The following is a 57,671-nucleotide window of genomic DNA, read 5'->3' on the forward strand; positions in this document are numbered from 1 at the left end:
TCAATTATCAATTATCAATTATCAATTATCAATTATCAATTATCAATTATCAATTATCAATTGAGACCCACTTCCGATAACATCACAAATATACTGACCATTTTGACAATAGCCAACTAATTCGTCCTTAATAAATTGTAAAACGCTATCTCTAACGTTTTCGGGATATAAAACATGTACGTTTGCTCCTGCATCTAAAGTAAAACAAACTGGAATTTTAGTATCGTTTCTGAATTTCCAAATGGCATTAATGATTTCCAGCGTATTGGGTTTCATTAGAATAAAATAGTGCATTGACGTCATCATCATCGCGTGCAAAGTGAGTGCTTCGCTTTCCACTATTTTGATAAAATCCTCTAAATTTCCACTTTCTAAAATGGTTTTTATAGCAGATAGATTTTCATGAGCCTGAGCAAAACGTTGTTCGGCAAACGGATGATTGTGCATTAAATCGTGACCAATGGTACTCGAAACCTGCTTTTCGCCTTTGTCAACTAATAAAATTGTGTCTTGATAATTGTTAAAATTCTCGTGGATTTTTGATGGAAATTCTACACCAAATAAATTGGAACTGCCTTCAATTTCAGCATGAGTTCCCCAAACCACAACGCTTCCTTTTACACTTCTGCAAGCACTTCCCGAACCTAAGCGCGCGAGGAACGAAGCTTTTTGGTAAAAGTATTCATCAGTCATTTCTGGATTCAATGCTTTTTCGAGACTCAATATATTCATAGACAAGGCCGCCATTCCAGAAGCAGAAGAAGCAATTCCGGAACTGTGCGGAAATGTATTTTCGGTATCAATGGTGAAATGATACTCTTTCAAATACGGACAATAAACTTCAATTCGTTCGAAAAACTTTTGGATTTTCGGTTTGAAATCTTCTTTTGGTTTTCCTTCAAAAAGTAAATCGAATGAAAAGCCTTTTTCGGCCTGCACTGAGCTTGTCGAAGTGTCGAATTGTTTGGCAAAAGCCAATTTGGTAACCGTTTTACAATTATTCAACGTAAAACTGATGGATGGATTTGCTGGAATTTGATTTTTCTTTTTCCCCCAATATTTTACTAATGCGATATTACTTGGAGCGCTCCATTGGAAATTTCCGGTTTCAATAGAAGCAGTGGGATCAGCAATAAAATCTTTTTCGGAAAACATAGATTTGAAATTTGGGCAAAGATAAGCGAATAATTTTTCATTTAAATCGTGCGCTAGTAAAACTGAATTTCTAGTAGAGATGCTCCTCTTACTTTCAAATATAAAAAGCAACTCAAATTTTATAAAATCAAACTACTATTTGTTTACTATATTTGAAATGCTAAAAAAATTTATCATGCAAAGGATTTTAAAAATAGTATTGTTAGTTGTCGGTTGTGCAGGAGTTGGATATCTATCTGGAATGGTTACTCGTGAAAGTATTACGACCTGGTATCCCACATTAGTAAAACCAGTTTTCAATCCGCCGAATTGGATTTTTGCTCCCGTTTGGACGTCGCTGTATATTATGATGGGAATTGCTGCTGGATTAATTTGGACTAGTGGTTCAGACAAAAAAATCATTCAAAAAGCGCTTGGTTTTTTTGCTATTCAGTTGGGATTGAATGCGCTTTGGTCGTATCTTTTCTTTGGTTTGCACAATCCGCTATTAGCACTTATTGAAATTGTTCTTCTCTGGTTAATGATATATGAAACATACAGTCAATTTAAAAGAATCAATAAAATTGCAGGATATTTATTGATTCCTTATCTCGCTTGGGTAAGTTTTGCCACACTGCTCAATGCTAGTATTTGGTGGTTGAATAGATAAAAAAATCCCGTCTCTGTTTTGATCGAGACGGGATTTTTTTAATCTTCATTATTGAATAATCAATTTCTTAGTTAATTTCTGATGGTCTTCTGACGAGAGTTGAACTAAGTATAACCCTTTTTCTAAATCACTAACATCAACAGTCAAGCTTTCAGTTGCATTTGTGTTAACGGTTTTCACCGTTTTTCCTAAGATGTCATAAAAAATAACTTTTGTAAATTGTACGTTGGCATCAAGCAAATCTATCCTAACGCTGGTTCGTGCCGGATTTGGATATAAGACCAAACGGTTAGCATTAAATTCTGCAATACTTAACGGAACTGTGAATTTAGAATTAAAAATATTAGTTACAATTGCCGCATTGTTGTCAAAATAAATTAAGGCGCTATTTGGAATTATGCTACCTGCCTGAAATCCGGGCATTAATTTGACTTTAAATTGGACATAACCGGTACTTCCATTTAAGTTTACAGATGAAGGTGACAAGTAAATATTTTTAAAATCCCATACTAATTGATTTCCAATTCTCTTCATAGTGTAATTGTGGCTTGAGCTTACCATTAAAATAGTACTTTCATCTATTTGTGCGTTTAGGAAATCTTCAATTCTGACATCAATTGCATTAGCAGTTCCGTTGTTTTGGAATCGGATAGTGTAAAAGAAATAATCGCCTTGCGTGAATTGATTGAACGGAATTGTTTTTCCACGAGATTCCATTTTATCGTTCGGATCGAATGAATTAACTACAATCTGTGAATTTATTGATGAATTGTTCGTTAAATCGATATCACCAGTTGGAGCCGAAATAGTAGCGCTGTCTGTAAGTAAGTCATTTATATTCACCACTGGAATCGTTGGCACCGTCATGGTAACATTGAAAGTTCTCGTTTCATTCGGCAAAAGATTAGTGAATGCATAAGTAAAACCATTTGCATTATTCGCCGTTCCCGCTTGGCTCACGGAAAACGTGGTGATCTGTGCAGGTTTTAAGAAAGTTAGGGTTCCGCCTGTAGCAGCTACTCCTTGATTTTTATAGGTTATTTTGTTTACATAAGTGAATCCCGGTCTGGGTGCATTTACAGGAGAAATAGCAACCGATACATCGTTATAAGCTTGTGTCAATATGATTGGAAAATACAAAAATTGTGTTCCACTTCCTGCCGCAATACTTATGTTGCTGTAAGTGGTCGTTCCCGAATTATAATAAGGAACAAATCCCGACTGCAATTGATAACTGAAAGCATAGGTGTTTGTCAAATTACTATCATACAAAGCGAATTGACCTGTTGGAGAATAGCCTTCGATGTTGATCCCATCGTTGTTTTGTTGGTAAACAAACGAACCGTTTGAGAATAAAGGTTCTCCTGGGTCTTTTGCGCCATTGCTATTTTGATCTACATAAGCAACTAATACTATTCGGTCAGGTGCTGCAGCACAAATAACATTGGCAACCCAACCAGGATTATTAACACTGCCATCACTTCTGAATCTAAAAGTTAGACAACCATCAACACTTGTAGAAGTAAAAGGTCCCGGAATTGTAGTTCCCCAAAAACCTCCAGGTAGACCACCAGGGACATTAGCAATTGGATTTGAACTTGCAATTTGTGGTGCAGCTATTGAATTTCCATCAAAAACATATAACGCATCCCAAGTAGCTTCAGTATTAAATGAATCGAATACTACAGTAACGACTTCTCCTGGATTTGTTGGACAAATGGTGTAAGTATTATCAGAACTATTTGCATAATTAGCATTTGCTCCACCATTATCTAAGAACTGTCCACCACAAACTGGAGGTGCAGATAGTGTGCAAAAGTTAAATCCACCTGCCCAAGTACTTCTGTCATCTCCAGAACAGAGACTTCTAACATAAAAAGTATAACAAGTATTTGGTGATAGGGCAATTGCCGTGAAAGGGTTTGTATTAATTGCTACTCCTACCATATCAAGAGTCGGAGCAGGTGATCCGGCAGGCAAAATCAATACATCCCATGCGGTATTTCCACTGGGATTAGCCCATCCTAATGTAGCACCAGTTGAGGTAATTTCACTAACATTTAGAGTGGTTGGTGCAATGCAGGTTGGCGGTGGCGCACAAGTAACATTGGCAATCCATCCAGGATTATTTATACTACCATCACTTCTGAATCTGAAAGTAAGGCAACCATCAGGACTTGTTGAAGTAAAGGGGCCAGGCAACGTTGTTCCCCAATAACCGCCAGCTAATCCGCCAGGAACATTTGCAGCTGCATTTGTACTAGCAAGTTGAGGTGAGGTTATTGCGCTTCCATCAAAAACATATAAAGCATCCCAATTAATTTCAGTATTGAAAGCCGTAAAAGTTACAGTTACAACTTCACCTGGATTGGTTGGGCAAATTGTAACTGTATAATCAGAGTTGTTGGCGTAGTTTGCAGTCGGGCCCGCAGGATCGGTAAAGATTCCACTGCATACCTGTGAATTAACTGCAGTAAGTGTTCCTAAAAAAAGGATGAAGGTTAGGAGTAAAGTTTTTTTCATATTGGTTTAGTTGTTATTTGATTAAATATATCGAACTATTTTAAGTCAATTCAATAATGGTTTGGTTTTAGAAGAAACCAAATTTAGCTGATTTTAAGCAAACTACACAATTAAAGTATAAGTATTATTCTGATATAGCTTCCGCTAGGATGAGACCTGAAGTCCAAGCATTTTGAAAGTTAAAACCACCAGTAATAGCGTCAATGTTCACGATTTCCCCTGCGAAAAATAAGTTTTGTTGTAATTTGCTTTCCATAGTTTTGAAATTGACTTCTTTCAAATCAATTCCACCAGCAGTCACAAATTCTTCTTTAAAAGTACTTTTTCCATTGACCTGAAATTCCCCATTTGTAAGTTGGTTCGCCAAATCCGTCAATTGTTTTTTAGACAAATCGGACCATTTCTTCTCGCTGTCAATATCCGAAGCCAAAACCAAACTTTCCCATAATCGATTCGGAAAATCAAACGGAGATTTTTTGCTCACCGCTTTCTTTGCGTGTTCTTGTTTGAGTTCTTTTAAGGTGTCCATTGCTTCTTCAAAAGTGACTTCATTGAGCCAATTCACCTGAAGTGCAAATTGGTACTTTTTATCAAATAATTCCCTAGCACCCCAAGCCGATAATCTTAAAATTCCCGGGCCTGACATTCCCCAATGCGTGATTAATAATGGGCCGGAGGATTCTAGTTTGCTATTTTTGACTTTTACTTTTGCAAATGCCGAAAGCCCCATCAAATCTTTAATTCGGGCATCTTTGATTTTAAAAGTAAATAGGGAAGGAACGGGTGAAACGATGCTATGTCCGAGCTCGGTTAACATTTCCCAAATTTTCGGATTGCTTCCAGTAGTCATAATTAATTTTTGACAAGCAAATGTCTCGTGATTACTTTCTACTTTCCAATAGTCTTCTGCTTTGAAAATAGATTGAACGCTGTGTCCAGTTAAAATTTGGATTCCGAGTTTTTGTGTAGCCAATAAAAAGCAGTCGATGATCGTTTGTGATGAATCCGATATTGGAAACATACGTCCATCATCTTCAATTTTCAATGCTACACCGTGTTTTTCAAACCATTCAATCGTATCGCCCGAACAAAACTGATGAAACGGACCACGCAGTTCTTTTTCGCCACGCGGATAAAACTTCACTAAATCATTCGGGACAAAACACGCATGCGTAACATTACATCGGCCACCACCAGAAATTCGGACTTTCTCCAGAACGGTTTTGCCTCTTTCGAGGATAGCGACTTTAAGTTTTGGATTCTTTTCTACAATATTAATTGCTGTAAAAAATCCCGCTGCGCCACCGCCAACAATGATTATATCGAAGTTTGAGTTCATTTTTTAAACCATTAAGGAATTAAGAATCATTAAGTTTTATCAAGCAATTTACTAAATGGAACTTAATATCTTAATGATTCAAGAATCAAATCCTATCTGGAAAATCAGTAATAATGCCGTCAACTTGTAACGATTTGACAAAGATAATATCTTCCGGCTCATTGATGGTCCATGGATAGACTTTAAAATTTTTGGATTGCATTTTGACAACGTTTTCAGCCGTTAGCAAATGATAATAAGGATTAACAGAATAGGCTTTAATGAATTTGGCGAAAGCCAATGCCAAGTCTAAATCAGTGTGCGTCAAAACACCAATCTTGATTTTATCATTCATAAAATGAACTTGCTGAAGTGCATTCCAATCAAAACTGGAAACGATAAAATGATCATAGCTCCAGCCTTTTTCTGAAACATAGTGTTCGATAAGCTCGGCGACTTTATCTGCAGTTTCATAGGCTTTGAGTTCAATATTGATAAAGCATTTTTGGCTAACCAAATCAAAAACAGCTTCCAAAGTTGGAATTCTAGATGCTTCTAATTCTCCAGAAGTAAAGTTTTTAACCAAACCTTTTTGAGAAGTTGTTCGGTCAATAGTTTCATCGTGAATGACCATTACTTTTCCGTCCGAACTTAAATGCACATCGAGTTCAATTCCGTCAACGTCCAAATCAATCGCTTTTTGAAAGGAGATCAAAGTATTTTCGGCAACATAGCCTTTTGCTCCGCGGTGACCGATTTTGTGCATGTTAAATTTTTTCCAGTAAAACAATTTCGAAATCAGTATTCAATGTAACTTTTCCTTTTACAACAGTAGCCGTTTTTCCGGAATAGGCATCTTTTACTTTGCATCCGTTGGAGAAAATAGTTCCAACAGAAATCGTTTTTTCCCCTTTAGTCAAATCCAATCCTACTACAACTTTGTCACTATATTTCCCTTTTGTAAAGCTTCTACTGAAAACATAAGGTGAAGCCGAAATCTGAGTGTGAAGTCCACCACCAACTGCTGGATGATTTTTTCTAAAGAAACCTAACTTTTGCCAATGCACCATTATCTCTTTAGTGGAAGCATTAGTTGCGATGTCGTCCCAATTCATAAACGAACGTAAAGTCGCATCGCCAGTTGTGCCTTCGATATCTAAAGGCCGTGCACTTTCGTCACCATAATACACTTGTGAAATTCCGGGAGTCAATAATAATTTGGTTGCGCTTTCAAAGGTTTTTTCTCTTTTTTTATCAAATGGATAACTGTCATCGTGAGAAGAAACATAGTTCATCACCGTGTTGCCTTTCAAGTCATTTTGCAAGATGTTCGTGTATTTAGAAAACAATTCTTCATAGTTCTTGTTGGCTTCATTTCTGAAATCAAAATTGATTAAACCCGTAAATCCATTGGCGAAATAATTCACTTTTTTATCTCCGAAATCAAATTCTTTTTTGGCTCCAATATTATACCCATAAACTTCTCCAACGGTAAAGAATGGATTGTTATCGAGCACTTTTTTTGGATTGTTTTTTTTGAATTCAGCAAAAGCTTTATCACAAACTTTTTTGAAATCGGCCCAAACATCTTCAGTCGTATGCTTTGCCGTATCAACTCGGTAGCCATCAATTCCGTAGTCAGTGATATAATCCGAAAGCCATTTCATGATGTAATATTTGGGTGCTCTTGAATAGCCTGTTTGTTTAAAAAATGCGTCAAGCGAAGCCATTTCTTTATCATAACGACCTTCTTTTTTCCATTTATTGGCCAAAAATGCTGGCAATTCTACATTTTCATTACTTTCCGTTTTTACATCTGGAAGATTTTCTACTAAGGTGCAATTAATGTACGTATCATACGATTTGTAAGTGCATTTTGGTGCAGTGCGAACCCAATCACTTGGATAAACAGAATCTTCCGAAGTTACGGGACCGGTGTGATTAATTACAGCGTCAAGCATAATTCTGATGCCACGTGCGTGTGCTTTCTGAACTAATTCGGCTAGATCTTTTTTGGTTCCGAAATTTGGATCTAATGCAGTCCAATCTCTTGCCCAATAGCCGTGAAAACCATAGGTAAAGCCGGTTCCTTCATCAACGCCATCGTGAATTTGTTCCACAACGGGTGTCATCCAAATCACATTGATTCCCAAATCAGTAAAATAACCCTCGTCTAATTTTTGAATAATTCCACGAATATCACCGCCCTCAAAACCGCGTAATTTTCCAGTTGGTTTAGTTCTGTTGTAGGTATGATCATTAGTTTTATCGCCATTATTAAAACGATCCGTTAAAAGAAAATACACATTGGCACTTTCCCAAACAAAAGGCGTTTTTGGATTCTTTTTTTGAGCGAATGTAATTCCGAAGAGGAAGAAACAAATTAGGATGAGTAGGTTTGTTTTTTTCATAGTTTTAGTATTCAATTTTAATTTCTTGAGTTCCATTTGTCGCCGTAACGTTGACTTGCAGCGGTTCGCTAAACGTTTTATTCAGTTGTTCTTTACCGTTTACAAAGATGCGTTTCGCTTTAATGTTGTGAATCAAAACGGAAATATTTTTTTCAGTAGAAGTGTAATTTTTTCCAGTAACAGCAGCTATTTTTACAACTAATGATTTGCCATTGTTATTGCCATTGAAATTGAGTATTTCGTATTGTCCTTTTTCGAAAGCATTTGGCGTGGTTCCATCATCATTGTATAATTTTCCGGATGAATTTTTAACCGTTTCATCAAAATAAAAATGCAAATTGAAGTTGGCCAACGAATAGCTCGACGTGTTTTGAATCGTTGCGATCATCGGAATAAAACTGCCGCCACGAACAAATGTTGGTATAGTAGCTGCGTTTACTTTCACATTTTCAGTTGTTCCTGCCAAGTGTTTTTCACCGGTATAAAAATCAAACCAATTGCTGCTTTTCGGAAAATAGATATCGGTTGAAGTAACGCCAGGTTTTGTAATTGGAGTAATTAAAAAGTCATTTCCCCAAAAATAAGTTCCAGAAACTGTTGTTAAAGTTGGTTCTTCAAATAGCAAGGGACGCATCAATGGTGTTCCTTTTTGATTGTTATCGAAAGACAAAGTATAATTATACGGCATCAATTGGTACCGCAATTCGACTAGCTTATTTGCTTTCGACATGGTAGCCACATCTTTTCGGGCAACTTCAGAAGCTACATCTTCCTGCGCATGCGGACGAAATATCGGATTGAAAACGCCGTATTGCAACCAACGCAAGTACAATTCGTTGTCGAAATAATCACCTGCAAATCCACCAAGATCCGAGTGCATATAGCCTAAACCTTGCATTCCCATTTGAAGCGCAATTTCCATCTGACTTTGTAATCCGCCCCAACTTCTGCTTACGTCGCCACTCCAAGGCACCATTCCAAAACGTTGCGACCCCGAATATCCTGCACGCATTAGAATAAACGGACGTTGTGTTGGAAAGTCTTTTTTATAACCTTCAGCGATAAGTTTGGCCCAATTGTGACCGTAAATGTTGTGAACTTCGTCGGCTTTTCCGCCAGCAGTGATTACTTTTGAAGGAAAAACTTCGGGTTCACCCAAATCGCCCCACATGCCGCCAACGCCTTGATTGATTAATCTTTTGTACACGTTCCAAAACCACTCTTTTCCTTCTGGTTTGAAAATATCTACAACGCTCGTATTTCCGAAATAGAAATCCCAAGTTGCAGGTTTGCCTAATTTATCGGTTACCAAAACGTTTTTAGCTACTGCTTCTTGCCATTTTGATGAGGTTGTAAGTATAAAAGGTTCCGTAATTAATATCGTTTTTACGCCTTTTGTATTCAAATCGGCAATCATTTTATCCGGATTTGGAAAATTATCTTTGTCCCAATCCAAATTTCCCATAGTGTCTTTTACTGTTTTTCCAAACCAGTATAAATCCAAAATAATCGCATCTACTGGAATTTTATTCTCTTCAAATTTCTTTATGGTATTTTCAACTTCTTCTTGGGAATGATAACCAAAACGACTGGAGAAATTCCCTAAAGCCCAACGCGGTAACAACGGTTGTTTTCCAGTTAAGTCAGTATAATTCGAAACTAAATCGGTCCAAGAATCACCCACAATTACTTGATACGTTTTTCGTCCGGAACTAGTTTCATAGGTTAGTGTGTTGTCTTTTTTGCTATCCAAATCCAAATAACCAATGGCTGGATTATCAAAATGAACCGCATATAATTTGGACGACATGACTAATGGAATACAGAAGTTCATCAACTCGGCTTTGGTTTCATAACCATAATGCGCGCGGTTGTATAATTGCAAGCGATTGCCGCGACGGTTCATGCCTAAAGCTCTAGCACCTCCGCCATAAAGTGATTCCGATTTATCCAAATTGAACGATAAGGTTTCGGTTGAATCGTTTACTTTCGTGTAACCTGATTTTTCAGATAGCAATGTGAGATTTGAATTGTCTTTATAAGTGATTTGAAATGGATTTTTATTTATTAAAACAGTTATGTATTCTGTTCCAAATGATAAATAAGTTCCATTTTTCAATATTTGAAATGCATAGGGAATATTATTTAAGATAACAGCTTCCGACTTTAAATTATTGGTTTGTCCTTTTGGAACAAATGAATTTTCGACAATCTTATTACTGAGAAAATGAATTTGATATTCCCCGTCATTTGTTTTGATGGTTGCAATTCCGTTTTTTTGAGTTAATGCTATAAATTTTCTGTTTGCATTTTGGGCAAATGAAACGGTAGAAATTAGTAATAGTAAAAGTAGTTTTTTACTCATGCTTAAAATATTGATTTTTTGGTATTTGTGAATCTTCGATTTCATTTTTTTTTATTTGTAACCATTAAGATATTAAGAAAAATTAAGCTTTTTCTCTTAATGAGACTTAATATCTTAATGGTTTATTTTTTATTGCAATTCCAATACAAGAACAGATTTTGGTTCTAGAGTAATATCACTTTTCAAATCAACAGTTTTTCCAGAAAGAACATCATTTCCACTTTGATACTTTTGAATATTTTCGGCAAAGCGATTGGTTTTGAATGTTTGTGTTTCTGCGCTGTTATTGATTACAATCATAACCGTTTCGGATTCGTTGTAGCGGAAATAAACGTACACATTATTCTCTGGAATGTAATGCGTCATTTTTCCAGTGTGAATTACTTCTTTGTCTTTTCTCCAGTTGAATAGCTTGGAAGTAAAATCAAAGAATTTTTGCTGTTCTTCCGTTCGTCCGGCTTTAGTAAAAGCATTGTTTGTCTCGCCATCCCATCCGCCAGGAAAATCTCTTCTTATATCTCCATCGCCGCCTTTGTCTTTATTCCCACCCATACCAATTTCAGAGCCATAATACAATTGCGGAATTCCACGAACGGTTGCCAATAAAGTCAGTGCCATTTGGTATTTCCTAAAGTCATTTTTGTAGATATCATTGAAACGGTTGGTATCGTGATTTTCGGCAAAAGTTAAAATATTGTTTGGGTTGGCGTATAAAAAGTCGTTGGTAAAATTCAGATAAATGTTAATCATTCCTTTGTCCCATTCTTGTTTGTCCTGATTGAAAACGGTACTCAAGGCATCATACAAAGTAAAATCCATTACGGAAGGCAAGTACGAATTGAAACTTTGTAACGCTCCAATTTTACTGTCTTTTTGCCAATACGATATTTTTGCCTGACTGTTAAGCCATGCTTCGCCAACGATATTAAAATTTGGATATTCATCGGTGATGGCTTTGGTCCATTTTGAGATACCGTCTTTGTCGTTGTAGGGATAAGTGTCTACTCGGAAACCGTCTAAATCGGCATATTCAATCCACCAAATAGCATTTTGAATAAGATAATTTAATACTAACGGATTGCGCTGATTTAAGTCGGGCATCGATTTTACAAACCAGCCGTCCGAACAAATTTCAGCATCAATTTTTGAAGCATACATATCGTTCAAACTTTCTCGTCTGTGATTCGTTTGGGTAAATTCCGGAAATTGATTCAGCCAATCGTGCGTTGGCAAATCATTAATCATCCAATGTTTCCAGCCCCAATGATTGGTCACATAGTCCATGATATTTTTCATGTCGCGTTTGTGTAATTCAGAACTTAAACGAACGTAATCTTCATTGGTTCCAAAACGCGGATCAATTTTGTAAACATCCGATTGACCGTAAGTGTGATAGGAACCTTTATCGTCGTTGTCTTCGCAAAGCGGCGTTGGCCAAATTGCAGTTGCGCCTAAGTCTTTGATATAATCTAAGTTTTTGATGATGCCTTCAATATCGCCGCCATGTCTTCCATTCGGATTGGTTCTATCTGCTTTTTCAGTTACTGATTTTTCATTGTCATTATCTGGATTACCATTGGCAAAACGATCTGGCATTATAAGATAAATCATATCCGACGCATCGTAGCTTTTTCTGAATTTGGAATTTTCTCTTCTTTTTTTAAGTTCGTATTTTTTGGTAAACGCAATTTTATTTTTGCTTTTGAAACTAAAAGTCAGTTCGGAGGCAGGACTATTTTTAGTATCAATCGTTACAAAAATGTAGTTCGGATTTTCGGTTTTTTTTATGTTTTCGATTTGAATAGTATTCGAAACAGCAACTTCATATTGCGCGATATTTTTTCCGTAAAACATAATCTGGACACTAGATAAATTCATTCCAGCATACCAAAATGGCGGTTCAACACGTTCGATTTGAGCTAAAGTTGAAATAGATATCAGAAAAAAGAAGAGTATTTTTTTCATTTTATAACCATTAAGATATTAAGTTTCATTAAGATTATTCATCATCGAGCATTCTGAAATATTCATTTACAAAAGGCTTGACAGATTTTGTAATATTAGTAGTTTTGAAATTTATCAATAAACCCTGTGGTCTTCGTAATAATTTCATATAGGATAAAATTTGCGCTTCATGAATAGGTAATATGTTCTCAACAGTTTTTAATTCTACTACTATGCAATCATTTACCAATAAATCTAACTTCAAATCAGTTTCTGTTTCTAAATCATAATAATCTATTTTAACGGTTAACTGCTGTTTTACATCATAACCATTACTTTCTAATTCGTATTTCAAACATTCTTCATAAATACTCTCTAGTAATCCAGGACCGAGTTCTTTGTGAACCTTAATCGCGAAACCAATTATCTCATATGATAATTGTGTTACTTCTCTTTTAGTCAAGCTTATGTGCATAATTTTTTTTTAAAACATTAAAGGTATTAAGAAATTAAGAAAAAACTTAATGAAACTTAATACCTTAATGATTTATATAAATTATTCGTTTAAACTAAACCGTTACCAAATTATTCGGCTCGACGGAAATTGCTTTTCCATTTACAAAAACGGTGATGCTACTTTCGCCTTCAAGGACAAATTTCGTGTCATTTTGATTTACTGAAACTTTTAAAATTTGGTTTCTAAAATTGATTTTAAACGAATAACCATCCCATTCTTTTGGGATTCTAGGTTCGAAATGTAAGGTATCATTTTTGACTCTCATTCCGCCAAAACCTTCTACTATACTCATCCAAGTTCCTGCCATTGAGGTAATGTGTAAGCCTTCTTCCACCTCTTTATTGTAATCATCCAAATCCAAACGCGAAGTTCTCAAATAAAAGGTATACGCTTGCTCCATTCTACCCAAAGTTGCCGCTTGAATTGAGTGCACACAAGGCGAAAGCGAACTTTCATGAACCGTAAATGGTTCGTAGAAATCGAAATGTTTTTCTAATTGTTCTCTGCTGAAATCTTCTTCAAAGAAATAAAATCCTTGTAAAGTATCGGCTTGTTTGATATAAGGGGAACGCAGAATTCTGTCCCAAGACCATTTTTGGTTTATTGGTCGTTGTGATTTATCTAAATCGTGCACTTTTATCAACTCTTTATCCAAGAATCCGTCTTGTTGCAGATATACATCATGTTCTTCTGAGAATGGGAAATACATATGATCGGCTACTTTTTTCCAATGCAGGATTTCAGTTGGATCTAAATTGACTTTACTGCTGATTCGGGCAAAATCAGCGCTGTATTCTTTTTCTACCTTACTGATTTGTTCAATGGCATAATTGATACACCATTTGGCTAGATAATTCGTGTAGAAATTATTGTTTACGTTGTTTTCGTATTCATTTGGACCCGTAACACCCAATATTACATATTGATTTCTGTAGGTTGAAAAGGTGGCTCTTTGATGCCAAAAACGAGCAATTCCGATCAGCACTTCCAATCCTTTTTCAGGAATATACGAGTAATCTCCTGTGAATCGGTAATAGTTAAAAATAGCGAAAGCAATCGCACCATTTCTATGAATTTCTTCGAATGTAATTTCCCATTCATTATGACATTCTTCTCCATTCATGGTCACCATTGGATATAAAGCAGCGCCATTTTTGAAACCTAATTTTTCGGCATTTTCAATAGCTTTGTCCAAATGATTGTAACGATATGCCAAAAGATTGCGCGCAACTTGCTGGTCTTTCGTAGCCATGTAAAACGGTATGCAATACGCTTCGGTATCCCAATAAGTCGAGCCGCCGTATTTTTCACCAGTAAATCCTTTTGGACCAATGTTCAAACGTGAATCTTTACCAAGATAGGTTTGATTTAATTGAAAGATGTTGAACCGAATTCCTTGTTGCGCTTTTACGTCACCATCAATACTAATATCGCTCATTTCCCAGATTTTAGCCCAAGCCGCAATTTGGTCACTTTTTAATTGATCGTAACCAATGGATAACGCTTTTGTAATAACATTCTGAGCTGCAACTTCTGTATTTTCGTGGTTCATTGAAACGGTATAACCGCCTAATTTTTGGATAGAAGCTGTTTGGCCTTTTGCAATTTCAACTTCATAAGCAAACTGAACTTTCTCTTTAGAAGATTCAACATTTGAAGGAGAAAGATTCAGGTTTTTTGAATTCAGCAAAATAGTATTCTGCATGAAAGTCGTAGCCGTAAAATGTGTTTTGAAAGTTCGTGCTGTTACAAAAGCTTCGTTTGCTGAATTTTTAACGTCTAATGGTTCCCAGAATTTTTCTTCCCAATTGGCATCTTCGTTGTGAACTCCGGCATCAACATAAGGTTTGAAAACTATTTTCGCATCCTGATTCAAAGGCGTAATTTCGTAATTGATTACCCCAACTTCATCCAAATCTATAGAAAGAAAACGACAAACCTTTACAGCAATCTGCGTTCCGTTTTGTAATGTTGCTTCGAAAGATCGGTAGTAAATTCCTTCTTTCATATTCAGTTCGCGACGGAAGTTTTTTGCTTCTTTGCACGCTGCTAGATCTAGGTTTTCGCCGTTAATTTCAATGTTGATTCCGATCCAATTTGGCGCGTTTAGTACTTTAGCAAAATATTCGGGATAGCCATTTTTCCACCAGCCAACTTTGGTTTTGTCGGGAAAGTAAATTCCAGCAATGTAACTTCCTTGAAATGTGTTTCCTGAATAGTATTCTTCAAAATTGGCACGTTGTCCCATAGCACCGTTTCCTATGCTGAATAAACTTTCTGAAGATTTAACTTGATTAAAGTCAAATCCTTCTTCTATAATTGACCAGCTGTCTGGTTTGATATAATCTTGATTCATTTTCTTTTTCCTTTTTTCATTCGATTTTAACCTATGAAAGCTTCAATAAAAGAAGTATCCATAAAAGTAAAATCTTTAAAATTGTATTTTGCTTCGTGCAACGTTTTCTCATCACCAATTCCAACACTCGTCATATTCGCAATATTAGCAGCCTGGATTCCGGCAACTGCGTCTTCAAAAACCATTGAATCTTCGTTGGTTGCATTTAATAGACGCGCCGCTCTTTCAAAAACTTCAGGATCCGGTTTTGCATTGGTAACATCATTACCGTCAACAATAGCATCAAATAAATGCAGTATTTTAACTTTTTCTAAAATAGGTCTAGCATTTTTACTGGCTGAACCTAAAGCGATAAGTTGTTTTTTTTCTTTAATGTAATTTAATATATTGACAACTCCTGGAAGAATTTCGGTTTCATCCATGTGTTCAATATAGGAAAGGTAATCTTCATTTTTTTGCTGAAGCCATTTGTTTTTGTTTTCTTGTGAAGCTTCGATGTTTCCAAGTTTCAAAATAATATCCAGAGAGCGCACGCGGCTAACTCCTTTTAATTCTTCGTTGTGTTCGGGTGTAAATTCGATTCCCAGTTCTGCTGCAATTTTCTGCCAAGCGATAAAGTGGTATTTTGCGGTGTCAACAATAACACCGTCTAGGTCGAATATGAATGCTTTTTTAGTCATTAATTATAATTTTCGATTTGTCATTTATGGTAAGCGCAATAATTCCGGCAAGAATCATGGATACGCCACCAATCAAAAGTGCGTAAATAGGTTCGCTGTTAAAGAATTTAGAGACTAAAAAGCCTAAAATTGAAGCAGCAACCAATTGTGGGATTACGATAAAGAAGTTAAAAACTCCCATATAATAACCCATTTTACTTGAGGGTAATGCTCCTGAAAGCATTGCGTAAGGAATAGATAAAATACTCGCCCAAGCAATTCCAACTCCAATCATGGGTAACCATTCCATTGTAAATGTTCTAGGTTCTTTGATGAAATAAATAGAGATTAGTCCAAATCCGCCTAAAACTAGGGCTAAGAAATGGGTGAACTTTCGGCTCGTGTATTTTGCTAATAAAGGCAATAGGAAAGCAGCAATTGCGGCAATTAAATTGTAGTTGGCAAACATTTCACCAACTTGATTCGCGCCAGTGTTGTAGGCTTCTGATGTTGTATCAGTGGTTCCGTAAATGTGTTGTGTCACGGCTAAAGTAGTATAAATCCACATCGAAAATAAGGCAAACCAAGAGAAGAATTGAACCCACGCCAATTGTTTCATGATTTTGGGCATGAATTGGAAATCGTTCATTATGGTGATAAATCCATTTTCAGTCTTATTAGCTTTTTGCATTAAACCGGATATGGTCATCGCTAATCCGCCAAGCGTAATCATACCCAAAGAAAGAACATATAAATCTTTCTTCAAATCAAGTTCGTAAATCAAAAATGAGAATATAATTCCCACAGCTAAAAAAAGAAGTCCTTTTGCTAAATGCGATTGACCGTTTTTTGCAAACCATTCAGGTGGGTGCATTTCTTTTTTAAATGCTTTTTCATTATGTTTTTCAAAAGCTTCCATTTCCTCTGGAGAATATTCCTTTGAGGTGACTACAGTCCAAATCACTGTTACTAAAAAAGCGACACCTCCAATGTAAAATGAATATTTTACAGAATCCGGAATAATTCCGAGTGGCGCTGTGTTCTTAACGTCAAAATGAGTTAAAATTAACGGTAATTTTGATGCGACGTAAGCGCCAATTCCGATAAAAAAACTTTGAGTAGCAAAACCTAAAGTACGTTGTTTTTCTGGAAGATTATCTCCAACAAAAGCTCGGAAAGGTTCCATGGATACGTTAATAGACGCGTCCATTATCCAAAGCATTCCCGCAGCAAACCACAAAACGGGTGAGTTGGGCATGATGAATAATGCTGCTGAAGCTAGAATGGCTCCAACAAGAAAATAAGGTTTTCTTCGACCAAGTCTGGTCCAAGTTCGGTCTGAGAAATAACCAATAATTGGTTGAATGATAAGTCCGGTCAAAGGTGCAGCAACCCAAAGAATTGGGATGTCATCAATTTTAGCGCCTAAAGTTTGGAATATTCTACTAACATTTGAATTCTGCAAAGCAAAACCCATCTGTATTCCCAGAAATCCAAAACTCATGTTCCAGATTTGCCAGAAACCTAATTTACGCTTTTCCATTATCGTACTTTAATGATTTATAAAACGATAAGCGATGTCGCCTATCAAAACTTATTTATTTGTTTTCGAAGTAAAAAGTATAAGCTTTGATAATTGTCGTAAAGATAACAAAGAATTTAAATTGTGTTTATTTTATGTAAAAAATTTGAAGGTAGATAATTACGCAAACGTTATTTTGTTGATAAAAATCTAAAACAGTGTTGTTGATTTCTTTATAGTACGTTACTTTTTGGTTCAATTGTACTTTGATATAAAACTATAATGAATATAATATAACTCTATAGTGATTCGATAATAATATACGTTTTTTATAGAATGATTATAGAGTCACTATAGAGTCACTATAGTATCATTAATAATATAGTTTGGTATAATGCAGGATAATTTTAGGGGTGTTGCCTGAACTACAATTGCAAAAGTACCAAAATGTTTTTTGCATGGTAAAGTCATATCAGTAGGGCTTGCTGATAAGAGAAAGAGTTAGTTACAACTCGTGAATTTACAACCGATAGGCTTTGCGCTTTGGAGAGTGATATTGGGTAATTAAAAAAATCAGAGCGTAGATTCTCTTTCTACCAATTCGGTTTCGATGACTTCAGTGCTGTATTGTTCGTCTTCTTGTTCTTCTTCTTCCGATTCTACTCTGTCAATAAGCATTTTAGCTGCTTTTCCGCCCATTTTTCTTCCGTTTTGACTCACAGTTGAAATACTTGGGGTAGAATATTTAGAGATAATTCCGTCGGTAAAACCAATTACTGAGAGCTCTTCGGGAACTTTGATGTTTAATTTTCTAGCTAATTTTATCGCCGTTACTGCAAAAATTTCGTTTACGGCAAAAACAGCATCCAATTGATTAGTACGCAATAGATTTTCTATGGAATCCTCGAAGTTTTCAGTGTCTTCGATTTTGAGAATTAAGTTCTCGTCAACTTTTATATCATTGTTTTTTAGAGCTTTAATATATCCTTCAGTACGCAGTTTACCAACACTAACATAATCAACTGTAGTAATCAGTGCAATCTTTTTAAACCCTTTATTTATTAGAAATTGAGTAGCGTCAAATGCGGCTAGGTTATCGTCAATTATGACCTTATCGCATAAAATATCATTGGTAACGCGGTCAAACATTACAACCGGCATTCCTTGATTTATGACTTCGACGATATGATGAAAATCTTTTTTTTGTTGTGTTTCTTTAGAAAGAGATATAATAAATCCGTCGATACTTCCGTTGGCAAGCATTTCCATGTTAATTACTTCTTTATCAAAAGACTCATCTGAAAGACAAACCAAAACATTATAACCGTTTTCATTGGCAACATTTTCAACGCCACTAATAACGGTTGCAAAAAAATGATGAATAATTTCAGGAATAATAATACAAATGGTCTTCGTTTTTTTATTCTTTAAGCTCAGTGCAATATTGTTGGGCTTGTAGTTGTAAAGTTTAGCAAATGCCTGAACTTTTTGTCTTGTATCTTCGCTAATCTCTAAACTGTTTTTTAGTGATTTTGAAACGGTAGAGATTGAAACGTCAAGTTCTTTGGCGATTTGTTTTAAAGTAACTTTTTTTCTCATTATGAATTTGATAAAAACTAATTTCTGAATAAAGGTAGGTGATATTTTTTATTCCGTCAGTTTTAAGGTTAAAAAATTGTAATAAATAGAAAGTTTTCAACACGAAAACGTTTTCGCCAGACATTTAACGATTGTTTATTAGGTAACGACTAATTTTTACATAAATTTAACATTCGAAGTCAAAAGTATACGCACAAAATTATTTTTTTTAACCTAAACAAAATGTATGAAAACAATTTACAAAAAGTTGTTATTTTTATTTCTTTTACTCCCTTTTGGCGCTCTGGCGCAAAGTTCTTTAACGGGTGTTGTAAATGATCAAAAAACAAATCAGCCACTTCCGGGAGTCAACGTAACAGTGAAAGGCTCCAGTATTGGATCCACTACAGATTTTGATGGAAAATTCAAAATAGCTGGATTAAAAAATGGAGATACAGTGGTCTTTTCATTTATTGGCTATGATAGCGAAACTATAGCATTTTCGGGACAAACAACAGTTTCTGTAAGTTTGTCAGAAAGCTCGAATCAACTGCAAGAAGTTATGATTCAAGTCGGCTACGGAACTGTTAAGAAAAAGGATGCAACTGGTTCCACCACAGTGCTGGCTGCAAAAGATTTTAACAAGGGTGCGAACGTATCCACAGAAGGATTATTGAGTGGTCGTATTGCGGGTGTTTCTGTTAACACTAGTGGTGCTCCAGGCTCCGGTTCTGAAATCAGAATTAGAGGTGGTGCTTCACTAAATGCATCGAATGACCCATTAATTGTAATTGATGGATTGCCAATTGCAAATACTACAACAGCGGGTTCTACCTCATTTTTAGCTTCATTAAATCCAAACACTGTTGAGTCAATTACCGTACTTAAGGATGCATCTGCAACTGCTATTTATGGTTCTAGAGCATCAAATGGAGTTATATTAATAACTACTAAAAAAGGTGGAAAAAAATTATCAGTTGACTATAATTTCCAATATGGTTCAGGTAAACTAGTAAAAACAGTTGATGTTTTCGGTGCTGATCAATTTAGGGATGTGATTACAGCTAAATATCCTAGTCTAGTTCCTACCTTAGGTAATTCAAAAACCAATTGGCAGGAAGAAATTTATAGAAGAACTGATTTTGTAGATAACAGTGTGTCAATAAAAGGAAACTTATTTAATGTGATTCCTTCTCGATTAACCATTGGGAACACGTATCAAGAAGGTTTGCGATTGACTAATGATTTTAATAGAAATACCATTTCGTTAGCTTTAGCGCCAAGTATGTTTAAGGATCATTTAAAAATTAAAGTGAATGCTAACTATACCAATGAGAAAAATAGGTTCACACCAGGTGTAGAAGGTAGCGCATTATCATTTGATCCTACTCAGCCGGTTTATGATGCGGCCTCTCAGTTCGGCGGTTTCTTTGAATATAGAAATACGGGTTTAAACACCACAACAATAGATGCATTAACGCCTAACGTTGCTAGAAATCCTGTTGCTGAATTACTTCTAACAAACGATCGAGGTTTGAACAATAGAATTTTTGGAAATTTTGAAGTTGATTATAAGTTTCATTTTTTACCAGAGCTTCGTTTTGTAGTAAATTTAGGATTTGACCAAGCTAAAGGAGAAAGAAGAAAATTTGTTCCGACCAATAGTGCTGTCGCTTTTAGCAATAATAACATAATTTACGGTAATAATGAGTACGCAGAAGAAACTTTCACTAATAAGTTACTAGATGCTTACTTCAATTATAATAAAGCATTTGGAAAACTAAATTTAGATTTAACAGGTGGTTACTCTTATCAAAAATTTGAAAAAGAGCGATTTGATAGGGGAAACATATACAACCCACAGTTAGGGGCAAATTTTCCAGAAACTACTATTGATCCAGACATCGTATTACTAGGTTATTTTGGAAGAGCTAATTTTACTTACAACAGTAAATACCTTTTAACGTTAGCCTTTAGAAGAGATGCTTCATCAAGATTTGCGGAAAATAACCGATGGGGAAATTTCCCAGCAGCCTCTTTTGCATGGAAAATTAAAGAAGATTATTTTAAAGAAAACAATACAATTTCTGATTTAAAATTGAGAATGGGTTGGGGTATCACAGGTCAACAAGACACAGGCGATGAGCGCTATGGTTACCTTGAAAGATACACACAAGGAGATGGAGTTTCACAATACTTTATTGGAGGAACAGCTTATTCAGTTGGAATCCCTTCCGCAAGAACAGCAATCAAATGGGAAGAAACAACTACTTACAATATAGGTTTAGATTTTGGATTGTTTAAAAATAGAGTAACGGGTTCATTTGATGCTTTCTATAAATTATCAGAAGATTTATTGTTTAATGCCCCGACTGCTGATGGTTCCAACTTCACAAATTCAAGTTTCCAAAATATTGGATCTTTTAGTACTAGAGGTTTAGAATTTAATTTAAATGCAGATATAGTTCAAAATGAAGGAACTGGTTTTAATTGGAATGTTAATTTTAATGCCACAACATATCAACGAAAAATAGAAGAAGTAGATCCTTTTAATAGAATTGAATTTGGAGGAATTGAAGGGGGTACTGGTGCAAATGTTCTGGTGAACCAATCTGGTTTCACTCCTGGCTCATTTTATGTATACAAACAATTGTATGATACTGCTGGTAGCCCTATAGAAGGAGCATATGCAGATTTAAATGCAGATGGTATTATCAATTCAGATGATCGATATATTTATAATAATTCAGATCCAGATTTGCTATTGGGTTTTGCCTCTAACATTAATTATAAAAATTTCGATTTTTCGTTTAACTTGAGAGCAAGTTTTGGAAATCGAGTTTTTAATAATGTGAATTCTAATAGAGCCGTTTTTGCAAGAATGCAACCATCTGGAACCCTTGCGGCTGCAAATATACCGGTCTCTGTTTTAGATACAAATTTTGAAAACACAACAAATACTTTGACGTCTGATTTGTATGTTGAAAACGCTTCTTTTTTAAGAATGGATAACATCACACTAGGATATACTTTCCCAAAATGGTTAGAAGGTAAAGCATCGCTACGATTATTTACTGGAGTTCAAAACGCTTTTGTACTTACTGATTATAGCGGTTTAGATCCTGAGATTACAGGCGGTATTGATAGAACAATTTATCCAAGACAAAGAAGTGTGTTATTTGGAGTTAATGTTAAATTTTAAAAAATTATTGCAATGAAAAAAATTAAATTAAATTTATTTATGTTTTTAAGTCTCTTGGCCGTCACGCAATCGTGCACCAACGACTTAAACGTTGTGCCACAAGATGACGATGATTTTTTGTCAGAAGATTTCTTTGCACAACCTAACGCATATAAGAGAGCGGTTGCAGGTGTTTATGGTAATCTTTCTTTAACAGGAACGACAGGTCCAGGGTCGTCTTTACTGCAAGGTATTGATCCTGGTACTAGTCAATATACCAGATGTGTATGGTATCTTCAAGAACTTCCAACAGATGAAGTTATTTGGTCCTACGAAGGGTCTGGTGATCCTGGTGTTAGGGAAATTCAAAGAAATATTTGGAGTGGAGAAAATCCTATTTTTCTAGGAATGTACAGTAGAGCCATGGTTCAAGTTGCGTTATCTAATGAATTTATCCGACAAACAACTCCTGAAAAATTGAGTGCTAGAGGCGTAACGAATGCTGCCGAAATTGCCGAAATTGGCTATTACAGAGCGGAAGTAAAAGCTTTAAAGTGTTTAGCCTATTATCACCTACTAGATTTGTTTGGAAAAGCAACTTTGGTTACTGAGAATGACCCTATTAATTTTAGAGGACAGCAAATTGAAGGTGCAGCTTTGTTTTCTTATATCGAGTCTGAACTATTAGCTGTTTTACCGTCGTTAAAAGATGCAAGAACAAATGAAAGCGGTCGTTTAGACAAAGCGTTTGCTTGGGCAATACTTTCTAAATTGTATTTAAATTCAGAAGTTTATACTGGAACTCCAAGATATACAGATTGTATGACGATGTGTTCAAATATTATTGGAGCAGGTTATCAATTAAAACTTAATTATTTAGATAACTTTAAAGCAGATAATAACACATCTTCTGAATTGATTTTTGCAATTCAATCTGACGGTGTAAAAACACAAAATTATGGTGCAACTACGGTAATGTGTAATGGTCAAGTAGGTTCAATTGAAGGAAATGGACAAAATTTGTATGGTGTAGGTGGTTGGGGAGGAGCATTGCGCCTTCGCAAGCAGTTTGTCCAAAAGTTTGACGGATCAGAATATGATTTCGACTCTAGAAAAACGATTATCTCGGCAGGAAGACCAATAGATATTGCAAATGTAGCAATACAAGCCCAAGGTTATGTTTTAGGTAAATGGTCAAATAGAACCTCCACAGGTTTACCAGGGCAGAACTCAACGTTTGTAGATACTGATTTTCCATTGTTTAGATTGGCAGATTTTTACTTGATTTATGCAGAAGCTCAAATGAGACAAGATGGAGCATCTAACGGAAATTCAACGGCAAATGCTGATGGAACTTCACTTGGTTATATCAATGCCTTAAGAGAACGCGCTAATGATGGTAATTTTGCAAACGTTACAACTGGTCAAGTAACACTGAACTTTTTAATTGATGAAAGAGCAAGAGAGTTGCACTGGGAAGGTCACAGAAGACAAGATTTAATTCGTTTCGGAAAATTCACAGGAGGTAATTATGTTTGGGCATGGAAAGGAAATGCTACTAATGGAGTTTCAATACCAGCAAATTTAAAAGTATATCCGTTGCACCCAAATACAATTCTTGCCAATCCTAACTTAATACAAAATTCAGGTTATTAATTATTAAAACAAAAATCATAAAAATGAAAAATACATTCAAAATACTTATTGCAGCTATTGCATTTGTCGGGATATCATCTTGCACAGACGAAAATAATTTAACCATATCTGAACCAACAACAGAAACATTTTTGATAAAAACTCCTTTGAATGGAGATTCAATTATTCTTTCAGAAGCTACTCCGTCAAATCCAGGAATTTCGTTAACATGGAACCCTATGGATTACACAACTACTTCGGTTATTAGCTACACAGTTCAAATTGCTGAAGATGGTACCGATTTTGCTGATCCAATAGATTTAGGAACAACAACTGATCTTTTTGCTACTTTTCAAACTGCTGATTTCAATTTAAAATGTTTGACCGTTGGTGCAGTTCCATTTGTACAAACAGCAATCAATGTTAGAATTAAATCAACTTCTGGTACTGTTGGTGCACAACCTGTTTATTCTAACTCAATAGTTTATTTAGTGACAGCTTTTGGTTGTTTAAATCAATATGCTGTTGGACAAGGATTACCTCAATCAGGGTGGAACTGGAATAGTCCAAGAACTTTATTATGTGATAATGGAGTTTTAACTATGACTGCCGATTTTTTGAATGGGTCAAGTGATGCTTTCCGCTTCTTTACGACAGAAGGCGATTGGAATACTGGAAGAAACTACCCGTTCTATACAAATTTGGGTTATAAAATCGTTTCCACACTAATTAATAACGGTGATGGCGATCAAAATTTCAGAAATGTTGGTCCTGCAGGTAAATATAAATTAACTATTGATAGCAACAATAAAACTATTAATGTTGCACCAAGAACAACAACTGGAGCTTTTGAACCAACATCAAGTTGGTTGGTTGGAGCGGCTACTCCAGGGGGGTGGTCATGGTCTGGAAATAACGAAACAGAATTAGGATTAGTTGATACAGGCATTTATGAAGTGGCTTTGAAATTAAATAATAATGAAGCATTTAGAGTGTTTTTAGGGAACAATGGTGGAGATAGCTGGGGACTAGGAGATCGAAATTTCCCGTATTATGTTTCTAACAGTTACACTATTGACTCAGAATTAGAAAATGCTGCTGATGGCGATTCTAATTTTAGATATACTGGTCCAACAGGAGTAAGAATATTTAAAATTAACTCTATTACTAAAGTAATATCAGTAGATTAATACAAAATTAAAATTATTTAAATTTAATAATGGACTGAGAATTTTTTCTCAGTCCATTTTATATCATAAAGCTATGAAAAAGAGATATTTTACTTTACTATTAGTGACACTCTGGAGTTGCTTTTCCTTTAGTCAAGTTTATACTACAGTACCATCAACGGTGCTTGCGGATCAATCTGCTGTAATTACATTTAATAAAACAGGAACAGAATTAGCACCCTACACAGGAATAATTTATGCCTACATAGGTGTTACCGTAAATGGCGTTCGCTTTCAAAACATTAAAGGAAGTCCTGTTTTTAACAGTCCTTTACATCCGCAATTAACTCAAGTTACATCATCAACTTACAGTTTGACAATAAATCCAGATCTATATACGTATTTTGGGGTTCCAACAAGTAGCTCCATAACAGAGATTTGCGTTGTTTTTCGATCAGCTGATGCAGCTCTACAATCTAGACCAGATATTTTCATTCCTGTCGGAGCTTTTCAATATAATTTAACTGCGCCATTATTAAATAGTAGTAATATTATCGCTAGTGGATCAAATGTCGTTATAACGGCAAATAATACCAATGGAAGCGCTACTTATCAATTGTTTGTCAACGGTTCAACTACGCCAACAAATCAAGCAACTACCGCTTCCTATTCGTTTACAGATACAAATGTTACAGTAAACAAAAATTATGTTTTAAAAATTACTCAGGGCATAACGACTTTTTCAGCGAAGTTCTCCGTTATTATAAATCCGGGCACGGTCACTGGTGCACTGCCTTCTGGTTTAGTCGATGGTATTAATTATAATACTTCTGATCCAACCAAGGCAACATTAGTTTTAAACGCACCTTTTAAAAGCTTTATTTATGTGGCGGGTAGTTTCAATAACTGGCAACCTACGGCAACTTATGCTATGAAAAGAGACACTTCATCTGGTTCAACCAAATTTTGGTTAGAGTTAACAGGCTTAACCCCAGGTCAAGTATACGCTTATCAATATTGGGTTTGTGATGTCGTTAATTTACCAGCAGGATCACCTGCTATTGTTAAAACAGCCGATCCGTTCTCAAAACTAGTTTTATCTCCATTTGATGATCCAGAGATTGAAACTTTAGGAGTTTATCCAGGATTACCAGTATACAGTACTATCGCCCCTGAACAAGATAGAGAAGTTACAGTTTTACAAACAGGTCCAACTGCGTGGTGGAATTACACTTGGAGCGCCGCTACAACAAATTTTGTTAAACCAAAGAAAAAAGATCTAGTTATCTATGAGGTTTTGGTTAGAGATTTTGACTCTAGAAGAACATATCAAGATTTGATTGATAAAATTGATTACTTCAAAAATCTTAAAATAAATGCTATTCAATTAATGCCAGTTATGGAATTTGAAGGTAACTTAAGCTGGGGTTACAATAGCGTCTATCATTTGGCTGCCGATAAAAGGTATGGTTCGCCAGCAAAGCTGAAAGAATTTATCGATTTATGTCACCAAAACGGAATTGCAGTTATTCTAGACGTGGCTCTTAATCATGTTTTTGGTCGTTCACCTTTGGAAAGAATGTGGATGCTCGACACAGACAATGATGGTTGGGCAAATGCAAATGCAAATGGAGAGAGAACAACAAGTGAAAATCCATACATTAATTTAACACCACGTCACTCTTACAATGTTGGTAGCGATATCAATCACTTCAGAGAAACAGGTCCCGGTGGAAATTTAGCAAATGCTTATTCAATTGCAACAATTAAAACATGGATTGAAGATTATAAAATTGATGGTTTTCGATGGGATTTAACCAAAGGTTTTACTCAAAATTGTACCGCATCTGATGAAGGGTGTACTAATGGATATCAAGCAGACAGGGTTGCTAAACTAAAGTGGTATGCTGATAAACAATGGGAACTTGATCCAAATTTTTTAGTGATTTTTGAACATTTAGGAACAGGTGGCTCTGCGGCAGAAGAAGTTGAATGGGCAAATTATTTACGTTCAGGTGATAGCAAAGGGATTATGCAATGGCGTAAAATGACTGACCCATATGCTAATTTATTGAAAGGCAATTTTGCAGATCTTTCTGGTGTTGCTGATTCTAGCAATGATCGATTTATTGGTTATGCCGAAAGCCACGATGAAGAACGTGTAGGTTATAAAGCATTCACTGAAGCGGGCCAAACTCAGGGGAATTTAGCAAAAATTTTGCAGCGATTTCCGGCCATGGGAGCCGTGCATCTTTTGGTTCCTGGACCAAAAATGATATGGCATTTTAGTGATTTAGGAAATACAGCTTCTTTATGGACCTGTAATAATGGAAATGTTTCTTTTGCTAATCCAGATTGTAAATTAGATACAAAACCACAGCTTCAATGGAGCAATAACTGGCTGGGCTATGCCGCAAGAATAAATATTTATAATTCTTGGGCAAAAATGATCAATTTGAAAAAAACGGAAGCTGTTTTTGAAAATGGTCAGTTCGGATGGAATTTTAACGCAACAGGAAGTCCACGATTAGATATTTGGACTAGTTTAACAGCTACGCCTTCTTTAAGCTATGTTTTTGTTAGAACAAACTTTTCGGACAGCACATTGAATACAGGTGCCGGATTCCCATTCGCGGGAACTTGGTACGACTTGATGGATAATTCAACGGTTAATGTTATAGATACCAATATGAATATTTCTATAGAAACGGGCGGATTCAGAATATATGGTAATAAACCAACTGCTTTGAGTGATTCAAATTTCACTCCAATGAACACTATGAGTTTGTATCCAAATCCAACTTCGGGAACATTTACTATTAGTGGGGAGGTTTCTAAAGTGCAAGTATTTTCTATCACCGGACAAATGGTTAAATCTTTTGATGCAATTTCTTCTGAAAATTATCAATTTGACATCAACGATTTGAGTAACGGGGTTTATTTGGTTAAAGCTATTGATGCAAATAATAGCGCCAAAACAATGAAATTAATAAAACAATAAAGTTAGATTAGGATTAGTTAGTTTATTAAAGCCACGCATTTTTGTGGGGCTTTTTTGTTGTTAAAAATCTTTGAAATCATTTGCTGTAACTACTTTAGAATAGTAGTTTTGTACCATGAAAAAACCATTCAAATTCATAGTAGTCAGATTGTTAAAAATTACCGGAATTACAATTGGTACAATGCTGCTATTATTGTTTTTGATTCCAATACTTTTCCCCGGTAAAATTGCTGAAGATGTCAAAGCGTTTGCCAATAACAAATTGAATGGTGAACTGAATTTTAAAGAAGCCAATCTTTCTTTCTTCAATCATTTTCCTTCACTAACATTGACACTAACAGATTTTTCGTTGAAAGGTTCTGCGCCTTACCAAAAAGAAACATTACTTTCTGCCAATGAAGTTGCGTTCGGAATAAATGTCAAATCATTATTATTCGACAAAAAAGTGAATATTGATAAAATTTTTGTGTCCGATGCTTTGATTAATGTAAAAGTAAATGCGAAGGGCGAAGCCAATTATAACGTTTACATTTCAGATGCTAACGAGCCTAAAAGGGAAGATCCAAGTTCATCGTCATTAAGATTAGAAAAAATAGCCATCGAAAATAGTCATGTGGTTTATGATGATAAATCAACCAAAATTCTTATCGATGCCAATGGATTTAATTACGTTGGAAATGGTGATTTAGACGAAGCGATTTTCGATTTATATACCGAAGCAAAGATTGATGATTTCGACTTCACCTACGATGGCGAACAGTACCTGAAAAATAAAAAAGTAAATGCTGATTTAATTACCAAAATCAATACCAACTCGCTGGCATTTGTATTCGAACAGAATAATTTAAAAATCAACAAGCTTCCGGTCGAATTTAAAGGAAAATTTGATTTCCTAAGCAATGGGTATGATATGGATTTCAAAATTAGATCGGAAGATAGTAAGCTGAACGATTTCTTTACTGCATTACCGCCACAATATGTAAAATGGCTGGATAAATCAAAAGTAAAAGGAAACACGGATTTGTTGTTGACCCTGAAAGGAAAATACATCGCATCCAAAAATCAAAAACCCGATTTAGCCTTTGACATGAAAATACGTGATGGTTTTATCAATTATAATGAAGCACCCGTTCCAGCAACCAATATATATTTGAATTTTGAAACCAAATTGCCGTCGTTAGATACAGAACAATTGCAAGTAAACTTAGATTCTATTTTCTTCAATGTGGATAAAGATTATTTCAAGGCAATTGTAAAAAGTGTCGGATTGTCCAAACCAAAAATTGATGCTAAGATTTCATCCAAAATTGATTTGGCTAAAATGAACAAAGCGTTCGGATTACAAAACATGGACTTGCGTGGCGTACTCAATATGGATCTAGTTGCCAAAGGGGTTTATGATAAAAAGAACGATAAAATTCCGGTTGCGAATGGTAAACTCTCATTCAAAAACGGTTATGTAAAAACAATTTATTATCCAAATCCAATAAAAAACATCAATGTTTTGGCAACGGTTTCAAATAAAGTTGGTACGCTGAAAGATTTGAAAATAAACATTACTCCAGCTTCTTTCGATTTTGAAGGAAAACCAATTTATGTCAATGCTAAACTAGAGAATTTTGACAACATCGTTTATGATATTAAGGCAAAAGGCGAATTGGATTTAGGTAAAATTTACAAAGTTTTTTCCAAAAAAGGGTTGGATTTAAATGGATATATCAAAGCTGATGTGTCTTTTAAAGGTTCGCAAAATGATGCGATGAATGGAAATTATAATAAGTTACAAAACAGCGGAACGTTAGTGCTGAGAGATGTCAAAACGACATCGGATTATTTGCCAAAACCTTTTGTAATTCGAGAAGGAAATTTTGTATTCAATCAAGACAAAATGAATTTTAATGATTTCAAAGCAACTTACGGCCAGTCTGATTTCAAAATGAATGGTTTTATTCAAAATGTAATCGACTTTGTGTTCACCGATAAAGCCATTCTGAAAGGTGCTTTTTCAGTGCAATCCTCCTTTATAAACTGTGATGAATTCATATCGACAGCCACATCTAATGAAGAAACAAAAACGAGTACAGCAACTGCAGCAACGGGCGTAATTGTTATTCCATCCAATTTTGATTTACAGTTGATCGCCAAAGCGGATAATGTTAATTTTCAAGATTTGATTTTAGAAAAGGTTAACGGAAATATGCTGATTAGTAACGGCAAGTTGATATTGAAAAACAACAGTTTTGACATCATCGGAAGTAATGTTAAAATGGATATCATTTACGGAAGTGAATCGACAAACAAAGCAGCATTTGACTTTAAAATTAAAGCTAAAGATTTTGATGTAAAACGGGCCTACAAAGAAATTAAAATGTTCCGCGAGATGGCATCTGCAGCCGAAAGTGCGGAAGGAATTATTTCATTAGATTATAAAGTAGCTGGGATTTTGGACGGAAACATGCAGCCTGTTTATCCATCGCTTGTTGGTGGCGGAACACTTTCGGTTAAAAATGTAAAAATGAAAGGCTTCAAAATGTTTGGTGCCGTAAGTAAGAAAACGGGAAAAGAAGGAATTAAAAATCCAAATTTGTCTAAAGTTGATATCAAAACCACGATCAAAAACAACATTATCAATATCGAAAAATTTAAATTCAAAGTTGCAGGATTTCGTCCCCGAATTGAAGGTCAAACTAGCTTTGATGGTAAACTGAATATCAAAATGCGTTTGGGTTTACCGCCATTGGGAATCATCGGAATTCCAATGAAAATTACCGGGACGCAAGATAATCCTAAAGTCAGTCTTGGAAGGAAAAGTGATGATTTGGAAGAAACAGAGTATGAAGAAGGTTCGATTCCAACTTCAACAACAGTAACTCCAACAACAAAATAGACTACATTTGTAATTGATAAAAAAGTGCTATTTACTATGAATAATGCCGTTGCAGGGTTTTCAAAACTAACCAAAGAAGAAAAAATTAATTGGATTGCCAAGGAATATTTTGCTAATCCAGCAGAAGCTATTGAGACAATAAAACAATATTGGAACAGCGATGCCAAATTGCAGCAGCTTCACGATGACTTTATAGAAAATACGATTTCTAATTTTTATCTTCCGATGGGAATTGCTCCAAATTTCCTAGTCAATAATCGATATTATTCGGTTCCAATGGTAATCGAAGAAAGTTCGGTTGTTGCGGCTGCCGCCAAATCAGCTAAGTTTTGGTCAACGCGTGGCGGATTTAAAGCTACAGTTTTAGGTACGGAAAAAATAGGGCAGGTACACTTTATATTTAAAGGAAATCACGATAAAATACAAACGTTTTTTAATGTGGTAAAATCAAATTTAATTGCTTCTACCGAAAGTTTAACGGCCAATATGCAAAAACGTGGCGGCGGAATCACTTCACTAGAACTTCGAAATAAAACCCACGAACTAGAACATTATTTCCAATTGCATGCGACGTTTGAGACCAAAGACAGCATGGGAGCGAATTTCATTAATTCGTGTTTGGAGCAATTGGCAAAATCTTTAAAGGAAGAAGCTAGTAATTATGCCGATTTTGATGTGTCAGAAAAGGAGGTAAATGTTGTGATGAGCATACTTTCGAATTATGTTCCCAATTGCATCGTTCGTGCTGAAGTTTCGTGTAAAGTAGAAGAACTAGCAGAAAAAAAAATAGAAGATCCACGAGAATTTGCAGAGAAATTAGTTCAGGCGGTTCGCATCGCCGAGATTGAACCATATCGTGCCGTGACACACAATAAAGGAATTATGAATGGAGTAGATTCAGTCGTTTTGGCCACAGGAAATGACTTTCGTGCGGTAGAAGCTGGAGTGCATGCGTATGCTTCAAGAAATGGAAAATATTCAAGTTTGTCGCATGCTAAAATTGAAAACGGACTATTTACGTTTTGGATGGAAATTCCATTAGCACTCGGAACGGTTGGCGGACTGACCTCATTGCACCCGTTGGTAAAAATGGCGTTAGAAATTCTAGGAAAACCTTCTGCGCAGGAATTAATGCAAATAGTTGCCGTAACGGGATTGGCTCAAAATTTTGCCGCTTTACGTTCGTTAACCACAACCGGAATTCAGGAAGGACACATGAAAATGCACATCAATAATATTCTGAATCAGTTTCAAACCACTCCCGAAGAACGAAAATTAATTAAGATTCATTTTGACAATAACACGATTTCACATTCCGCTGTTGTTTCGTTTATAGAAAATCTAAGAAAATAACACTGAAACGAGTTCAGCATAAATGAAAAAAACTTTTTACAGTAACGGCAAGCTTCTAATTACAGGAGAATATTTGGTTCTTGACGGCGCTAAAGCTTTTGCGTTACCCACAAAGTTTGGACAAAATTTAAACATTGAATCATCAGAAGGAAATCTTATTGAATGGAAAAGTTACGATAGTGATGGAAGTGTTTGGTTTGAAGAAAACATTCCGTTTAGTTCAATTATTAGAAACGAACGGTTTGATGATGCAAAGAATATTAAGAATACTTTAATTGAAATTCTACACGAAGCGTATCGAATGAATTCGGATTTTATTACTACTTCTAAAGGATATAAAATTACAACGGAATTGACTTTTCCAAAACTTTGGGGTTTAGGAACCTCTTCTACGTTAATTAATAACATTGCCCAATGGTTAGAAATTAATGCATTTGAGTTGCTAAAAAACAGTTTTGGAGGTAGTGGGTATGATATTGCATGCGCGCAAAATTGTTCGCCCATTATCTATCAAATCGCAAATGAAAAGCCAGTAGTTCAATTTGTTGATTTCAATCCGGATTTTAAGGATAAGATTTTCTTCGTGTATCTGAATAAAAAACAAAGTAGCAAATCTTCTATTGCAGCTTATTATGGCAAAGAGGGAAACATCGAAAAAAGAATTCCCGTACTAAATGCTATTACGGAAAGAGTAGTTCAAGCCACAACAGCAAAAGAATTTGCCATCGCTTTGCAAAGCCATGAAATGGAAATAAGTACTATCCTTGAAGTACCAACAGTGCAAGAATCTTTGTTCTCCGATTTTGATGGCGTAGTTAAAAGTCTCGGTGCTTGGGGTGGCGATTTTGTAATGAGTATCTCAAAAGAAAATCCAACCGTGTATTTTAGAAACAAAGGTTTTGACGTTGTTATTCCCTATGAAGAAATGATAGTACAATAATAAAGCTCATCTTTTGAATGAGCTTTCTATTTTATCAATAATTCTAAGGTAGTCTAACTAATCTAAGCAGTCTAGTAGTCAAAATACCAATTAAAGATATCACATCTCAAACCAACCGAAAGCCAGGTTGTATTTTCTTTGAGAGCAGTTGCCGTTTCAGTCTTTGGACTAAAGCTTCTGTAGATAAAACTTCCAAACACTTTCATATTCGTAGAAGGATTTATCAAATAACCAGCCTGTAAATCTGCAAAAAATAGTTTGGTTTTATTGCCTTGTCCAATAGTTACGCCGGTGTCATAAGGTCTGTTGTCGGTATAATTCAAATAGATATTACTTCCATAATTCGAGGTGTCGACACCATCATTAAAATCCAATCCGCGTTCTCCAAAAGTAACTTTGGCATCCGCAAAATATCTTCCTTTGTGATAACGAGCAATTGCGATAAATTCTCTGAAATTTCCGCCCCATTGATGACCTAAACTTTGGTTGTTATGTCCATAATTTGTAATCGCTTCGCTGTGCGCATAAACATAAGGACGAACATTGTTATATTCGACTTGAAGCAATAAATTTTTGATGCTAAACGCATTGTAATATTTGGCACCTAATTGGTAACCGTATTTATTTTTCCAACTTTTATCTCCAGCTTTTACATCTTTTAGCGAAAATTCATCTAATAAGAATTGGCCGTAAATATTAATTTGGTTACTCAGTTTGTACTTGGATGTTAATCCCAACAATGCATTACCGCTTCGGGAAGATGACGTAAATTCAACGGTTCGATAGAAAATAATTGGATTAACAAAACTCATATCAAAACCACGATTGTTTTTATTAGTCCACACCACAGATTCGAATAGACCGATGTTCCAACGATTGCTAACATTCAAACTCAGGTAATGACTTGCGGCAAACTTAGTTGCATACGTTCGATCCACAGTAACTTCGGGACGAACATCTTTTAGCCACGTATAAATATTAGTATATTTTATTTTCCAAAAAGTTGTATTCAGTTTGAAAAAAGGATACGGGCTAGCACCATCGCCCAATAATAACGAACGATACCCATCTCCAATAAAATTTTTTCCGTAACCTAAATTTATATTAATGAATTTACTCGGTGTATAGGATAAATTAGCTTCTGCCAATGGAAAGTCATATCCATCTGATTTGAAATCTTTCGCAATTCCTATTCCGGGAATAATCGCTGGATTTCCTCCAGCAGGTGCGATAGATTCGGCATAACTATTAAAGTAATCTGCAAAACGGCCTTGGCTTTCATAGATTGTTGTTGTAAAGTTTAATTCTTTTCCTAGACCACCATTAAATTGTATTCCACGGGTGTTGATAAAAGTATAACTCGCAACACTTGGATCACTTTTTCCGAACTGTAGATCAAGAATAGGGTTAAGGGTAAACCAATAATCTTCGCCTTGAACTTCGACCAAGTTTTCATTCCATAATTTTCTTCCAAACCATCCTTGTGTACTTTTACGAAGCTTTTGATTCTCTTCTTTTAAATTGTAGTATTTATTTACATCAGCATAAGAATAGGGTTTTGAACCCGTGTGATTGTTTGCGCCAACCTGATTCAGCTCATCATCAAACTGCGAGTAATAACTGTGCGAAAACGGAATATTGATGTGACTTTCAAACTGTGGATTTTCGAATTTTTTAAACTTCATGCTATCCAATTCGGTCAATTGTTTATTATTGGGTTTGTAAGCAGTCGAGTTTTTTTCGGCTAAAGCCAAAGCTTCTTTTTCTGCTTGCATTTGGGCAACACTCTGCAGTGGTATCGCAATTTTGATGGTATATTTAGCATAAGTTGGATTTCCGTTATAGGCCGCTGGAGCAATCTTTGGCAATTTTCCAAAAACTATTTTACTTTCTGTAACCAGTGCTTCGTCAATCGCATCAACATAAATTACTTTGAAATTTCCTTGATCATTTACTTCAAATAACACAATTACATTTCCTTTGAAATTATTCTGTTTTAGATTTTCGGGCACATTAAAATTATTGAAGACAAAATCCTGTACTTGATTGTAAAAACAAGTTTCCAAAGCCTGAAACTGCAGACCTTCGCATGATGGAAATACTGGGAACTTTTCAGTAGCTTTTTGGGTAACTTGAGCAATGGAACTACAGCTTAAAAAAAGGAGTATAAACGGGAATATTTTATTTCTCACAAGAATTGATTTTTTTTGGTGTTCGTGACACGAGCCTAAAAGGCGAACTGACGCAGTAATCTTCGATTTCATGTTTCTTAAATATATCTTTTGGGATAATGTTTCGTAATCAGGGGATAAAAGTAAATAAAAATCCCGTCTCATCATAATAAACGAGACGGGACAATTCGTATTGTCTACTATTTAGCTTTTTTCAACTTGTCAATGTAAATAAATACAAGTAATGCGATGAGAGCTCCAATAATATTAGCCGCAACATCCAGCAGGTCTGCTTGTCTGGTTGTGGTCAATGTTTCCTGCAGAATTTCAATTAGAATTCCGAATGATATCGAAATGAAAACTACAGCGGCTATTTTTGGTAATTGTAATTCATTTTGCTGCTTCCAGAAATACGTTCCCCATAACATCGTGAATACAAAATGAAAGGTGGCATGAACATATTTGTCAGCACCGGAAACTCCAATTGATGGTAACGTATTAAAAGAAATCAAGCACAAAAAAGTAACTGCAACAGTCCAGCCAATAGCTAAAACAAGCAGAATATTTTTAAGCGCCAATAAGTTCTTTGTAAGCATCAGCTGAAAGTAATTCGTCTATTTCAGAATCATTGCTAATTTTGATTTTAACCATCCAGCCTTTTCCATAAGGATCAGAATTCACATCTTCAGGATTAGTTTCTAGTGCATCATTAAATTCGATAATTTCACCAGTTAAAGGAAGAAACAAATCAGAAACTGTTTTTACTGCTTCAACTGTTCCAAAAACTTCGTCTTTATTAAGAGTCTGATCTAAAGTTTCTACTTCAACATACACAATGTCGCCCAATTCTTTTTGTGCAAAATCGGTGATTCCTACAGTAGCCGTATCGCCTTCAATTAAAACCCATTCGTGGTCTTTTGTATACTTTAAGTTGTTTGGTATATTCATTTGATATTAAATTTTAGAGTGTAAATATAAGATATGATATTGTAATTGAATGTTAGTTTCCAAAATTATATCGCATCGTAAATCCGGCTCTGATATTCGTTAAAGGGAATGATGTAGAAATTACAGGTTTAGAGAAGGAATGATCATAGAAGAAAATAGCAGTTAGGTTTTTACTGAATGAATAATCTGCTGTTAATTTTGCTGACCAAATATTTTGTCCGCCACCCAGTTGGTTATTTTCATAGTCTAAATAGCGTACGATAGTTTTATTGTTTCGGTAAGAGAAGTCAATTTTCATATTGATATCACTCTTAATAATTCCCGTTGGATTATCTGCCAATTGTGAAGAGAAAATAACATCTTTGAAACGGTATCCAAAGCCAACAATATATTCTTTTCCTTGAACTTCAGTCAATAAATTATTGTCAAAACTCATAGATAAACTTCGGTCTTTTTTAATCTCAGCTAGTATTTTGAATGCATTTTTCATTTCAAAATCAATACGTACAAGCGGATTAAATTGTTCAACTAAGTTGATGTTAGCGATAATCGTTTTGTTGAAAAAATTACCAATTCCACCATTGTCTTGTCTTCCCGCCGCAAAATCAAGATTTGAACGGAACGAGTTAATAGTATAAGATGATCTATAAGCATGCTGAATGGAAAAACGTTTGAATTTTTCTTTGAAGAAAGTATAACGCATCAATCCATTGTACTTAATGGTCCAGTTTGGAATTGGAATATCTCTGAACGCATTAAATGAAATTCCTTTAGCAGCTTCGCCATAGCCGCCGGAATACAATCCAGTATAGGCCGCTAAAAAAGAAGGAACTAAAACAGACTGATTGTTTTTACCAAATCCAATTGGATACCCATTATTAGCATTGTAAAAATTATAATTTGGATCCGTTGGAGCTGGAATTTGGTTGTTGATATCGCCATATCTCGGAACGTTTGTGGTTCCGTAATATTGTTCGGCAAGGCGGTTGGCAACAATAATTCTATTTTCTCTAAAATCTTGGAAAGAAGCTGAACCATTTTCGTCACTCGCTTTGAAAGATGTTTTCAACATCACTGTTGAAATCGAGAAGTTTCCGAAGTTATATGGCGATTGTGGTAAATAATCACCATCGCTACTTACGTTATATTGCTCTGAGAAATTATCGGCAAATGTTCTATTACCCGTTAAATCAATTTTAAAATCGGGGAACAAATCGATATTTGCTGTGTAATCTAATGTTTTGGTTACCGTGTGTGTATAGCTTTGATTAAAGAATTGATAATCAGTCAGCCAACCTCTCTTAGCCGCTTCATAACGCACATCATCTTGTGCGCCGAAAACAAATCCTAGAGTTGGTTTTGACGTTCCAAAAAAACCTAATCCTGGTAAATATCCTGGCAACAAGGTTCCTTCGTTTTGAGTGTAATTAATCTGGATGTTTTTCACGCTGGTTAAAACATTTTTCAAACCATCTAAAAATACATTATTCGTTTTAGCAGGTTGCGCTTTAATACTAGTAATTTTTTCACCTGGTTTAGGTAATGTCGCAGGTCTTGCTGCAGGGGTAACTGGTTTTTTACCTAAGCCAATATATTTATAAAAGGTTTCCATGGCGAATGAAGTATTCAAACGGTGAGAAGCGGCATTTTGAATAGTATTACCTAAATTATAGGTAGTATTTGGATCCGTTTCATCCGGAACAGTTGAAAATCCGATTGGAGCTCTTTGCCAATTGTAATCACCCGTATAGGAATAAGTAGATTTTACGAAAGCCAAGAATGGAATCTTGTTAATAGGCAATTCGTAATTCACCACCAGTTGTTGATTGTGCTGATCCGGCAAACCAATATTCCAGAAATCAGTCCAAATCGTATTACTATTATCTGGGACATTATTTTCATCCATATACGAACGTACAATGTTATTTGACGAGGCTGTAAAGTTTATTTTTAACGCTTTGGTTAGATTGTAATTAAATCCATATTGATAGTTAAACATATAATTTCTTCGGAATAATGGATCTAATGCAATTCCAGCAACATCAACCTGTCTGAACTGCTGTTTGTTGTATTGTCTAATAATATTGCTGCTAAAAGAAATACTCGCAGGAAGGTAATTAAAGTTAAAATCGCTTAACATTTTCCAATACGAACTTTTCTTCAGAAATTTACTTTTCTTAAGAGGTTCCAGCGGTTTATTTTGAAATGTATAAGTATAATCAACAGTAGTATTTACCTGCTGATCTATAAAGTTTTCAATTTCGTAGTTGTGCTTCTCAACTTGGTTATATGAATACGAAAGTGTTAAATTTTCTGGATCGTACACCCGTGGTTTTTGTTCTGGGCCACGCTCTTTTTTAACTCCAATAAAGTTGATGCTTTTTCGTTTTGTAAAATCTTGAGCTCTTTTTTCGATGTTATTTCTTTCGGCGCTGTTTGTGGTCGTGCTCAAAAGTTGTTCCAATCGGATATCCTGATTAAACGGATCGTATTCAGGAGTGATTACTTCTTCTCCTACCGCATAATTGAAAGGAAGATTTATGCCCCATTTTTTTGGTAATAATTTGCCTAAACTAAGGTTTGTAACGATATTGTATTGTTGCACCTCTTCTCTACTTCTTTCCTGCGGTCCTTGTTCTAAAGCTCCAAATCCAATGGTGCTCATTCTTCCAGTGGCTGAAACCGTTGCAAAATCAGCTAAGTTAGTATCTATATTAAGTACTGCAGCCATTCCTCCTTTGTTGTTCAAACTGGCTAGACGCAATTCGTTAAACCAAACCTCTCCTTTTATAGGTCGATTCGTTTTATTCCGGATACCAACCATTAAGGTTCTTACTAATCCAAAATTTGGATTCCCTTTTACACCAAGTCGCAAAGCGCCACGACCTGAAACGCCAGCCAATGATGGGTCTAATTCAAAATCATTTTTATATAAAACTCCGTCAACCAAATCAGTAGGTTGTGCGCTCATGAATAAGATCTTCATTTTAGTCAGTAAAGCTGTAGGCAAATCGATTTCGTTGAGTTCTGGCCAAACTTCTTCTGCTGTGCTAGGTCTTGGAAGGAGCGGTGTTACTTGAAGTGGAATTTCTACTTCGTAATAGTTATTGGTAAAGTCATTTCCAAAACGAATAAAGGCTACCATTTGATCATTTTGTAATGGTGTTACATCAGTCGGTAAGGATTCAGCATGTAAAAACATTTTAAGTTTATTGTACTGACGCATATCTACTTCAATGTTTTTGAATACCGCTCTTGCATCACCTGGTTGTAATCCACCTCCTGCAGATGCTTCATTTACCCGTAATGACAATGATTGTTCATTTTGATTCAGAACTTGTTGTCCATTCGTGATTTGTTCTCTTATAACTCCCGGAGGTACAATGTAAGGTATAGGATCACGTTGTGCATTTTCCTGAACATTTACTGATAAAACATCAAAATTAGTATTGTCATCACTTGGATCAGTATCTAATGCCTCTAAGGTATTTTCATAACGTCTCCATTCGCCACGTACTAAGTCTAATGCTCCAAAACGAAGTGTAACAGGAGAAGAAAAACCAGTCATGAACATTCGCATAAAACGAATCGAACGGAAATCAGAAATACTACCAATCGTTTTCTTTAAAGGAGTCGTTACAGGAATCTTAAATTGGTACCATCTTGCCTGAGTATCAATGCCATTAGGTGTGTTAGTAACATTCGTTACAACTTTATCCGTAATGAAATTGGTTCCCACAACCATACCATTTGCATCAGGACCTGGATTAATTTCAACTTGATATTCATAATAAGCATTCGCCGTATTCATCGTGTTGTCACGGTTAATGTCTTCTACATCTGGAATTGTTGTCGAACCTCTGTTAGCGTCTGAAAGTCCGACAGGTGAGTTTCCTTCAACACCGTTGTAGTCTTTATAACGATCAAATATGGTTGAACCCGTTGCGGCCAAGAAATACTGGTAGTTATCACCAGCCGGATCCGCTAATCCTGCATAACCTCCAATTCCCGGAAGTGTACCTTCAACAGCATCGCCAATTCCATCAAAACCAACATCTTGTGCGGATCTATTGGCGCCATCTACATCAAAGGCATAAATAAGGGATTGTGATGACGGAACTTTTCCCCAAACTGTGTTACTTGTTAATGATTGGGCAGCAGTGTTTGCAGGAAGACCATTTTCATATTGCTTGCGCTCATCTTTTAAGACATCTTCTGAAATCTCTCCCAGATTAAAATAAAGTTTTCCAGTATTGGCGCTAGGCGTTTGTTGCGATGTGTTATTCGGGTCAAAATAGGGATCTAATACCCAAAACTGGATGTACTCCACATTACTTTGTTCGAAATTAGTTGAGTTGATCGCACGCATTATTCCACCAAAATTTTCTGTCGGATTAGCAAATCCTGAAGGGTTTAATCCTTGTGGATTGTAATTATAAGGTCCTCTTTCTTGCGGGTAATACGTTAGGTCCAAAGTGTTAATTACTTGTGATTGTCCCACTTGAATATCGGTATTTGGAAATAATTCGCGACTAAATATTCTTCTAGTATTATTGGAAGATATTCCGTCTTGACCAATGTCTCCTGGTGTTTGTACATATAGAGTAGGGTCAATGCTGTACCAATTTAATTTGGCTCTTTTATAACCATAACTTAAATCAGTGGCCGCAGAACCAAAATCAGGATAATAGCCTAAATCACTAGTTATGGGTCTTTTAGGTACTGATGATAAGCTCCAAGACAACGCCGAACGCATGTCAATTGTAGTTTGTGAGCCTTCAAAATCATCTACATAAACCGTTGCTTCTCCTTCAAATTGATCTAATTTGGATGCGTTCGGTTTTAAAAACGCTACCTCGCCACGAAATGAGAAGTTTGAAGGGACATCCGTATCAATATTTGGTAATTTATTAACCATTCGAGTTAAAAACGGAACTTCTGTTGAATAGTTGGCATTGAATCCAAAAATACTGTTGTTGACTGACTCTTGGCCATAGTTTGATTTTCCGGTAAGTGGTCTTTCGGTCATTTTTAAGAATGTAGCTCCCAATAAGAATTTGTCTGAGAATTTATGTTCGATATTCACGCCCATAAATCTTCGGGTTTGTTGACCAAAAGTAGCGTTGTTTTCTACAGACACTTGAATTGGCGTATTGGATGCTTGTAGTGATGGATCTAGAATTTGAACTCTTCCAGCCTGATAATTTACACTATAATCAATTCCTTCTTGTAAAACTCTACCTCCTGCAGTTACCACAACAGAACCTCTAGGAACATTATAGGCGCCAATCGGAATTCCATCACCTCCGGCAGATTTGTAGCGTCCTTTTAATTGGAATTTATTTTTTTCCGCATCTTGTAGAGCTGAGGCTTGTGTTCTTCTATACATTTCACGGAACACATATTTTGACTGGTTGTCGTTAAAGGTAGAAGTGTTAGGGTTGTTATCAGCATAATAATCCTGATAATAGTCTTCTGACGGATTTGTTTTCAATTTGTCAAATAAAAGCTTCCCGAACGGCTCTACAGAAGTAAAGATTAATCTACCATTTTGTTGATCAACAGTTAATCCTGGAATAAAATCGAAGAAACCGTCTCCGCCTGCTTGGGGATCATTGTTATAGTTAAGCTTATCGACATTAAACACTTTTAAAAGTGGGGTTTCAGCTACGTCCGCAGGTAACGGAGACGTTGAATTTGCAGGTGTAATGTAATTTAAAGGCGATGGATCGGTATACAAGATATTGAATCTAAAATCGTCTTGTTGCAATTGATAAGCACCTTGAATTTGATAAATATTTTTCATCATCAAATTCCAGATTGGTTTTTTTACATTCGTCAAATTACTTTTCAGCATTTTCAATACTAAACTCTGTGTTGATACTGTTGCATTGGTTGTTCCGCCATCCGTAATCACAGTAGAATCAACGCCGTCTGTACCAAATTCACCGACTTGATACACCTGATCTCCAATAGTATATTGGTAGGCTACGGATAGTACTTCATCATTCGATAATCGTTGTTGTAACGAAATGTAACCCAATTGTGTGTTGAGAGTATATTCAGTGGCTGTTAACTTTCTGGCATTTTCTAATTTGGAATAGTCTGTACCTTCATCAACCGCATTTAAATTGTTGAAACCTTGACTTGAAGTAACAATATCTCGAATGTTTGTATTCAATAATCCGCCACCTGTTGTAATTAAGCTTGGATCATATCTGTTGTTTGTGTTATCCGTTGGACTATCAGCTGGTTTTAAGAAAAACGTTGGGAGTTCTAAATTGTTCACCGCAACCACTTGTTCATCTGTCAACCCAGTCAATCGGGTTTCACCTAAATCCTGTAAAGCAAGAATGTTTCTTAAATTATTATTGGTAGTACTTACACGATTTTGTCGGTTAGTAACCCAAACTTCAATTCTCGTAATCTGAACCCTACTGCTGATAACTGGATAATTTCGCAAGGCAGCATCATATTTATTTCTAAAATATTGCGAAAGGAAAAAATGTCGATCTGAATCATAATCTAACGCGAACAATTCAAAATCCTGAATCGTTCCGCCACCTTGTGCTGTGACCGATTTGGTTTGTGATTTTTGTTCAGAGAAGACTCCAGTAACCGTCGTTTTTCCGAATTGTAATTGGGCTTTGACCCCAAATAAACTCTGCGCACCACGAATTAAGGAATTTGTCAATGGCATACTAACGTTTCCGACTTCAATTTTTTGGATAATATCGTCTTCGGTTGGAGCATATTCTAATTTGATAAGATTTTGAAAAGCAAAGGTTGATTGGGTATCATAATTGGCATTTACGCTCAGCCTTGTTCCTACTTTTCCATTCAAACTCATACTGATTCTTTGATCAAAATCGAATGAAGTTTGAGCTCGGTTTCTAGGAGAAAATGAAGGATTGTCTTGTTTGGTGTAGCGTACACCTAAATCCATTTCAACAGAACCTGTGGGTTTTACATCAATAGTATTAGAACCAAAAATGGTTTCAAAGAAACTCGAATTTACGTAATAACGTGGTAATAAATCTTTTTTAGACGCTTCACTTCCCTCTTTTTTGCCATCCATGGCGTCTGATTTATCTTTAAAATACTTCCGCATTGATTCCCGAAGTACCAACTCTTCATACTCTTGAGGTGTTAAAATAATGGGATAATTAATATTAAAACCATCAAAACTACTAGTGTAAATATACCGGTTTGTTGCGGCATCGTAAGTATAGGCATTTACAATACTGTTTGGATTAGTAATCTCTACTTTACCTGTAGCATAACCGGTGCTGTCAATCACTGTGTTGGGAACAGGATCTTGAGCAAAAACAGCAGAGCTAAGTAGTAAAGCTAATCCGAGGATAAGCTTTTTTAGGTATACAAGTGGTTTTTTAAGGTATAGTGTTTCCAAGTATTATAAATTTTTTAATGCTTGTTTGATTATTGTTTCAACTCCAGCTTCAGGATTATCTTTTATGATTTTATCAACCACTCTTTCAGCATTTTTTCGGATGTAGCCTAATACCTCCAAAGCAGATAACGATTCTTCTCGGGAAATATTGTGTTGCGTTATCGATATTTCGCTCAAATCATATATTTTTAATACTTTGTCCTTTAAATCCAAAATTACACGCTGCGCTGTTTTACTTCCAATTCCTTTTATAGATTGAATAGTAACAACGTCTGCATTAGCAATAGCATGGATTATTTGTTTTGGATCTAATGATGATAACATTGTTCTTGCGATACTTGCTCCAATTCCAGAAACCGACAGTAATAACTTAAATAATTCTCTTTCCGATTTTTCAACGAAACCAAACAAAGAATGCGCATCTTCCTTAATTTGAAGGTGCGTAAATAATTTTATAAAATCGGTGGTTGGAAGTAATGAAAAAGTATGCAACGAAATATTGATATGATAACCAACGCCATTACAGTCAATTATTACTTCAGTAGGCGTCTTTTCAACTAATTTTCCTTGAATGTGTGCAATCATTTTTACTAAAATCTAGTTCCAAATATAGCAAAATTCTCCAAGTGAGGAAATCTGGCTTCAATATCTGTACAATAATACAAAAACTTATCTGGCAGACATCTTTTTTCGCTTCTCTTTTTCCTGAGCATCAACTACCGCAACCGCAACCATATTTACCATTTCTTCCACACTAGCACCCAACTGGAAAATATGAACCGCTTTTTCCATTCCCATCATTATCGGACCAATAGAATCAACTTTGTAAAGTTCTTTCAAAAGTTTATAGGTAATGTTTGCTGCGTCTAAATTTGGGAAAATTAAAGTGTTTACTTTTTTTCCAGCTAATTTTGAAAAAGGAAATTTTTTCTTTAACAATTCTGGATTCAATGCAAAATCAGTTTGGATTTCTCCATCTACAATTAAATCAGGATAATATTTGTGCAAATACGCTACAGCATCTCTCACTTTAGAAGCACTTTCATTATCAGATGAGCCAAAATTAGAAAATGAAACCATTGCAATTACTGGCTCTACTCCAAACATTCTTGCAGTTTTTGCTGTCATCAAAGCAATTTTTGCCAATTCATCTGATGTTGGATTTGGATTAATAGCTGTATCCGATAAAAACATTGGGCCACGATTCGTCATCATCATATTTGCAGTAGCAATCAAAGTAATTCCGGGAGCTTTTCCAATTAATTGCATCAGCGGTTTTACCACAGAGGGATAACTTCGTGAATAACCAGAAACCATAGCATCGGCTTCACCTTCGTTAACCATCATCGCTGCAAAATAATTACGTTCGCGCATCCATTTCTGAGCATCTAGTAATGCAATTCCTCTTCGTTGTCTCGACTCCCAATAATGATCTGCATATTTCAATCGGCGATCGTCTTCTTCTTTTGTTTTTGGATCAAAAATCGCCACATCGGCATCAAAGCCTAATTCTTCTTTGAGTTCTAAAATCACCTCTTTATTACCTAATAATATAGGAATCGCAATGCCTTCTTCGTGAGCAATCTGTGCCGCTTTCAATACATCTAAATGATCTGCTTCGGCAAATACTACACGTTTTGGATCTGTTTTTGCTCTGTTCGTCAACATACGAACCATTTTATTATCAGAGCCTAATCGTTCTAATAATTCTTCCTCGTATTTTTCCCAATCTGTAATCGGATGTAAAGCAACTCCTGAATCCATAGCAGCTTTTGCTACAGCAGGCGGTACTTTCGCAATCAATCGTGGATCAAAAGGTTTAGGGATAATATACTCTTTTCCGAAAACTAATTTAGTCTCTCCGTAAGCAATATTCACTTGCTCCGGAACCGATTCTTTGGCCAATTCGGCTAAAGCAATTACCGCTGCTTTTTTCATTTGTTCATTAATCTTGGTAGCTCTCACGTCAAGTGCACCACGGAAAATGTATGGAAATCCAAGTACGTTATTCACTTGATTAGGATGGTCAGAACGGCCGGTAGCCATAATGATGTCTTTTCTGGTTTTGATCGCCAAATCATAATTTATTTCTGGCGTTGGATTTGCCATTGCAAACACAATTGGATTTTTTGCCATTCCCAATAACATCTCTGGCTTTACTATATCTCCGGTTGATAATCCGACAAAGACATCGGCTCCAACCATTGCTTCCAATAACGAAGGGAAGTTTTTATCAGTAGCATATTTTCGTTGATTATCTGAAATTTTAGGATCGTCTTTTTTAAGCGCGCCTTTACTGTTAAACATCACAATATTTTCAGCTTGGACGCCAAAAGAAACGTAGAGATTTGCACACGCTATAGCGGCTGAACCAGCTCCCGAAATAACAATTTGTACTTCCTCCATCTTCTTTCCAGCTATTTCAACAGCATTCAATAACGCCGCTGCAGAAATAATTGCTGTTCCGTGTTGGTCATCATGCATTACCGGAATATTCAGTTCTTCAACCAAACGTCTTTCAATTTCAAATGATTCTGGAGCTTTAATGTCTTCAAGGTTTATTCCGCCAAAAGTGGGAGCAATATTTTTAACGGTTTCTATGAAGGCATCAATATCTTTAGTGTCAACTTCAATATCAAAAACGTCAATATCTGCAAAGATTTTGAATAATAAAGCTTTGCCCTCCATAACGGGTTTTGAAGCTTCGGGACCAATGTCTCCCAATCCTAAAACGGCGGTTCCGTTACTAATTACTGCAACCAAATTTCCTTTGGAAGTATATTTATAAACGTTGTTAACATCTTTGACAATTTCCAAGCAAGGCTCGGCGACGCCAGGAGAATAAGCCAATGACAAATCTCTTTGGGTTGCATATTTCTTGGTTGGAACTACTTGAATTTTTCCTGGAGTAGGTTTGGCGTGGTATAAAAGTGCTTCTCGTCGTTTACTATCTTTCTGCATGGTCTTAAATTTGATAGCTACAAAGGTAGAAGACTGAACTTAAAAAGGAAACTTTTAGGGGTTTCTTTTGGAAAAAGTTAAAAAAGAAATGCTGCAATTAAAACCACAGCTTTTCAAAACCTAACTAAACTCAAATATTTTCTGTTTTTATTCTTTTATCAATTGGTTGATATTAATATTATCGGGTAAGCGACCCACATTTTGAAGCTTGATGGTGGCCAGCTTTTGCGCAATCGAAATACTTTCTTCTAAACTTTTATTTTCAATTTGAGCAAATAAAAAACCGGTCCAAAAGGCATCACCAGCTCCGGTTGTATCTTTAATTTCGTCTATTTGAATTGCTTTTTGAAAGAATAAGCCTTGTTTTAAATCAGAAACTACCACACCATTTTTACCTTTAGTTAGGCAAATTGTAGATGCTCCTAAACTGTGAAAGTAGTCGAAAATATAATCTTCTGATTTGACAGCTGCAAACAATCGGTAGCAATCATCTTCACTAAGTTTCACTAGGGGATCATTGGTTAAATATTCCTTTAAAATCAATTTAGCTTCTTCTCTGTCGGGCCAGATTCTTTCAGAGAAATTAATGTCAATACTGAGTTTCAGTCCAAATTCTGCAGCTTTTTGTGCACGGTTTAAAATAGTTTGCCTTGCCGGATTTTTACTTAGTGCGAAACAAGTTGTATGGAATATTTTAGCATCGGCAATGATTTCATCCGGCAATTGATTTTCGTAGATTTCGCAATCTGCCTGACGGTACGGAATAAAATCGGGTGTTTCTGTCGATTTGGAAACAAAGATTACAGAAGTAGGCAAAGTTTCCAACTTTCTTATTTGTTTAGTATTTACGTTATTGGCTTTTAATTTTCTCACAACATAATCTCCAAGACCGTCTTCACCGCATGAGGCAACGAGCACGGAATTCAAACCCAGACGAGATGAATTTACTGCAACATTGGTTGGAGAACCGCCCAAAAAACGATGGTAGTCTTTAGTTCTATTGATGGAAGTATTGATTTCGTGACCGATAAAATCGATCAGGACTTCGCCTATGCATATAATATCTATTGATTTCAATTAGGTATACAATTTAAAATTAGTATGGACTGATTGATGAAGTAAAACAGTTGCTGCAGCACTCCATGCACAAAACGCAACACCATTTGGCTTGCTGGTTTTAGTATTGAAATTTTCATAAAATGAAAAATCCTCTATACTGTTCGCGGCATTAATTTTTGCTAAAAGACTTTCCACTTTATTTGTCTCGCCTTTTGTATTTAATGCCAGTCCGAAAAAGCCATTGACCATGGGCCAGCTTCCTCCGTTATGGAATTCATAAGGAAAATTTCGAAACTCGTATTTGCAATTGTTCCTGAGTAAAATCCAATGTTCATCATTTTCGAAAATGGGTTGCCAAAAAGCGGGAAGCAATCCCAATTGGGTCTCGGCAGCAAGAGCATTTGCGTAGTTCAATATTGTATTCTGAAATTCATTGGAACCAATGTTTAGCAATACAACCAAAGAATTTGCAAATGCATCGAATTGTGTTTTATATCCTGAAGGCGAAAAAGAGCAAGGCATATAATCTTGGAATTGAACTTCATTATAAGCGCGCTCATGGTATTTATCCCCAGTAGAAGAAGGCATGAAATTAATTTCGAGCTGCTTGTTAATTTTTTCTATTTTGTTTGCAATTGCATCACTTTTTACAAAGAAATTATAACTCCGTAGAGCCCAAATACGAAGTAACTGGTCGTATAAAACATAACCGTCTGTAATGTATTCATCTGCCCAATTTCCTGAAAGCGGCACATATAATAAGTGTTTATTATTAAATTCCCACGCATCCAGAAGATCAAGACATTTCTCAATTTCTATAGTGTATTTGGCAACATAAGAAGCATCAGATTTATAAATTGCATATTGACATATGCCGATTACAAACCAGGTTACTGCATCAACTCTTCCGGCCAAACCGCCATAACTTACTTCGGTAATTCCTTCAGAAATTAGAACATTTGACGGGATTGTTCCAATTTTATGTTGGTTACCTGCCAACGTTTCTAAAGTACTTTTGAAAGTTTCAATCAATTCTTTATCATCGGATGCCAAAGCTGCCAGACCGCAAATCACGCCATCTCTTGCCCAAACCCTTTTATAGTTTGAAGTGTTTTGTGCACTTGCTAAAAATCCGTTTGGAGTAGAAACGCGGTGCAGTAGTTCAATTGCTTTATGATAAGTAGTGTTATTCACTTTCTATAGTTTTATTGGATTTTTTTACGTTAATAAAAAGTGTACAAACAGCCGCCAGCATTAACAACGAACCGGCAAAAGTGATGGCTTGACGAGGGTCGTTATTTAAAAAATGCTTTAATATGTATCCGAAAGTCAGTGTTTGAATAAACATCGGAATCACAATCATCATATTGATAATTCCCATATATACTCCGTAGCGTTCTTTAGGAATATTGGAAATAACCATCAGATAGGGAATTCCCATCATACTTGCCCAACCAATTCCGAAACCAGTAATAGCAGGAAATAATAAATATTTATTTTGGATGTGTGGAAATAATAGAAAACCAATTGCTGCTAAAACTAAACATATGAAGTGTACTTGTTTTGGCGAATATTTTCGTGCCAGATAGGCCAAATAAAAAGCAACTAAAAACGTAACGATATTATACCATCCATTCACTAAACCAGTCCAAGCCACTGCTTCTTCGTAAAGTTTGCTGTTTTGTTTTGGTGTAGTATTCCAAATGGAAAGCGCTATGCTTTTAGAAGAATTTTGCCAATAACAAAACAAAGCATACCATTGAAATAAATAAACTAATGCTAATTGCCACATTACTTTTGGCATATGTTTTATTGCCTTAAGGATGTCTATAAAAGGCGTTGCAATATTTATTTTTTCAGATTGCATCCCCTGTAATTCAGCTTCTGACGGCGGAATTTCTTTCGTTGTATGCGAGCTCCACCAAACGGAACCGACAGAACAAACTGCTCCTAAAAAAAAGGATGCAAAAACCCATGTGGGTAATTTTCCGGTTGTTCCGATAAATATCAAAGGAAAAATAAATAACGAAATGTTGGCCAATGTTTGTCCAAATCCTGTGAAAAAACTTTGCGCCTGAAAACCCATTGCTTGTTGAGAATCATCTAGTTTATCGACAATAAATGCTCTGTAAGGTTCCATTGCTGTATTGTTTCCGGCATCTAAAATCCAAAGTAATCCTGCTGCCATCCAAAGTGAGCTACTAAACGGAAATAAAAATAAAGCCAAGCTGCATAACAAAGCCCCAATTAAAAAATAAGGTTTGCGTCTTCCTCCAAATTTTGGCAACCACGTTTTATCACTTAATGCGCCAATTATTGGCTGTATCAACAATCCGGTTAATGGTCCGGCAAGATTCAATAAAGGCAATTGATCTGGACTTGCACCAAGAAAATCATATATAGGATTTACCGCGCTTTGTTGCAATCCAAAACTATATTGAATTCCAAAAAAACCAACGTTCATGTTGATAATTTGCCAGAAGCTTAAAGTTGGTTTAAAACTCATTTTATTTTTAGTTTTCTGTAAATTCTCCAAAGACCTGCTTCAGAAAAGTATTCGGAGTAGTATTTTACTAATTTAAAAACAATTCCCATACCAATAAGAAATTGGTATAGGAATTACTCAAATTAAACATGAAATTTTATTAGAACTTATAAGACAATGACATAGAAATTGATCTTCCCGGTAAAGGTCTTGCTCTAACATAGTTTGTGGTATTGTCAGTAATACTTCCTTCTTCAGCCTCGGTAATTGCTAAAGTATTTAGAAGATTATTCCCTGCAACATTTAGAGATAATCCTTTAGTTACTGTGAATTCTACAAATCCATTCACAATCACAAATCCATCCATAACAAGTTCATTACTATCTTGTGTAAACGCTTTTGTCTGACCAATGAAACTCAACCCAACAGCATTCTTTTGTTTTGAAAATTTATAGGTTGGTATAAAATTGTACATCATTTTTGGTTGTCTTCTTGCTTCGTTACCTTCATTTGCACCAGAAGTAATTTCTGCTTTTGTATAGGTAAATGCACCACGTAAATTCAAATCATCGTTTACATTGTATGATGTTTCTAATTCTAAACCTAAAGATTTATAATTGTTTTGGATGATACTATTTGAAGTTGCTTCATAACCACCTTGCTCATCTGTTTTCGAACTAAATACTGTAGCATAGAAATATCCTTTAGAGAATTTTCTCTTGTATCCAATTTCTGCTTGAGTTAAAAAATCTAAAGAGTTGATTTTATCACCATCTAAATAATTTAAACCTGAAAATAATATTCTGTCAGCTTTGGCAGATGCACCTTTACTGATTCTTGCAAAAACAGATTGTTGTGCATTTAATAAATAATTAGCTCCAACAGAATAAGACACATAACTATAATCATAATCTACAGCAGTTGTATTGGCATTATTTATAGCAAATACGTTTTGCTCCGGTACCGAAATGTCATTGTCATTATTAATATCAAAAGTAGTTGAAGAACCACCTGCAAATGAACCATTTACCTGTCCTTTGTCATAGCGTATGCCCCCTTCTAACGATAGTTTATCAGTAGCATCAAAAGAAATGTTTGCATAAGGAGCAGAGACATTGTATTGCGTATCATAATTTCGAGCTAAATTTCCCCAAAACGGAGTTCCATATGCGTACAAACCGTTTTCTGAAAGCAAGTTTCCGCCTGAATCCGTAACATTAATTAAACGAGGATTATCATCGGACACTTCTTGAAGATAAGAATTCCACAACCATGACATTGATATGTTTTGAATAGATTTGAAATAACCTGCTGTTACTCCAATTTTATCAAACTTCTTAGTGATTCTTAAATCATTCATGAAGTTGTTGAAGTTATTTAATTGTGTATCAAACATGTGAATTCTGGTTACTAATCCATTTGGATTATTAAAAGCTGTTCCAGAATCTGCATAAGTTAACGTTGAACCAGCTCCAAAAGAGTTAGCAATAGTTGCTGCAGAAGCTACTTCAGCTGGAAATGCCGCAATAAATCCACCGCTATTAGATGAATAACGACCATTTTCTGTAACTTTCCAACCTTCCGCTAGTTCAAAAGTAGCACTTACACCAATTGATTTTGATACTGGATTCATTCCGTCGGAAACAGCATCTCTACGTAATTCACCGTCTGGGCCTAAGCCTACATTTTGAGTTAAATAAACAGATTGCAATGCCCCGTTAGTAGCATCGAATCCGCTAATACTTCCCCAGTTTGGACTACCGTTTGTACCAGTAACTTTAATAGGCATTGGCATGTAAGCAGCAGCTCTATCGTTTAAGAATTTAGTATAAATTGTAACTGACCCATTTTCAAATTCTTTTGTAATATTAAACTTGAATTGACCTCCATTATTGGCAGTAAAACCAAGGCTTCTAACTCCTTCACCTGTTCTATAAAAACCACCAGCATGGAAAAATAATCCGTCTCCAACTTTAGCGCCATATTCAATATCTGTTCTAAAGTCGTTGTAATCTAAACCAAAACTGGTAACCATACTCCCGCCTTCTGTTTTACCTGTTTTACTGATAAAATTGATTATTCCACCTGGTGAATTTGAAGATAATGTAGAGGCTGAACCTCCACGAATTGCTTCAATTTTGCCTATATTTCTATCAAATCTTGTAAAAATATCAGAAGTTGCAAAAGCGATATCGCCAAATAAAAGTATTGGCAAACCGTCTTCTTGCAATTGCAAATATTTAGAACCTCCAGAAGAAATTGGCACACCACGAACGGTGATGTTGGCGTTTCCTTCTCCACCAGATGACTCTGAACGAATACCTGGAATAGTTCTGAAAATTTCTGCTGTTGATCTTGGTGCCGATTGCTCTACTTGTTTTACATCTAAAGTTGTGATAGAAACACTTGATTTAATTTTGGTTCTAGGATTAACCACCCCAGTAACCACAACTTCTTCCAATTGTTTAGAATCATCTTGCAATTGAAAATCAAGAGTTGTTTTTCCATTAATGTCTGTTTTTTGATTCTGGGCTTCAGCACCAATATAAGAAACTGTTACTGTCTCTGAACCATCAGATAAGCCAGAAAGCGAATAACTTCCATCGGCATTTGTTGAAGTAGATTTACCAGCTTTACTCAACACAACATTAGCGCCAGCAACTGCTTCGCCTTTTGTATCAGTAACTTTTCCTGATAAACTACTACTTTGTGAAAAAGACAGGTTTGATAGCACTAACGCTATAAAAAATAGCAGTCTTTTCAAAAATAAAGTACTTTTTTTCATTTTTTGTAATTTGTTTGATTAGTAATAATTATTGGTTTATTTTTCGAAATTATAATTTTACTTAACCTAAATTTAAGAATTTGATACCGAAAACGTTTTCGAAAATACCGAAAACGTTTTCGGTAAGATATTAAGAATTTTTTATCATATTTGTTAAATGAGAGAGATAACACTTAAACAAATTGCCGAAACTATAGGAATTTCAATTACTACGGTATCCAAAGCTTTAAAAAACTATCCCGATGTTAGTCCAAAAACAAGAAAAGCGGTTTTAGATTTAGCACAATCATTGGGTTATACACCAAATAGTTTTGCGGTTAATCTCAGAACCAAAGAATCCAAAATTATTGGTTTAATAATTCCGGAAGTTGTACATCACTTTTTTTCAAATGTTATCAATGGAATTATAGATGAAGCAGAAAAAAATGGCTATTTGGTCATTATACTTCAATCGAATGAATCTTTAGAATTGGAGAAAAAGCAAGTGGAACTTTTGATGAATAAAAGAGTTGACGGCATAATTATGTCGCTTTCTAATGAATCAAATGATGATGAACATATTAGAGATATTCTCCGAAAAGAAGTCCCTTTTGTAATGTTTGATAAAATCTCCAAACTCATTCCGTGTTCAAAGGTAATTATTAATGATCAAAAAGCGGCATTCAATGCCGTTGAACATCTCATAAGTAAGGGATGCAAAAAAATAGCTCACATACGAGGTCCGATAAACCCTCAAAATGCCATTGACCGATTTCTAGGTTATAAGAAAGCTCTCGAAAAAAACAGTATACCATTTGATCCAAAATTGGTATATACCTGTAAGAATGTGACTTTTGAAGAAGGGCGAGAGTTTGCACAACAAATAGGGACTCAGCACCCAGATGTAGACGGAATTTTTGTAATTACGGATTTGGTAGCTGTTGGTGTTTTAGACTATTTTAATGAAATGAGAATACAGGTCCCCGAACAAGTAAAGATTATAGGATTCAGTAATTGGTTTATGTCACAAGTGATTACTCCAAAATTAAGTACAGTGAGTCAACCTAGTTTTGAGATGGGAAAGGAATCTTTTAAATTATTGTTGGAAGAGATGCACGCTAAAAAAGAAGCACTTCCATTTAAACCCAAAATAGTTGAATTGGACACTCAGATTATACCGAGACAATCTACATTATAAAAGAAAGTTGGTCAAGTTGTAAAATTACAATCCCTGCCATTATGGAAGGGCTTTTGATTATTTTGTTGGCGTCGTAGTTGCTGGTGTTTCAGTTTTCTTGGGTTCCTCTTTTTTGTTTTTATTGAACAAACCATTCAGTAAATCTTTGGCTCTGTCCTTTACGTCCGTGTTCACATTCGTTTTAGTACTGTCTGTTTTTGGTTTTGTCGCGTTTGAAATAATAGTACTCAAAGCGTCTTTTGTTCCAGTTACTAATTTATCTCTTTGTTGTTTTACCAAATTATTCACTAAAGTTGTCGTGGCTTGTTTAATATCAGTGCTAATTTGTGGTTTGCTAAAATTACCCGTTAAAATAGCTTTGATTGGTATACTTTCAACTTTTTTTGCATCGGCTGGAGTTAATTTGGCAATCAAATTAGTGGCTTCCGTTCCTAAATATTTTGCCGGAACATCAAAGGCTAAGTTGTAATTCATATTTTGATCAAATCCGTGTGTTCCGCCAACGGTTACTTTAATGTCTTGGTATTTGATATCAAAAGGTTTAACGTTAACTTTTCCGTCTTTGAATGTCAATGCAGCTTTCAAATCGTTTAGGTTTAATTTTTTCAAATCGATAAAACTTAATTTATCATCTAAAGCGCTTAATAAAGTTGAGTTGCTTGAATTAATTGTAGTTGAAAGTAATTGCCCTAATAAATCTCCAGTAATCGAGGTCAAATCGGGAGCCATTTCTTTGTCTTTTAAGTTTCCAGAAAGTTTGATTGTGGAATTCAGTTTTCCATTGATGATTCCAGCAATCGGAGCAATTTTTTTCATCATTTCCAATTGCGTAAAAGTTTGTGCAATATCAACACCGTTTAAACCTAAATTCATATTGAACTTCGAAATTTTTTCCTTTGTAGAAACATCTCCATTGAATGCAATCGAACCTCCAAAAATATCTGTTTTACCATTTTCTAAGGTTGCTTTTTGGTCTTTAATAATAATTTTTCCCGAAACATTTTTTAGTACTAAATTATCATACAAAACCGTATTTGCTTTTGCGGTTAAAGAACAATTCAGAAACGCAGGGATTTTCATGGCTTCCGTTGGTTTTGCGTCTTTTTTGGTTTCATCTTCTCCCGAAGTCATAAAATCGCTTACCGCTAATTGATTGGAATTCAAATTAAAGTTTCCTTTCAATTCTTGGTTTTTAAATACAAATCCGTAGAAGTTTTCCAAAACGCCATTTACGGCTAAATCTGTTTTTCCGTTAGTAGCATTGAATTGCTTAAGATTCACTCGACTTGGATCAAAGGAAACCAAAGCCTTGCTGATTTTCATTGTTTTTCCGGTATCGTCAGTATAATTAAATCCAGTTAAATCGAGCATTCCCGCATTTTTGATTCGAGCGTAATCGCTTTTTTCTACAGATTGCATATCGAATTCGGTAGTGACATCCGCTTTTAAAATTCCCGATAGCGGTTTGTCTAATTTTATTGGATACGCTTTAGAAAGATTACCCAAATTGATGGTTCCTTTAAGAGCCGCATTTACTAAAGCATTTTCCGCAATATTTTTAATATTCGCTTTGGCACTGAAAACATCTTGATCAATTTGAAACGTAAGTTTGTCTAAATTGACATAAGTGTCATTCATCAGTCCGGTTTCGTTGATTATTTTAGTATCGATAACGATGTTCTGAACAGATTTAGGAAGATTAGGATATTGAAACGAAGCATTATTCGAGGCAATTTCAATGTTGAATTTCGGAATAGTGGTATCCGATAATAATCCTTTTGCAAATCCGGCAACGGTAAAATCTCCGCTAGTTTTTACATCTTTAAGATTACTTGAATACTGCGCTGGAATTAATCCTAAGAAATTTTTAAAAGAAGAGGTTGGTGTTTTGAAGTTCAAATCATATTGCTGTCCGGCATCTACTAACTGTATAAAACCATCGAATTCTAAAGGCAATTCGTTTATTTTTGCTTTGTTTTCTTTGAATGTGTATTTGCTATTGTCCAAATCAATGCCAAGGACAGCATCCAGCGAAAGCGGCACATTTTTCATATAATTCACTTTGTCCATATCAAGCGAAATTTTGGTAGTAGTTTTAGTAACCAAATCTAATTTCGATGCGGCAAAATCGCCAGTTCCTTCATGATTAATGCTGTCTAAAACCATTCTCACTTTTGACTTTTCATCAGTGTATTTGAACTTGAAATTTTCAACAGAATATTCTTTTATTTTTAAAGAAAGCGGTTTGCTTTTTCCGTCATCGCCTTTTTTAGCCTCTTTTATCGCGATGTCATAATTCCCTACACCCTCTTTATTGAAAATGATGTTAATCAATCCATTTTTAGTTGAAATTGCGTCAATGCTCATCGGTTCATTTTCACCTTTAAACAATTCTTTGATTGACATTTTAAGATTCAATTCGCCTAACGAAATTAAAGTGTCGCCTTCAAATGGTGCTTTATTGATGATGGAAAGCTTTTCAATTGAAACGCTAGCATTTGGAAAGTTTCTAAACAAACTCAAATCAGCATCGGCAAACGCCACTTTAGCATCTACTTTTTCATTAATAGCCGTTAAAATTCGCGCTTTAATTTGCTCTTTAAAGAAATATGGAATTGCAAAAGCTGAAATAATTAATAATAATAAAAGTATTGCAACAATTTTGAAAATTTTCTTTAACATGGTAGGATCGATTTAGTTACGATTTATCTCAGCAAAAATAAGTTCTTTTAATGATAAGATGGTTATAATTAGTGAAGTTTTAAGATTTTAACCTTTGAGAAAATGTTATTAACAGTCGGTTGTTTTATGTAAATATTTTAAAATAGTTTTAGTTAATTTGTGCTTCAATGAAAAATCAGCACCAAGTTATACTTTCTTTAGGCACCAATCAGGGCAACCGTCTCGAAAACATAGAGCGTTGTATAGCTAGTTTGCACAAAGAAATTGGCACAATTATTAAGGTTTCCAAGCTTTATGAAACGCCTTCTTGGGGTTTTGACAGTGCCAAATTTTACAATTGTACTGTAATGATGAATACGCATAAAAGTGCACACCAAATTTTGGACGAATGCCTTTTACTTGAAGAAGCCTTAGGAAGAGTGCGTTCGGGAGTACAAGGTTATGAAGCCCGAATAATAGATGTTGATGTGATTACTTTTGACGAAGAAATTATTGCTTCCGACAAACTGCAAGTGCCACATCCGGAAATGCAAAATAGACTTTTTGTTTTGTTGCCCATGCGTGATTTGAATTTGGACTGGCGGCATCCGATTTTACAGAAATATTTACACGAATTACTAGTGTTGTCAGAGGATAAAAGCAATTGCATCTTTGTTCAAAATCTGGAAATTCCGATAGCGAAAATTAAGATAAATCAGTACAATTACATTGCTATTGAAGGAAATATTGGTGCCGGAAAAACAACTTTGTCCAATAAACTAGCAGAAGATTTTAATGCGAAAACCGTTTTGGAACGTTTTGCAGACAATCCGTTTTTGCCCAAATTTTA

Annotated in this window: 33 protein-coding genes (1 of these 33 only partly in view); 10 read left to right on the forward strand and 23 right to left on the reverse strand. The window is 35.4% G+C overall.

The window, feature by feature from the left end:
- Positions 1-42 precede the first annotated feature (42 nt).
- A complete protein-coding gene (locus PSU83_RS02570; RefSeq protein WP_300586370.1) occupies positions 43-1,155 on the reverse strand; it encodes a diphosphomevalonate decarboxylase in 1,113 nt (370 codons plus the stop codon).
- A gap of 175 nt (positions 1,156-1,330) precedes the next feature.
- On the opposite strand from PSU83_RS02570, the gene PSU83_RS02575 reads away from it, so the two are divergent.
- Positions 1,331-1,804: a TspO/MBR family protein gene (locus PSU83_RS02575; RefSeq protein ID WP_300586372.1), complete on the forward strand. Its 474-nt coding sequence runs from the start codon at positions 1,331-1,333 to the stop codon at positions 1,802-1,804.
- A gap of 48 nt (positions 1,805-1,852) precedes the next feature.
- On the opposite strand, the gene PSU83_RS02580 is transcribed toward PSU83_RS02575, so the two are convergent.
- From PSU83_RS02580 to PSU83_RS02630, 11 genes are all read right to left on the reverse strand, one after another.
- On the reverse strand, positions 1,853-4,327 hold the full coding sequence (locus tag PSU83_RS02580) for a T9SS type A sorting domain-containing protein (RefSeq protein ID WP_300586375.1): 2,475 nt from the start codon (positions 4,325-4,327) through the stop codon (positions 1,853-1,855).
- Between the two features lie 124 nt (positions 4,328-4,451).
- Complete coding sequence (locus tag PSU83_RS02585; RefSeq protein ID WP_300586377.1) at positions 4,452-5,666, reverse strand: NAD(P)/FAD-dependent oxidoreductase; 1,215 nt, start codon at positions 5,664-5,666, stop codon at positions 4,452-4,454.
- An 85-nt stretch (positions 5,667-5,751) separates the two neighbouring features.
- A complete protein-coding gene (locus PSU83_RS02590) occupies positions 5,752-6,411 on the reverse strand; it encodes a glycerophosphodiester phosphodiesterase family protein (protein ID WP_300586379.1) in 660 nt (219 codons plus the stop codon).
- 1 nt (position 6,412) lies between these two features.
- Positions 6,413-8,056, reverse strand: a complete 1,644-nt coding sequence (locus PSU83_RS02595) for an alpha-amylase family glycosyl hydrolase (RefSeq protein WP_300586382.1) — start codon at positions 8,054-8,056, stop codon at positions 6,413-6,415.
- 4 nt (positions 8,057-8,060) lie between these two features.
- The gene (locus PSU83_RS02600; RefSeq protein ID WP_300586384.1) at positions 8,061-10,466 is read right to left on the reverse strand and encodes a TIM-barrel domain-containing protein; all 2,406 of its coding nucleotides are present in this window, start codon (positions 10,464-10,466) and stop codon (positions 8,061-8,063) included.
- Positions 10,467-10,550: 84 nt separating this feature from the next.
- A complete protein-coding gene (locus PSU83_RS02605) occupies positions 10,551-12,386 on the reverse strand; it encodes a glycoside hydrolase family 13 protein (protein WP_300586386.1) in 1,836 nt (611 codons plus the stop codon).
- Positions 12,387-12,420: 34 nt separating this feature from the next.
- Complete coding sequence (locus tag PSU83_RS02610; protein ID WP_300586389.1) at positions 12,421-12,840, reverse strand: GxxExxY protein; 420 nt, start codon at positions 12,838-12,840, stop codon at positions 12,421-12,423.
- Positions 12,841-12,934: 94 nt separating this feature from the next.
- A complete protein-coding gene (locus PSU83_RS02615) occupies positions 12,935-15,238 on the reverse strand; it encodes a glycoside hydrolase family 65 protein (RefSeq protein ID WP_300586392.1) in 2,304 nt (767 codons plus the stop codon).
- 26 nt (positions 15,239-15,264) lie between these two features.
- Positions 15,265-15,918 carry a beta-phosphoglucomutase gene (pgmB, locus tag PSU83_RS02620; RefSeq protein ID WP_300586394.1) on the reverse strand — a complete coding sequence of 218 codons (654 nt, stop codon included), beginning with the start codon at positions 15,916-15,918 and terminating at the stop codon, positions 15,265-15,267.
- Entirely contained in the window at positions 15,911-17,440 is a 1,530-nt protein-coding gene (locus PSU83_RS02625; RefSeq protein WP_300586396.1) for an MFS transporter, read from the reverse strand. Before PSU83_RS02625 ends, pgmB begins: the two co-directional genes overlap by 8 nt.
- Before the next feature lie 552 nt (positions 17,441-17,992).
- Positions 17,993-19,018 (reverse strand): LacI family DNA-binding transcriptional regulator, encoded by a 1,026-nt coding sequence (locus PSU83_RS02630; RefSeq protein WP_300586399.1) that lies wholly within the window; start codon positions 19,016-19,018, stop codon positions 17,993-17,995.
- A 226-nt stretch (positions 19,019-19,244) separates the two neighbouring features.
- On the opposite strand from PSU83_RS02630, the gene PSU83_RS02635 reads away from it, so the two are divergent.
- From PSU83_RS02635 to PSU83_RS02665, 7 genes are all read left to right on the forward strand, one after another.
- Positions 19,245-22,199 carry a SusC/RagA family TonB-linked outer membrane protein gene (locus PSU83_RS02635; protein ID WP_300586401.1) on the forward strand — a complete coding sequence of 985 codons (2,955 nt, stop codon included), beginning with the start codon at positions 19,245-19,247 and terminating at the stop codon, positions 22,197-22,199.
- A gap of 12 nt (positions 22,200-22,211) precedes the next feature.
- Entirely contained in the window at positions 22,212-23,834 is a 1,623-nt protein-coding gene (locus PSU83_RS02640; RefSeq protein WP_300586403.1) for a RagB/SusD family nutrient uptake outer membrane protein, read from the forward strand.
- Between the two features lie 23 nt (positions 23,835-23,857).
- The gene (locus tag PSU83_RS02645) at positions 23,858-25,003 is read left to right on the forward strand and encodes a SusE domain-containing protein (RefSeq protein WP_300586405.1); all 1,146 of its coding nucleotides are present in this window, start codon (positions 23,858-23,860) and stop codon (positions 25,001-25,003) included.
- Between the two features lie 73 nt (positions 25,004-25,076).
- Complete coding sequence (locus PSU83_RS02650; RefSeq protein ID WP_300586407.1) at positions 25,077-27,983, forward strand: alpha-amylase family glycosyl hydrolase; 2,907 nt, start codon at positions 25,077-25,079, stop codon at positions 27,981-27,983.
- A 115-nt stretch (positions 27,984-28,098) separates the two neighbouring features.
- Positions 28,099-30,870 (forward strand): AsmA-like C-terminal region-containing protein, encoded by a 2,772-nt coding sequence (locus PSU83_RS02655; protein WP_300586409.1) that lies wholly within the window; start codon positions 28,099-28,101, stop codon positions 30,868-30,870.
- A 24-nt stretch (positions 30,871-30,894) separates the two neighbouring features.
- On the forward strand, positions 30,895-32,223 hold the full coding sequence (locus tag PSU83_RS02660; protein WP_300586411.1) for a hydroxymethylglutaryl-CoA reductase, degradative: 1,329 nt from the start codon (positions 30,895-30,897) through the stop codon (positions 32,221-32,223).
- 22 nt (positions 32,224-32,245) lie between these two features.
- On the forward strand, positions 32,246-33,163 hold the full coding sequence (locus tag PSU83_RS02665) for a GYDIA family GHMP kinase (RefSeq protein WP_300586413.1): 918 nt from the start codon (positions 32,246-32,248) through the stop codon (positions 33,161-33,163).
- Between the two features lie 71 nt (positions 33,164-33,234).
- Here the strand turns inward: PSU83_RS02665 and PSU83_RS02670 are convergent, their stop codons facing one another.
- The 10 genes from PSU83_RS02670 to PSU83_RS02715 all read right to left on the reverse strand — a co-directional run bounded on the left by PSU83_RS02670 (position 33,235) and on the right by PSU83_RS02715 (position 52,983).
- Positions 33,235-35,427 (reverse strand): gliding motility protein RemB, encoded by a 2,193-nt coding sequence (locus PSU83_RS02670; RefSeq protein ID WP_300586415.1) that lies wholly within the window; start codon positions 35,425-35,427, stop codon positions 33,235-33,237.
- Between the two features lie 107 nt (positions 35,428-35,534).
- Positions 35,535-35,930, reverse strand: coding sequence for a VanZ family protein (locus PSU83_RS02675; protein WP_300586417.1), 396 nt, complete (start codon positions 35,928-35,930; stop codon positions 35,535-35,537).
- Entirely contained in the window at positions 35,902-36,282 is a 381-nt protein-coding gene (gcvH, locus tag PSU83_RS02680; RefSeq protein WP_300586419.1) for a glycine cleavage system protein GcvH, read from the reverse strand. Before gcvH ends, PSU83_RS02675 begins: the two co-directional genes overlap by 29 nt.
- Positions 36,283-36,334: 52 nt before the next feature.
- Positions 36,335-43,582 carry a cell surface protein SprA gene (sprA, locus tag PSU83_RS02685; RefSeq protein WP_300586452.1) on the reverse strand — a complete coding sequence of 2,416 codons (7,248 nt, stop codon included), beginning with the start codon at positions 43,580-43,582 and terminating at the stop codon, positions 36,335-36,337.
- A gap of 114 nt (positions 43,583-43,696) precedes the next feature.
- Positions 43,697-44,278: a Holliday junction branch migration protein RuvA gene (gene ruvA, locus PSU83_RS02690; protein ID WP_300586422.1), complete on the reverse strand. Its 582-nt coding sequence runs from the start codon at positions 44,276-44,278 to the stop codon at positions 43,697-43,699.
- A gap of 84 nt (positions 44,279-44,362) precedes the next feature.
- The gene (locus tag PSU83_RS02695; RefSeq protein WP_300586424.1) at positions 44,363-46,654 is read right to left on the reverse strand and encodes an NADP-dependent malic enzyme; all 2,292 of its coding nucleotides are present in this window, start codon (positions 46,652-46,654) and stop codon (positions 44,363-44,365) included.
- Positions 46,655-46,801: 147 nt separating this feature from the next.
- Positions 46,802-47,731 (reverse strand): carbohydrate kinase family protein, encoded by a 930-nt coding sequence (locus PSU83_RS02700; RefSeq protein ID WP_300586426.1) that lies wholly within the window; start codon positions 47,729-47,731, stop codon positions 46,802-46,804.
- Positions 47,732-48,907: a glycoside hydrolase 100 family protein gene (locus tag PSU83_RS02705; RefSeq protein ID WP_300586428.1), complete on the reverse strand. Its 1,176-nt coding sequence runs from the start codon at positions 48,905-48,907 to the stop codon at positions 47,732-47,734.
- Positions 48,900-50,219, reverse strand: coding sequence for an MFS transporter (locus PSU83_RS02710; protein ID WP_300586430.1), 1,320 nt, complete (start codon positions 50,217-50,219; stop codon positions 48,900-48,902). Before PSU83_RS02710 ends, PSU83_RS02705 begins: the two co-directional genes overlap by 8 nt.
- A 139-nt stretch (positions 50,220-50,358) precedes the next feature.
- Positions 50,359-52,983, reverse strand: a complete 2,625-nt coding sequence (locus tag PSU83_RS02715) for a TonB-dependent receptor (RefSeq protein ID WP_300586432.1) — start codon at positions 52,981-52,983, stop codon at positions 50,359-50,361.
- A gap of 157 nt (positions 52,984-53,140) precedes the next feature.
- Between PSU83_RS02715 and PSU83_RS02720 the strand changes: the two genes are divergently transcribed.
- Positions 53,141-54,160 (forward strand): LacI family DNA-binding transcriptional regulator, encoded by a 1,020-nt coding sequence (locus PSU83_RS02720; protein ID WP_300586434.1) that lies wholly within the window; start codon positions 53,141-53,143, stop codon positions 54,158-54,160.
- Positions 54,161-54,217: 57 nt separating this feature from the next.
- Here the strand turns inward: PSU83_RS02720 and PSU83_RS02725 are convergent, their stop codons facing one another.
- Positions 54,218-56,842 (reverse strand): AsmA-like C-terminal region-containing protein, encoded by a 2,625-nt coding sequence (locus PSU83_RS02725; protein WP_300586436.1) that lies wholly within the window; start codon positions 56,840-56,842, stop codon positions 54,218-54,220.
- Positions 56,843-57,009: 167 nt separating this feature from the next.
- Between PSU83_RS02725 and folK the strand changes: the two genes are divergently transcribed.
- Positions 57,010-57,671 carry the 5' portion of a 2-amino-4-hydroxy-6-hydroxymethyldihydropteridine diphosphokinase gene (folK, locus tag PSU83_RS02730; RefSeq protein WP_300586439.1) on the forward strand. It continues 475 nt past the right edge of the window, so 662 of the gene's 1,137 nt are visible here — the first part of the coding sequence; it begins with the start codon at positions 57,010-57,012; its stop codon lies beyond the right edge, outside the window.

This window comes from Flavobacterium sp., from assembly GCF_029945805.1.
Taxonomy (GTDB): domain Bacteria; phylum Bacteroidota; class Bacteroidia; order Flavobacteriales; family Flavobacteriaceae; genus Flavobacterium.

What these genes read in the sequence shown, in the direction of transcription:
- PSU83_RS02575 (WP_300586372.1), top strand. Translation starts at nt 1,331, where the DNA reads ATGCAAAGGATTTTAAAAATAGTATTGTTAGTTGTCGGTTGTGCAGGA.
- PSU83_RS02725 (WP_300586436.1), bottom strand. Translation starts at nt 56,842, where the DNA reads ATGTTAAAGAAAATTTTCAAAATTGTTGCAATACTTTTATTATTATTA.
- PSU83_RS02585 (WP_300586377.1), bottom strand. Translation starts at nt 5,666, where the DNA reads ATGAACTCAAACTTCGATATAATCATTGTTGGCGGTGGCGCAGCGGGA.
- PSU83_RS02635 (WP_300586401.1), top strand. Translation starts at nt 19,245, where the DNA reads ATGAAAACAATTTACAAAAAGTTGTTATTTTTATTTCTTTTACTCCCT.
- PSU83_RS02670 (WP_300586415.1), bottom strand. Translation starts at nt 35,427, where the DNA reads ATGAAATCGAAGATTACTGCGTCAGTTCGCCTTTTAGGCTCGTGTCAC.
- PSU83_RS02710 (WP_300586430.1), bottom strand. Translation starts at nt 50,219, where the DNA reads ATGAGTTTTAAACCAACTTTAAGCTTCTGGCAAATTATCAACATGAAC.
- ruvA (WP_300586422.1), bottom strand. Translation starts at nt 44,278, where the DNA reads ATGATTGCACACATTCAAGGAAAATTAGTTGAAAAGACGCCTACTGAA.
- PSU83_RS02580 (WP_300586375.1), bottom strand. Translation starts at nt 4,327, where the DNA reads ATGAAAAAAACTTTACTCCTAACCTTCATCCTTTTTTTAGGAACACTT.
- PSU83_RS02715 (WP_300586432.1), bottom strand. Translation starts at nt 52,983, where the DNA reads ATGAAAAAAAGTACTTTATTTTTGAAAAGACTGCTATTTTTTATAGCG.
- PSU83_RS02695 (WP_300586424.1), bottom strand. Translation starts at nt 46,654, where the DNA reads ATGCAGAAAGATAGTAAACGACGAGAAGCACTTTTATACCACGCCAAA.
- PSU83_RS02675 (WP_300586417.1), bottom strand. Translation starts at nt 35,930, where the DNA reads ATGCTTACAAAGAACTTATTGGCGCTTAAAAATATTCTGCTTGTTTTA.
- PSU83_RS02630 (WP_300586399.1), bottom strand. Translation starts at nt 19,018, where the DNA reads ATGAGAAAAAAAGTTACTTTAAAACAAATCGCCAAAGAACTTGACGTT.
- PSU83_RS02665 (WP_300586413.1), top strand. Translation starts at nt 32,246, where the DNA reads ATGAAAAAAACTTTTTACAGTAACGGCAAGCTTCTAATTACAGGAGAA.
- PSU83_RS02600 (WP_300586384.1), bottom strand. Translation starts at nt 10,466, where the DNA reads ATGAAATCGAAGATTCACAAATACCAAAAAATCAATATTTTAAGCATG.
- PSU83_RS02655 (WP_300586409.1), top strand. Translation starts at nt 28,099, where the DNA reads ATGAAAAAACCATTCAAATTCATAGTAGTCAGATTGTTAAAAATTACC.
- PSU83_RS02570 (WP_300586370.1), bottom strand. Translation starts at nt 1,155, where the DNA reads ATGTTTTCCGAAAAAGATTTTATTGCTGATCCCACTGCTTCTATTGAA.
- PSU83_RS02605 (WP_300586386.1), bottom strand. Translation starts at nt 12,386, where the DNA reads ATGAAAAAAATACTCTTCTTTTTTCTGATATCTATTTCAACTTTAGCT.
- PSU83_RS02610 (WP_300586389.1), bottom strand. Translation starts at nt 12,840, where the DNA reads ATGCACATAAGCTTGACTAAAAGAGAAGTAACACAATTATCATATGAG.
- PSU83_RS02645 (WP_300586405.1), top strand. Translation starts at nt 23,858, where the DNA reads ATGAAAAATACATTCAAAATACTTATTGCAGCTATTGCATTTGTCGGG.
- PSU83_RS02650 (WP_300586407.1), top strand. Translation starts at nt 25,077, where the DNA reads ATGAAAAAGAGATATTTTACTTTACTATTAGTGACACTCTGGAGTTGC.
- PSU83_RS02640 (WP_300586403.1), top strand. Translation starts at nt 22,212, where the DNA reads ATGAAAAAAATTAAATTAAATTTATTTATGTTTTTAAGTCTCTTGGCC.
- gcvH (WP_300586419.1), bottom strand. Translation starts at nt 36,282, where the DNA reads ATGAATATACCAAACAACTTAAAGTATACAAAAGACCACGAATGGGTT.
- PSU83_RS02615 (WP_300586392.1), bottom strand. Translation starts at nt 15,238, where the DNA reads ATGAATCAAGATTATATCAAACCAGACAGCTGGTCAATTATAGAAGAA.
- PSU83_RS02595 (WP_300586382.1), bottom strand. Translation starts at nt 8,056, where the DNA reads ATGAAAAAAACAAACCTACTCATCCTAATTTGTTTCTTCCTCTTCGGA.
- PSU83_RS02720 (WP_300586434.1), top strand. Translation starts at nt 53,141, where the DNA reads ATGAGAGAGATAACACTTAAACAAATTGCCGAAACTATAGGAATTTCA.
- PSU83_RS02625 (WP_300586396.1), bottom strand. Translation starts at nt 17,440, where the DNA reads ATGGAAAAGCGTAAATTAGGTTTCTGGCAAATCTGGAACATGAGTTTT.
- pgmB (WP_300586394.1), bottom strand. Translation starts at nt 15,918, where the DNA reads ATGACTAAAAAAGCATTCATATTCGACCTAGACGGTGTTATTGTTGAC.
- PSU83_RS02590 (WP_300586379.1), bottom strand. Translation starts at nt 6,411, where the DNA reads ATGCACAAAATCGGTCACCGCGGAGCAAAAGGCTATGTTGCCGAAAAT.